This window comes from Actinomadura livida, assembly GCF_014648675.1.
Lineage (GTDB): Bacteria > Actinomycetota > Actinomycetes > Streptosporangiales > Streptosporangiaceae > Spirillospora > Spirillospora livida.
The window spans coordinates 209,090-266,454 of sequence record NZ_BMRO01000012.1 but is presented as its reverse complement, the minus strand read 5'-3'; the positions used below and the strand labels follow the sequence as shown (position 1 = coordinate 266,454).

The following is a 57,365-nucleotide window of genomic DNA, read 5'->3' as shown; positions in this document are numbered from 1 at the left end:
GCCGATGGGCCTGCGCAGCGCCGCCTCGTCGATGATCGTCCAGAGCCGCGCCGGGGCGACGGGCCGGTGCAGGATCTGCTGCCTGGACATCCGCAGGCAGACACGCCGGTCGAACCCCTCATATGCCGCGTCGTGGTGCTCCAGCGCGATGACCGCCCGCGCGTACTCGGCGGTCTGCAGCAGCCCCGGGACGTACTGCACCTCGTAGTTGCGGATCGTCGTCGCGGACTGCTCCAGCCCGAGGTACTGCTCGAACCAGCTCGGCACGGCATCGCCGTAGCTCTGCCACCAGCCGGGCTTCCTCGCCTCCTTCGCCAGCTCGATGAGGCTCGCGCGCTCGGCGGCGTCGTCGACGCCGTACAGGTCGAGCAGGTCGGCGATGTCGCGCAGCTTGAAACCGTGCCGGCCGAGTTCGAGGCGGCTCATCTTGGACGCGGACCCGCGGATCGCCCGCCCGGCCTCGGCCCGGCCGATCCCCTTGGCCTCGCGCATGCGCCGCAGCCGTGCGCCGATCTGCATGCGCAGCGCGGTCGAACTCGGGCCGGCCTGCCGATTGTCAAGCACGGGGTCTCCAGCTCCTCGTATGTCCCGGCAACCATCGGAGGGTCTCACAGGCAATGGCCGCCGCGCAGGAAACCTCCGGTCAGAGATATGTAACTCCGCACTGATCGCACGATGCGCTAAATGGCTTTAGGGATCGTTCCAATCGCGGCGGTATTACCGTACCGGGATGAGCGCGTCCAAATCGGCCCTCGTCACGCGCGCCCGCTCGGCGACTCCGTCACGGTCCGTCCCCGTACGGTTCACGATTTCGAGCGCCCGCGTCAGCATTGTCGGCTGTTCAAGAGGTTTCGAGGCCCCGGGTTCCTGGCGCCGCCACCCGCGCGAACTCAGCGTGCTCATCGCGTTGCGGTACGCGGTTTCCGTCATGATTCCGAGCGTGCGCGACCGGTAGAGGAGCGCCGCCATGCTGACACCCCACGTCGATTTGAGGACGGCCAGCCGTTCCCAATCGGGTTGTGCGGGCAATTCCCCGGCGATGTCGTCCGCCGGCATCAGGAATTCGGCCGCGAACCTGTGCGCCTGGTCCTCGACGACCTTTTCGCCGGGTTCGGCGTCGGCGTGCATCACCAGATGCCCCAGCTCGTGCGCGGCGTCGAACCGGTTGCGCCAGTAATCGCCCTTCGCCGGATTGAAGAAGACCATCGGCCGCGGATGGACGCCCACGCTGAACGCGTCGACCCGCTCGGCGGCGCTCGGGAGCACGAGCACGAGGACGCCGTGCGCCTCCAGAAGGCGGACGACGTGCGGCACCGGGCCCGCCTCGTCCAGCAGGGCCTTCCTGGTCAGCCGGGCGGCCTCCACGGGCCCGCTCCCGGCGATCTCGTCCGGCGGGACGGGATGCTCGGGCAGGTCGACCGCGGGGAAGTCGACGAGCGTCTCAAGGACGGCGACGACGTCGGTGGCGATGCGCCCGTACGCCAGGGCCTGGTCCCGCTCGATCTGGGTGGTGGACCGCAGGGAGCGGAAGTGCGCCCCGTCCATGGAGACCGGGCTGCGGCCGGCGTGGAAGAACTCGACCGGCACACCGAGCGCGATGGCGAGGCGCCTCAGCGTCGGGTCCTCCGGCCGCTGCACGCCCGCCTCGTACTGCCCGATCGCTTTCGGCGTCGTCCCCACGGCCTGCGCGAGCTGGTTCTTGCGCATGCCCCGGAGCCGCCGGGCAAGCGTCAGCCGCTCGCAGTCGAACAGCACCCCGCGCCACCCTTTGCTTAGGCCGTCTTCGTCTCCCCGCGGAGCCGCATGGGGACGTCCTCGTGGTCGTCCCAGAGCGGCATCGTCCGCTCGACGAGCTTACGACGTGGATCGGGGCCGAGGGCGTCGTCCAGCTCCTTCACCCAGTGCCAGGCGGTGCCGCCGTCCGCGTTCCACCTGGGGCGGCCCAGGAAGAGCTCCATCTCCAGCGGTTCCTCGCTGGCGCTGTGCGCGAGGACCAGCGTGACGACCCCGGGCGTGTCGTGCACTTCGAGCCCGAGGGGGAGGGCCAGCTGGGGGTCTTCGACGTAACCCTGCCGGGCGACGGCCTGCTTGGTGGGGCTGTCGCGATCCCACCGGATGCCGCGCACGTTGCCGAACTCGTGCCGCTTGAGCAGGACGCGGTAGGGGCCGTAGCGCCATCCGGGGGAGCCGTTCAAGTCGTCCCGGACGACCTTCTGCGGCAGGTCGTCGCGGCTGAAGACGCGGTCGAGGTGGCTTTCGAGCAGCTCGAACGCGCCGACCCCGTACGTCCGCTCCTTGAACCCCGCCGCCCGGCTCAACCCGTTGAACAGGGCCAGCGTCGCCTCGCGGTGGGCCTCCCGCACCCCGTGCAGGAACCCCGCCGCCAAGAGCTCGTCCCAGACAACCCGCTCCTCAGCCACCCTCCGACGATAACCGCGACCACCGACATTACGACGGCTCGGGAGCTGGAGCCCTTGTTCGACCAGCTCAGCGCGCCGGGCCTGAAGCTTTGCGGAGCGGCCATCGAGTTGCCCGCACGTAACTCAGCCAGCGGCCCAGACCCGCGCCGATTCGTCAGCCAACCGGCTCTCTCAAGCTGGGATAGCGGACGTTTTTACGGCGGCCGGTTCGGACAGGATCGAAATGACCGCGTCCCGCCCTGCGCGGTTGGCGCCGATGGTCGACTGCGACGGCCCATAGCCGATCACGAACAATCGCGGCTCGTCGAGCGACCTGCCGTTGGCGACGCGGATGCCGCCCTTCGGGGTGCGCAGCCGCAGGGGAGCGAGGTGCCTGAGCTCGGCTCGGAATCCGGTCGCCCACAGGATGACGTCGGCGGGCTCGAACGAGCCGTCCGGCATGCGTACGCCGTGCTCCTCAATCCGGGTGAACATCGGGTGCCGCACCAGGACTCCACGAGCTTCGGCCCGCTCGGTCCACGGTGTGCGGTGCATGCCGGTCACCCGCACGATGCTCTGCGGAGGCAGCCCTGCCCGGACGCGCTCTTCCGCGCGGGCGAGCGCCGCAACGATGGTGGGGGTGTCGAAGCGGTCCTCCCACACGGGCTCGGTGCGCGTGACCCACAAGGTGTCGGTGACGCGTGAAATCTCTTCGAGCAGTTGGGTCGCGGAAATCCCCGCACCGACGATCACGACGCGTTTGCCGGCGAACTCCTCGGCCGACACGTAGTCGTGGACGTGGAGCTGCCGTCCGCGAAAGCTCTCCCTGCCGGGGTAGTACGGCCAGTGGGGGCGCGTCCAGGTTCCGGTGGCGTTGATGACGTGGCCGGCAGACCAAGTCTCGGAATCAGTCTCGACGGTCAACGGCCCGTCCGTCTCCGTACCGTCCGCCATCGTGGGACGGCGCACGGCCTGCACCTGGACGGGACGCTGCACATCGAGAGCGAAGCGCTGCTCATAGTCGGCGAAGTAGGCGGGCAGAACATCACGACTGCTGGCGTCAGGATCCGCAGGCGGCACGGGAAACCCCGGCAACTCGTAGATGCCGTTGACCGTCGCCATCTTCAGCGAAGCCCAACGATGCTGCCACGCGCCCCCGGGCCCGTCCTCCGCGTCGAGCACCACGAACGTGCGGTCGTCCACCGACGCCCGCGCAACGGGAACGAATCCGCGACGCTGCAGGTGATAGGCAGCCGACAGCCCGGCCTGACCAGCACCGATCACCAGAACATCGACGGACCGCATACTCGTTCCAACCGGCCCGGCGACACGCCCATTCCACTTCCGAGGTGGACGGCGGGTGATCTTCGTCGTCCCCGCGCGCTCGCGTTGACCTTCGAGAAGATTCGTCACCTGCTGATCTGCGCCACCGTGCGAGACCCGTCATGGACCATCGCGTCCGCTGTCCGGCCGGGCGGCGCAGTCGCCAGGCGGGGGTCAAGCGGCTCCACCACCGGCGGCATCGCCGCACGAGGCCCGAGCGCTACTGGGCGGCCGCGCCGGCGTCGCCGAGATCCTCGGGCCGCCGGTTCAGCGCCTCGCTGATCGCCGGGACGTTCTGGTACTCCCGCCAGTGCTCGATCAGGCCATCGCGAACCCGCAGCACGCCGATGCAGGTCACCGAGGACCGCACGCCGGTGGTGATGACCGCTCCAGTCAACTCGTACTCGACGACGATGACCTCGGGGTCGTCGGTCTGATGTGTGGCCAGTTCCCGGAACTGTTCGAAGCGCACATGCAGAGCCGCGCCATTGGTGCGGTAGTACGCCAGCCACGCCTCGCGGCCGTCGTAACGTTCCATGCCCGGTGGGGAGAACGGGGTCTCGACCACGATGTCTTCGGCCAGCAACTCGGCCGGAAGGAGCGTTGCTTCGTCGCCCAGGAGTGCCTCCTGCATGCGCCGGTAGATCGTGAGCGGGCCTGCGGTGTCGGTCGCCGACTGTGCCATGGTGGCACCTCCAGAGTAAGATGAGTGTGACTCAACATTGAACATAGTGAGTGCGACTCATCTTGGCAAGGGACGGCTGATGGATCGAGACGGTGTGACGCCCGCCGGCGGCGGTGCCGGCGGGCGACCGGTTCGTGCCGATGCTCGCCGCAACCGGGCGCGCATCCTGGAGGCGGCCGAGGCCGTGTTCGCCGAGCAAGGGGCGTCGGCCTCGACCGAGGCCGTCGCCGCACGCACCGGCGTCGCGATCGGCACGGTGTTCCGGCACTTCCCGACCAAACCCGAACTGCTCCAGGCCGTGGTGATGAACCTGTGGGACCGGCTCGTCACCGAAGTCGACGCGCTGGTAGACGACCCCGAAGACGTGACCGCCCTCTTCGAGTTCTGCACCCGGGTGATGGCGATCAGTGCCCGGAACAGGGCCGTGTTCGAGCGACTGGCCGAAACCGGTACCCGGGTCCACGTCGGCGACGCCCTGGCCCGCCTCCGACCATCCGTCGACCTGCTTCTCGAACGTGCCCAGAAGGCGGGAGCCGTCCGCGACGACCTGCAATCCGCCGAGCTGATCGCCCTGCTCGCGGCGATCTGCCAAGAGGCGATGACCGGTGAGTGGAGCGAGCCATTCCGCCATCGCGCACTGGCCATCCTCTTCGACGGCATGCGCCCGACCCCAAAGCCTTGACCACACCTCGCGCCGGCCACGGTCATCGTCCGCACCGCAGCATTCGGTCGAACGAAAACCGGAGTACCAGGGCCTGTCGCGAAAGTGGATCTCGGTTGTAAATGATCACTTGCCGTGGGACGTAGGTCCGCGCCGATAGGCGTACGACTCCCTTGGGAACCGCGCCTACCTGCGTAGACGCGGCATGGGCTCCACCCTCCCGGAGAAGGCCGGCCAGGCCCGCTTCCGCAAGAAGTTCGGCTCCCGGGGAGGCCGTAGGCCGAAGTCCGGCAAGGTCGATTACAAGGAGCGTCACGCGGTGGAACGCGGCATCAACCGCCCGCGCGGTCACCCTGAGATGACGATCTCGCCGTCCGTCGCGAGGTGACCGTGCTGATCGCAGCCCTCAGCGAATGGCTCTGACCGGCGGGCGGCCTTCCGGTCGTCGCTCACCAGTCCCGGGTGGCGATCAGCTTCTCTGCATCCGCGTCCGTGAACCCGTATGCCGACGCGACGAACCAGAAGTTCTCAGCGATGACCTCGCGCGCAACCGTTTCGATCTCGCTCCCGGCTGCCGCGAACTCCGCATCCAGACTGTTGAACTCCTCCGTTGCGGCATGGGTGAGCGCATACAGAGCGTCCAGGTCCGACGGCTGCTCAGCCTCGATCCGCTCGCACAGCCGCATCAGGATCGCACTGCCCTTGTCGACGACGTGATCGGGAAAGTACGAGTCCGAATACATCTGCTGCAGGAACACGTGCCCTGCTACCTGCTCGTTCGTGACCGGCATGGCGCGTCCCCATCCCCGTAGAAGAACTGACGCGCCGATCATGCACGACACCAGTGACAACGACGACGCCATGTACGCCAGACCGCTCGTGACCAGCACTTTTGCACCATGCCCACAGCCCGGACGACTGCTCTGACGGGTGTCGTCTTCTACTCAGCGGGACGCGCGTAGCGAAGAGTCCAGGTCGCTCATGAGTTGCGCGACGCGATTCTTGGCGGTCGGCGCGGAAGGATAGCGGGAAAGAACCGAGATCAGGACAGGCGTAGCGCGTCGCCGAGCCTGATCGATCATCATGTCTCCGACCGCGGGGTCGCCACCTGCGTCCAGCTCAGCGATCCGCGCAGCGCTCGCGGCGGCGCGCAGGATGTGCCCGACCTGGGTCGCCCGCGAGATCGGATGCAGGTACGCGGCGGACGCGGCATCGCCGGCGGACCGTGCTGCAAGACGTGCTACTTCGGTCCCCGCCTCCTTCGCGGCCCGGTGCGCGTCCAGCGAAGTGACGCGCTGCAACTTGGTTCGCCCCGCACCGTTAACGAACTCCCACGCAGCCTCAATGGCCGCACGCGGACGAGGATCCCCGGGCACGGCCTGCTCGAAAACGGGGAGAACGTCCTGAGCACTCTCCGCCACGAACCGCGCGACGACTCGCAATTCCTCCATGCTCAACTCAAAGTCCCCGGACACGCCCGCAACCCTCCCACCAGCAGACCAGCCCAAGACTCACCCGTCGAGAAGCCGTCACCTCAGCACCCCATCCTGCGCCGCCTACAGCCCAGCAGCCAAACCCATGCACTCACCCAGCGCGCAACAGCCCACGTAGACGAACCGTCAATCCAAGCCCTTGATGTGCTGGACGAGCCGCACGAACGTCTCAGGAGCGAGGACGAGGTGTCCACCGCCGGGATCATTGCTGTCTCGTATGCCGATGGCGTTGGTGAGCTGGGCAAGCTCAACGCATTGGGAAGTGGTCCCATCAGAGGAGTGACTGCTCTTACGCCACACGACGGTCATCGCATGGTGGTCTTAATGCGTTGGACGAGGGCAGCGAACTGCTCAGCCGTGAGGGAAAGATGCACGTCACCCAGCTGCTTGCTGTCACGGATACCAATGCTTCGGGTGAGCCGCGCGACCTCTACGCACTCGCCTGAAGTCCCCTGAGTCGACCGACTGCTCTTGCGCCAGGTGGGGGGATTCATGTGAAGCTCTCCATCAGTTGCTCGATCAGGCGTCGCGAAGATTCTACGGGCAGTGCAACCGAGCCGATGCGATCGAACCTCAGCTTCAGACCTCGAACCTCCGCTGTCTCGAGGACCAGCCTGCCCCCATTAGGCGCTTCGACAAAGCCCACCTCTCCCTGCTTGACCGTGATGATCTTGAAGGGGCCGTCGAGTCCCTCGTGCGCGCCCGCACTCTTCGGGACGATGCGGAGAAACACACTGGGGCGCCTTGACAGCGCGAGTAGGTGGGCGAGTTGCTCTTTTATCACGCCCGCACCGCCGACCGGTATGTCGATCACGCTCTCAGAGAGCAGCACCCAGAGTTCGGGTGGAGTATTGCGATCGAGAATTTTCTGGCGAGCCATTCGCTTCTTGAGGTCGTCCTCAAGACTTGCATTTCGCCCCGCCTCTAGAAGGGCACGGGCGTAGCCGGGAGTCTGGAAGAGGGCCGGTATGAGCTGCCCATCGTAGTTGTGGATGCGCTCTGCGCGTGCTTCGAACTCCGTAAAGTTCTTAAACCAGGTCGGGTCGTGACCTTGGCGGGCATACCACACCATGATCGAGAAGTGGTTGCCGGTGCTCCAAGCCTCGTCCAGGACCGCGGCTTGCTTCTCCTCCAGCTTGGCCTCGCCATGCTCCAATCTGGAAATTGAGGAACGAGCGCAGTTCAGCAGCTTCGCCACGGCATCTCCTGTGAGCCCGCGCTGCATGCGATGGAACCGCAACGAGTAGGCGATCCACGCCCACATCGAAGATCGCGGGTCTGGGGACTCGTTGATGTTCACAGCCCACCCTCTCTGGCGCCGAACTTCCAGAACTTCTTGGGAACAGGAAAAGCGTAGGTCAAGAGGCGCAGTCTGTGACCCGGAGAAAGAAAGTTGTGCCCCACGGGAAGGGTTCCAAAATGGCGCAGATAGTGCAGTCCGGACATATATCCGTCGGTCATGTCGCTGATATAGCGCTAGGAGGCATGTGTGCCTGGCGCCTCCCCACCGACGCAAGTTGCGCTTCGGTCGCCCGCTCCCTTCTCGGCATCGCCATGACGAAGCTCGGCCTGGACCGTGGCGCAACCGACGATGCGGTCCTGGCCGCCAGCGAGCTCGCCACCAACGCGCTAACCCACTCGGGCGCCGCCGCCCCACCCGAACTCTGGGTCTGGGCCAGGACGACCCCAAGACCGCAACTCTTGATAACCGTCTACGACGCCTGCCGCGCGTCCTGGCCGACCAACACCCCGGGCGACCTACTGGACGACCACGGCCGCGGCATCGGAATCGTCGACATGCTCGCCGACGCATGGGGAGCCCACCCATCCCGCTCAATCTGCACGGGCGGCACCCAAGGCAAAGCCGTCTGGGCGGCCTTCCCTCTCCCCGGCCCATGGCCCGACCCACGCACAACGGCCCCACCCATGCTCGCGGCCCGCCACCTGACCGCAACGCTCACCGCACGCGGCATCACGAACACCGCGCACCGCCACGGCCGAGGCGTCTCCCTGGTCACCATCCCCCTCGGCAGCAACGAGGAGACGAACATCTGGATAGAGCCAGGCCACCTGAGCTACACCCTGCCCAACGGCACCCGCCACCGCCGACCCATAGTCGACCTACACGACACCACCGAAACCCTCGTCCAACACATCGAGACCCAGCGAGGCACTCGGTAGCGTCCTGCCATAGAGGTCATCCCCGTAGGACGGCGGTTCCCTGTGCCCGAGGACCCGGCAGCGAGCTTCGCCCACGCCCGAGCAGCGGCCGGCGTCCTCTTCTTCGACGACCAAGACCGCATCATGCTCGTGGAGCCCACCTACAAGAACTACCTGGACGTCCCCGGCGGCTACGTCGAACGCGGCGAGACACCCCACCAGGCAGCCACTCGCGAGGTAGCCGAGGAACTCAACATCCGCCCCAACATCGGCCGGCTCCTGGTCACAGACTGGGCCCCCACCGAAACCGAAGGCGACAAAATCCTCTTCCTGTTCGACGGCGGCACCCTCACCCCCGCCCAACTCAAAGCCATCCGCCTAGCCCCCACCGAACTACGCGCCTACGCCTTCTACGACCTTGCCCAAATCCACACCCACACCATCCCGCGCCTGGCCCGCCGCCTAACCCACGCCCACACCGCCCACCACAACGGCACCTGCCACTACTTAGAACACGGCAACCCGATCATTTGATGTGAGACGTGCGCGTGCTGAGTCTGCATCCTGTCCCTCCTGGACCGCCAGGTCGCTTGGACAGTTGCAGCATCATTCGCCTGCGGTGAAGACGATCCGATGCACTCTCAGCGGCCAGGCCAGGACGACCGAGTGCGCGTCCCCCCTGAAAGTGCATGCCTGATCAACCGTAGGCTCCGCGCAGGCCGCGGGCGCCGCTAGGAGAGAATCACATGCGGCTGCGATTCGACCCGGACATCAGCACCCTCGACGCATCTTTAGAGCTCACCTGTCTTGGTCTCGTTGCCCTAACAGGCACGCAGGTGCGAGAATCGCCAGGCTGTTCGACGGAGCTCTCTACACCACCACGTCTGACGCGGTTGCACGAGGAGGTCCTGTCCTTCTAAAGGAGGCGTCTCACTTGTTTCCAACCCGAGCCCGAACCTGCTCGGCGATCTGTAGCGCCGCCTCATTGGGCTCCTCGTGCTCCCAGAACCTCAAGACGAGCCAACCGGCGTCGAGGAAAAGGCGATCCGTTTCGGCGTCACGCTCACGGTTCCGTCGGACCTTTTCAGCCCAGTAGTCCGCATTCGTTGCGGACTTTGTGTGATGCTGGGGACAGCCATGCCAGAAACAGCCGTCCATAAAAACCGCCACCTTTGCTCGAGTGAACACAAGGTCCGCCGTACGCCGTACTGCAGGTACTGGACGATGGGAAACTCGATAACGTAGGCCGAGTGCGTGAACTGCGCGACGTAGAGCCAGCTCCGGCTTCGTGTCGCGTCCTTTGTTGGCCTGCATGCTCTTGCGCACGCCCGGACTCGAAGCCCTTGCGGGTCGCTCAACGCTCACACGGTTACCATAGTCCCTTCGGACTCGGCGGATGGCCCCGCCCGGGAACCGGTGGGATGACGCCCAAGCCCTGGGCGACGTGGAGCGCCAAAGCGCGCCCTAAGGCGATGGGAACGGCGTTGCCGATCTGGCGGGCGATCTCCAGTTTCGGGCCACACCACTCGAAGGTGTCGGGGAAGCCCTGCAGGCGAGCTGCCTCCAGGTGACTTAGGGCGCGGTCTTGTTCGGGGTGCAGGTAGCGACCCTTCTCCGGCTTGAAAAACTCTGTGCGGATCGTTACTGAGGGACGATCCCACAGGAGACGTCCCATCACATCCCCGGACCCTGAGGTGTGTTTGATCCAGCAGGGTGCCTTAAGTTCGTCCGGAAGATTGAAGCGATTCCCTCCGTAAGGGATGCGCTGAAATCGCTTTCGTGACAGTGTCGTGTACTTCCTGGTTATATGAAGTTCATGCGCCATGTACTTCCCGGTGACTTCTCTATCAAAAACCTCGAATGTTCGGCCTGAGGGAAGTTCCGTGTGATGTTGAGGGATCTCTTCTGTAAGGCCGTCGAAAGCTGACTTGACTGTCAACCACTCCGCCTCCGGAACTTTGGACTCCGGAAGAGGGATGGGGGCCAGATCTTTATGTGTGCCTATCACTATAGCCCGACGCCGGAGTTGGGCGGCGCCGAAGTCGGTGGCCCGCAAAATTCCAGGAGCGATTTCGTAGTCCTGGAGCCTGCCGCCGTCCAGTTCGGCCTTCAGGGCATCGAACTGGCGTGTCTTGAGGAAGCGATCCACATTCTCCAGCACAAAGGCCTTGGGGCGAACCCTCGTCAATGTGTCTACGTAGCGATCCCAAAGTTCATTGCGCTCGTCGTCCTCTCGCTTCGCTCCCAGATTAGAGAATCCTTGACACGGAGGGCCACCGATGACGACGTCGGCTGCGGGGAGTTCACCTTCGAGCCATTCGGCTATGTCACCCCAGTAGACGTGATCCTCGCCAAAGTTGGCTGCATACGTGGCGGCTGCGAAGAGGTCTTGTTCGACCGCTGCGACGGGAGTGAATAGTCCTGTCTCGCGGAATCCCTGGGACAATCCTCCGCAACCCGCGAAAAGATCGATCACACGGAGGGGATCGGGCCCGCCGCTCGACTCACGAAAAGCGGTCATCGCGTCCTGATACCACCCTCCGTGAGTGATGAGAACCGAGAGTGATCGATCCTGTGCTCGGCCGAACTTTAGTTCGAATCCTACCTGTCCCCAGCGGCCAAGATCGAGAGGCTCGCACGAACAGGCTTCGATATGTTACCTGCGATCGCCCTCGTGGTTGAGCTTCAGGACTTGTCGGGCCGAATTCCTCCGGATCCACTTGTCGGGGCCCTGCATGGCCCTTGACCGGACGTCCTCGCATCCCCCCGCCAGGGCGGTCGTGTCGCCGCCCTAGGTCTCTAGCTCACTAAGTGTCCAACTGCTCCGGGTCTGGGGAGTGTTGTCGGACGCGGGGCGTAATGTTCAGGACCTGTCACGCATGCGAGGTTCGGCTCGGATGTTGCATCCAGGCCGAACTTGTCCCGATGCTGGGGTCTTCTCCCACCATGATTCGGGGAAGCCCGAACTAGAGGTGCAGTCACCCGTTGAGGTTGTTCGGTGCCACGTGTGGAGTCGGTTGGGCGGACCTGAGGGAGGAGATCGTATGAACGACGCATTCGAGGACAATTACGACACATTCAAGGCTCTTCTCGACTCTTTCCCACCAACCGAGGTAGTGAAGAGGCTTGAGCAGTTCGGCATCTCCGACGATGTCATCCAGCGCATCCAGGAGAGACATGAAGCCGAGACGATCAAGATTAGAGAGATGGAAGAGCCGCAAACGGTGGTCCTGGGGAACCGCGACACGTGGTACACCGGGCCGCGCCCTGGTGACCGATGCTGGCCGGCGGTGGCCGCTCTACTTCGTAGGGACGGCTGGCCCCAGGACCCTGCGATCGACAGCCTCGACACTTCCTCGACCCGGATCATGTCCCTGCTGAACCATCCTCGGGAAAGGAGTTTCTCTACGCGTGGTCTCGTGGTCGGTTACGTCCAGTCGGGCAAGACGACCAACTTCACCGCCGTGATGGCCAAGGCCGCGGACCGCGGGTACAAGTTGTTCATCGTGCTAGCGGGGATCCACAACGGACTGCGGCGACAAACACAGACCAGGCTCGTGCAGCAACTCGTAGAACCTAACCCGTCGCGGTGGTCGCAACTGACCGACCTGGACAAGGATTTCACGCCTACGGCCAATGCCGCCGCTTTCTTCGGTAAAGCCAACAAGACCCACGTCCTTTGCGTGGTGAAGAAGAACGCGACCGTGCTCCGGAAGCTCGCAAAGTGGCTCGACAGCGCTGCGGCCTATCTCCAAGACTGTCCGGCACTGATCATCGACGACGAGGCCGACCAGGCCACCGTCGCCACCAAATCGATCAACCCGCTGATCCGTAGGCTGTTGGCAAGCCTTCCTAAGTCGGCTTATGTAGGCTATACGGCTTCCCCCTTCGCCAATCTCCTCATCGACCCTTCGGCCGAGGACCTTTATCCCGAACACTTCGTCGTGAACCTTCCGAAGCCACACGGTCACTTCGGCACCGAAGTCCTGTTCGGTCGGTACGCACTCGACGGTGAGGACCCCGAGGACGTTGACGACGGGTACGACATGATCCGCGAGGTCCCGAAGGAGGACATCGAGTGCCTTCGGCCGCTTAAGCGAGCCGATGTGGAGGACTTCGTCCCGGAGATCACCGAGACGCTGCAGGACGCGATCGACTACTTCTGGTTGAGTACCGCTGCGCGGCGTGTTCGTGGTATGGGCAACCGCCACGCCACGATGCTCATTCACACCAGCGTCAACACGGCCGTTCACAACAGCTTCAAAGCCCCGCTGGAACGTCTCCGCGCGCGCTTGAAAGCGTCGCTAAACGAGCTTTCCACCCTTGAGAGACTTCGCGCCCTCTGGGACAAGGAGACGGGAAGGGTGCCCGCCGAGGAGTTCAGGGAGACGAAAGTTGAGTTCGACGACCTGGTTGGGGAGTTGCCCGAAGTCCTGAACGATTGCCGCATCATCATGGACAACTCCAGCAGCGACGATCGACTGGACTATGAAAACGGACCGATCGTGGCGATCGCGGTTGGAGGGAATACGCTTTCCCGTGGCCTCACCCTCGAGGGCCTCTCGGTCAGCTTCTTCGTGCGCGCCGTGTCCGCCTACGACACTCTCCTCCAAATGGGGCGATGGTTCGGATACCGCAATGGCTACGCCGACCTGCCGCGGATTTGGATGACGGCCGAACTCAGGGAGTGGTTCAGGCACCTCGCGACGGTCGAGACCGAGATGCGGCGCGACATCGATGTCTACATGACCGAGGACAAGGATCCGCTTACCTTCGCCGTCCGGCTCCGAACCCATCCCGCGTTGCGGGTCACCGCCGCCGCGAAGATGAGGGATGCCGTCAAGGCAGCCTCGTCCTACGGCGGCCAACGCGTACAGACGCGCTACTTCAGAACAGACAAGGACTGGTTGCTGCAGAACCAACGAGCAGCGATGAAGCTCGTTTCGGGCGCAAGCCAGCATGCGGTAAGGCGAGAGGACCGCCCGGAGGACGGTCGCTACGTCTTCCGCGACGTCTCGTACGATGATGTTATCGACTTCCTCCAGAACTACCAGTTCCACCCCAAGTCTCAGGAGTGCAACTCTCGCCTGCTGATCGGCTACATAGAGAAGCGTGCCAACAACGCCGGTTCGCTACGTAGGTGGAACATCGCCATCGTCGGCAACCCTGTCACTTCGGACGAAGAGAATTTCGAGTTCGCACCGGGAATCTCGGTCGGACGGATTACTCGCGCGCGCCTTATCACGCCGGAGTCGGATTACGCCGACATCAAGACCTTGATGAGCCGCAGGGATGCCGCGATCGACCTGGCTGGCGAGACGTCCAAGCTTCAGGAGAAGGAGATCACCGACGAGCGGCGTGGGCAGTTGCCCGATACAGGTCTCCTGGTGCTTTATCCGATCGATAAGGTCTCTCAGCCCAGTCCCGCCAAGAAGACGCGTACGGCACTGGGGGCCGCCGATCACGTCATCGGCGTCGGCCTGGTGTTCCCGCTCCCAGAGGGCGAGGACAGTGCCGTGGTGGACTACGTCTCCGCCGACCTCTCCGGCATCGAGATCGAAGAGGAGGACTTCAGCGCCGTGGAGGCAGAGGACTTCGTATGAACGATGCTCTGAGGAAAGTCATCGCTGATCACTGGGCCGAACTTGAAGCCGAACCCGTCTCTGGAGAACGCAAGCTACGTGTAGCGAGTCTCCCAGGGGACTCCCTCGTGGCCGTTGCCGTGGACCATGGAGGGTATCGACACATACTGGTCCCGGTCGGAAGCCACCAAAAGGTCCGCCATGGCCTTGACGGTCCCGTCCTCCGGCTTCGCAAACGCCCCCTCGAAGACGCGGAGAGTTATCAGTCGTACGCGGATCTGGCCTGCCTGCGACCAGACCTCGACGATCTTTTTAGCGCCCTATGCGCAGACGTTCTAAAGACGACCGAATCCTTCCCTGGCAGCCCGATCAAGGCCTTGTACCGAGTCTTGGATCGCTGGAAGGCGCTCTTCAGCGCCCAAGGCGCACCTCTCGGCCAGGAGCAACTTGCGGGTCTCTTCGCCGAATTGAAGGTGCTGGAGAAGCTGCTCGAGGTCGACCCCAGTGCACACCGCCTTTGGCGCGGACCGTCGGGTCACCGTCATGACTTCACGTCGCTCACGCTGGCCGTTGAGGTGAAGGCGTCCCTGACTGATGGGGCCCGGCATACTCGTGTCCATGGCCTCGATCAGATGGATCCGCCGTCAGACGGAACACTGTACCTTGCCTGGTACCGCCTGATACGGGACTCCACACAGAGCGAGACGTTGCTCGGCCTGGTCGATCGCATCCTTCAGCTCTGCGATGACGAGAGTGCAGTACTGGGCCTGCTGGCCAAGGCCGGATATCGGAGCGGCGACGTCGACCATTACCATGACGTCCGTTTCGTGATCGCGGAAGCGCGCTGGTACATCGTGGACTCCAGCTTCCCCGCGTTGCGAGAAACCGATCTGGTGACGGCTGGCGTTCCGGTCAACGTCACAGACGTCACCTACACGATTGATCTATCTTCGGACCCGCCGCACCCACAGGATGACGCACACGTGAACGAGCACCTGAACGCCATGATCCAGGAGTCGCCATGACCGACGCCGCCTGGTTTTCCGAGCCCTTCCGTCCCGAAGGCGGAAGCGTGGCCGAGGGTATCCGTAAGCAACTCGGTCGCCCGGACCTGGATCTGTTGGCGATCCTCGTGAGGGAGTCGGCGCAGAACAGTTGGGACGCCCGGCTCGCGGATCGCGGCGGGACTGTGGACTATCGGATCGACCTTCAGGTGGTCGGTCCTGCCCAGCGCACCAACTGGAAGGAAATCCTTTCGAAGGGTGCTCCGCTAGCGACCCACCTTCCGATCCGAGAGACCCTGAATCGCTCGATCATCCGTCTTATGTCGATCTCCGACCGGGGCACCAGCGGGCTGGGTGGACCGACGAGGGCCGACAAGGCGGTCACCACGAATCTGGACTTCGTCTCCTTCGTCCGCAACATTGGCGCACCACGCGACCGGGCACTCGGCGGAGGAACCTATGGGTTCGGCAAGGGCATCTTCTATCGGGTCTCCAAGCCGGGCACGATCCTGCTCCACACCCGCTGCCGTGTGGGCGACCGACTGGAGACGCGCCTGATGGGTTGTGCTCTTTGGCAGAACTACATCGCCGAGGACGCCACTGGGGAACGGCCGTACACCGGCCGTCACTGGTGGGGCGATGTTTCAGGCGATGTCGTCGAGCCGCTGACCGGGGATGCGGCGGACATGATGGCAAAGCGGCTTGGGCTTGAGCCGTTCGCGCCAGATGAGACGGGCACCACGGTCATCATGCTCGACCCGTCGTTAGATGATCGAGAACCGACGGTGGCCGCCGACTATCTGGCCGAGACGATCGCCTGGCACCTGTGGCCGAAGATGCTCGACGGCGCCGGCGGCGCTCCGGCCATGCGCTTCTCGGTGACCTGTGACGGCATCGAGCACCCTGTGCCCGACCCTCGGGAAACCCGTCCGCTTAACCTGTTCGTCGCCGCGTACGAGGGGATGAAAGGGCCGCAGCGTAAGAGGCTCAAATGCCATAGGCCGAAGAAGGACCTCGGTGACCTCGGCCTTGTGAAGAGGGTCGTCCCGCCCTTCGAGGCCACCGCTGCGTCACGCATGGTGGGGATCGAGAACCTGGTCCATCACGTCTGCCTCATGCGGCCGGCCGAACTTGTGGTCACCTATAGGCCGGGTCCGAAGCCGCCCAGCGAGTTCCAGTCCTACGCCGGAGTTTTCCGCGGCGTCGAGGAGATGGACGAGGTGTACGCCGCAGCCGAACCGCCCACCCATGACGCATGGAACCCGCAGTCCCTGGAGTATCCCGCGAGCACCTTCGTGAACACCACGTTCCGACGCATCAACGAAGAACTCAACGGCCTGTTGGAACTGGGCGGCAACGTCCGTCCGGGCGCGGCGAAGATCGCACTCGGCGCGGCCAGTGTACGGTTCGCGTCCTTGCTCGGAGGCGCGTGGGGGACCGGTGGCGCGTCGGACTACGGCAAGCCTGGAGACACGAGGACGCCACCGACGGATTTCAGGACGGGCTCTGGAGACATCAAGCCGACCGGACCGTCTGTGGGCGGCGATGCGGAGGATGGCCTTGGCGTTCTGGTTCCTCCTGAGCGAATGCCCGGTACGGGTGGCGGCGACGCCGTTGCTGGCGGCGACCGTGGTCCTGGTGCCGGCGATTCGGGGACCGGGACGAGCGACTTCGGGAGGATGGGAAGGGATGCCCCGGATGCCCGGGCAGGCGCAGGCCCGGTTCGGCGACCGCGGGTGGAATATGTGAGCGAACCGTACTTCGACGAGCGATCGGGGACTCCAGTCCTGATCCAAGAATTTCGGCTGCCCGTTCCCGGCGCACAACGGGTGAGAATCGACCTCGCGGTCGCGATCACAGGCGCCGGCCGTGAGACCGAACCGCCGATCGGAGCCGCGATGCCGGGTCTGGTCGGTTGGGAAGACACGACCGGAAACCTGTTCGGTACTCCGAAGTACGTCATCGAAGGCGGAGACGGAACGATCTGGCGCGCGGTCGTGCGACCAGCCCCGGACACGATGACCGAGATCGAAGTGTTGGTCGAGGCGGTCAACCGATGAAACGACTAGCACTCCCGTACCGCGTACCCACCGACGACGTGGTGAAGGCCGAGGCATGGCGACTCGTCACCGAGGACGGCGAATGGGACTTGCCGGAGGCGCTGCATCATTGGGACTACCAGATGGACCTTCGGCTTCGTCGTTCCGTCCGTGTCGATCTCGACAGGGCTCACGCAGACTCCGCCCTCGCCCCGAACGTTCCACTCACCCTCGCTGCGGTCTGGACCTCCACCGGCTCCAACCTGCGCGGGCCTGCGCAGCGGGTGCCCATCGAGGGATCCGGCATGCTCCCGGTCGAACTCGATGTCCGCCTACGTGGGACAGAACTCGGCGGCGTTTTGATCCTGGACACGGCCTTGGTGCTGGCCGAGGGATCACCGGATGGTGCGTTCGCCGCGCCACGTCGTGCAGGGTCGGTCCTATGGAGCGATCGCCGATCACTGCGTTTGCAGGGAGATGCGGCGCAGTTCCCCATGGCAGTGATCGATTTCGCGAAGACCTCGTTCCCTGACCGGGCGGCCTGGCACCTGCAGATCGGTGAGAGGTTGGAGGCGGCAACCATGGGTTCGCTGCTTCTCTTAATCAACGAGCGGAATGAAACCGCCGCGACCGCGTTCAAAAACGCGGCCAATCCACGGCCCGTCGACAAGGTCATCCTGTCGACCATCTATGGCGACGCAGCTCGCATCATGATCGAGCATGCGCTCCGCCACGGCGATTTCGGAGACGATGCCGCCTTTGGAGAGGACAGTCTCGGGTCGACGCTCATAGGCTTGTGCACCACCCTCTTCCCAGGAGCATCCATTAACGAGCTTCGGCTGCGTCAGGAGCAGTCCCCGAGCCTCTTCGCCTCGGAACTTCAGGCGGCCGTGGGGATCTGGGAGGTGGTGTGATGAGCTTTCTCTACCCTCGGCTCCTTTCGGGACAGGCACGCCCTCTGCACGAGCGATACCGGAACCTGAGAATCCATCAGCTGACCGAACTCGTCGCGACTAGGCACGACTCCGCCGTCTACGTTGCCACCGGCGGCGACCGTATCTCCGAGCAGATGCTGCAAGAGCTGCGAGAACAGGTTGTCGATCTGGCGCAGCAGGCGGGGTTTCCGGACGAATCTAACCGCGAGTCTCGGGGTCATTTCGACCTTCGCCTCGCCGCTGTCCTGCATTCGGGGATGGGTGTCGTCCCAGCCGAGGCCTCGTCTGGTGACGTATGGGCGTTCCTGGCGCTCGTGCTCCTGCCTGATGTGGCCTACTGGAGGTATCCGCGTCCACCGGGGGATCGTGTCCTCGGAACCGACCTCACCCGACACGTTTTCGGACGCATGTGGTGGCGGGCTCAACTCGTCCATGCCACGGACGATCCCGCACCGTACTCAGCTCTCAGCGTTCTGGGGGAGGCCGCCTTCGACCAGATCTACGCGCGTCGGAAGGCGCTAGGCGGGAGCCCGCACCTGGTAAGGGCCATATTGCGTGTCTGGGCTGGACTTGATCTACGCCCGCTCAATGAGCGTGATGCCCTACGTAACTTCCTGATGCGTCTGCTACGGCTAGGGCCCTTCGTGTTGTTCGAGGCGCTTGATGAGCAGTCACTCGACGCCGAACTGCGCGTTGTCCTGAGAGAGACCCTGCAAGCTCTGCTGACTGCGGGTGGGGCTACGGAAGAGGAGCGCGAACAGAGGATCGAGGAGGTCTTCGCTGCTGCGCAGGCAGTCGCCTCTACCCCAGAGACCGGCCTGGTAAGCAAGAAGCAGCCTGAGGCCACTGAGTCCACCACCCTGGTGCCTCAACAGGATGGGATCGGCTCGAACAACACCTCTTTGCTGGCGGGAGGCCCCGAATCCATGACCAGATTTCAGGCGTACACCCGCTACGACGGACCGGGTTTCGGGGACCCCCGTGAGATCGGTCTACACGCTTGTGCGGAGGCGCTCCTGGCCGTCGTCGAGACCGAGGGCCCCGTGAAGGCCACGCGTGCTTACCGGATCATCACGCAACTTGCGGGCACCCGGCTGCGTAGCGCCGCGACCTCCGCGTTGGTGCAGGCCACCAGGTATGCCGTGCGGAAGGGGATGCTCCAGGCGGAAGGACAACGCGGGCGAGGTGGCTTCCCCGGATCCACGCTCCGGGTCCCCGGTCAGCCGGACTGCATCTTGCGGGAGCGTGGGCCACGAATGGTCGAAGAGATACCGGATCGTGAGATTGTGGCAGCGGCCAGCCTGATTCAGTCATCCGAACGGACGATGGATCTCGATGTCTTAGCCAAGAAAACGTCCCTGCTGTTCGGGTATGAAAAAGTCAGCGGCAACTTCAAAGAGATTCTGGTCGAAGCTCTGGAGAGGCACTCCAGATAGCCCTTGAATACGAACGACGTTCGAATTTCGACATGAAGTCTTAGTCCGCCTCAGTGGAGGAGGTGATTTGCAGGTTGCGGGAATGTCGGTGGTGACAACTACCCTGAGATCCGATCGGCAGAGGTCACGATCTGCCACCTTCGAGAGCGGGAGGGTGACCGAGTATGGCCATGGACGGTGAAGCGCGTGCGCAGTTGTTGGATGGCTTAAGCACTGAGGCGCAGGCGATCGTCACCTCCGATGCTCGGCGGCTCCTGGTGATCGCTGGTGCCCCGTAAGACCGACAAGAACGGCGAGCACCGATGCGGTACCTGCGACTGGTTCCGCATCTGTGGTCTCAGTACGTCGTCCCCAGCCCGTTGAGGCTCGGCCAGTCGATTTCGATCCGCCATAGTTGGCGAACGCATGCCCGTGAGGTCCGTCTACTTCGGGTGGAAGACTGGCGAGGTTCCGGCTCTAGGTACATCTACTTGGTGCTGGTGGTCGTGCTTTTGCTGCGCGCCGGGAGCCGGACTCGGTGTGGCCGTTGGCGATGGGAACGGTCGCAGCGAGAAGTGCGAGGTGACATCGTTCCATCGCCACTCGCCCGTTGCGGCATGGCGGTGGATGTGGCCTTGGGTGTGGAGGTTGAGCAGGTGGTTGTGGATTGTGGGGGGTGGGGTGGTTAGCCAGCGGTGGCCGGGGCAGGTTAGGGCGCCTTGGCGGTAGAGGTCGTCCATTAGTGCGTCTACCTGGTCGATTACTTGGGCGTCTGGGGCGGTTAGCAGGGTGGGTGGGAGTCTGTTCAGGACGGCGCAGATCTCGGCGGGGCCGCTGGTGTGGTGTTGTTCCGCGATCGTGGCTGCTATGAACTCGGCCTTCATGGTCAGAAGCCTTGGAAGGTGGGGTCGCCGGTTGCGGTGAATAGGTTGACGGCCTTGTCGTAGCCGCAGATTAGTAGGTGCGGGCCTGTTTCGGACGGGTAGGTGGCCAAGGCTCGTACCCAGCCGCATTCAGGGGTGTCGTCCAGGGCGCCGCCCCAGCCGACCCAGCCTGCGCCGCGGCCGGTGGTCGCGTCCCATAGCCATACGCCTGGGAAATCGCCGCCTGCTGCAAGCCACGTGCCGTTGTCGGAGTGGACCTCGCGTAAGGCGAAGATGGTGCCTCCGCCGGACATCTCGATGCCCGCTGTGTGGAGGCTGGGGCGGGGCTTCATGGTCCGGACCAGGGTGCCTTGTTTGGGGTTCCAGAGTCGGATGATGCCGTCGTCTCCGCCGGAGGCGATGAGTACCTCGCCGTTGACGGTCACCGGGCATACGGCGTGTATCCAGCCTTCGTGGCCGGTCAAGGTGTGTAGGAGTGCGCCGCTTTCTACGTCGAAGATGCGTACGGCCGCGTCTAGGCTGGCCGTCGCTAGCCGGTGCGTTCCGTCCAGCTCGAATAGGCACATGCCCTGGACTGCGCCGGCGGATTCGGTCATGGCGTGTACTGCTTCGCCGTTGGTTATGTCCAGGACGATGATGAGGCCGTCATGGCCGGCTGTCACAAGGCGGTCGTCCTCTGTGGCGGAGGGCGCGGGGAGTCGGCAGAGCTGCGTGATCCGTTCGGTGGGATGTCCCGTGTACCGGGTGACCTGGCGGCGGGTGACGGGGTCCCATAACCAGATCGTCTGGTCGACCCCTGCCGACACGACTACGGGCTGCCCGCGTAGTTGTACGGGGCATACCGCGAGGGCCGCCCCTTTGCCCCTGCCGACCTTGCGGGCTCCGCCGGCGGCCGGATTCCACACCTCGATGTGACCGCTGTTCCGGCCGGCGACTACTAGCGCGCCGTCAGCGGTGTCGACGCGGCACACCGACCAGTACTTCGGATGTATCGAAGCCACCGGTCAATTGTGGACGAATGCCGCTCGCTGCGGAAGCTGGAGAATCGGGCGACGACCGTCCATCATTTGCTGGGTCTGCGCCATCTATCGCTGCCACCAGCGCCGTCGCGGCGGTGGCTGGGTTGAAAGTCTCTTAGGGATGATGTCAGGGAGCTTCGGGATTTGGCTCGGTGCCACGGTGGCGTGCAGTTCCGCGCGCAGAGCTGCTGCTGACGGCCCCAAATGGTCCATCAGGTTCTCGGCCAGCGGGACCAGCATGTCGAGCCGCGGGCGATCGTCCATCGCGACGAGGCACCTTGCGAACACCACGTATGTGGAGGCCAGTTCCCACGCGGAGGACGGGTTCGTCGCGTCAAGTTCACTCTGGCGGATCTCGACGGCCATCGACGCCATCAGCGATGCTTGGACGACATCGTCGCGGTCGTGATCGCCCTCCAGCAGGGCGGCGGCGAAATGGTGGTAGACGAATCCCATCGCCCTTTTGGTGTGCGGTTCGGCCGTCAGCGGGTTCGCGACCTCGGCTATGCCCAGCTCGGCCGCTTGTCTCAGGATGTCCAGGCGAGCGGCGGGGCGGCCGGCGTTGAACTCGAAGCCTGCCAGGTCGGCCATGGCGGTCAGCAGCGTGCCGAGCGCCTCGTCGCGGCGTTGCGTCGTCCCGTCGGCGGTCACCGCGTCATGGATCTGTTTGAACCAGGTGACCGCCTGCCGTCCGCTGGCCACCGCCTCGTCGGCGCGGGCCAGCATGGTTAGGAGGGACGCATGGCGCCACAGAGCGCGGGCCAACTGCCGCTCGTCGTTGCGGTCGGCCTTGGGGGACGTCCTGATCGCCGCCTCGTACGCCGAGACCACCCGGGTCCACAGGCGATCCGCGTCGGACCAGGTCCGGCGGTCGGCGGAGAGCCTCACCGCCTGCTCGAACAATTCTTCTCGCTCGTCCGGGCTCATACGCGCGCCTCTCGTTCCGCCACCATCAACCCAGATCCCGGCGGTCAGCACAACGCCGGCAGCGGATTAGAACCTGTTCTTGTCTAATCGCGGCGCGGCGAGCAGGATGCGTCTCATGGACCTGGTCACTCTGGAAGAGATCCGGCGGCTCAAGTACCGCTACCTGCGCTGCGTCGATCTGAAGCTGTGGGACGAGTTCGCCGACGTGTTCACCGAGGACGCCGTCGCCGAGTACGACACGCCCGTGCTCGGCAAGACCCTCAGGCTGGAGGGACGGGACGCCATCGTCGACTACATGCGCGGCAATCTCGGGCCCGACAAGATCTCGACCCACACGGCGGGTGCCCCCGAGATCGACGTGGACGGGGATCGCGCTACCGGCACGTGGTCGCTGGACGACTCGATCATTCTCATCGAGCAGCGGCTGCTCATCCGGGGTGCCGCGTTCTACCACGACGTCTACCGGCGCGGGGCGGACGGGCGCTGGCTGGTCGAGAAGACCGGGCACAAGCGCACGTACGAGTACATGGTGTCGCTGGACGACATGCCGAGCCTCAAGTTCACCGCCGGGATGCCGAGCTCCCAATGACCGGGACTTCCCATTGCCGCTGCCTAGAACCAGTTCTACCGTCCGTTGGACGTTGAGGGGAGTCAGGTGGCCATCGAGTCAGCCGCAGGCAGTCCCGCCACGCGATCGTTCGCCGAGGCGATCGCGGAGGCCGAGCAGATCATCCGTAGCGCGCCGCACGTCAAGACCGACCAGGACGTGGCCGAAGGGCTCGACTATCTCGCGGGCAGCATCAAGGCGTCGCTGCACATGGTGCAGGCTTACCAGCACGAGTATCCGTACTTCGCCTCGTCCACCGGGCCTTACACGAAGCTTGGCCTCGACAACCCCGACACCCTGTATTTCCACGCCTACATCAGGGACGACGCCGAGTACGTCGTCACCGGGCGCCGGGGGACCACCGCCGATCTGAGTTTCCAGATCATGAACGGCGACTACTCGCCAAGCCAGTCGCCCGACAGCCTCACCGCGTTCGATGACCGGGAACTGGACATCGCCGCGGACAGGACCTTCCAGCTCCGGTTCGGGCCCCCGAAGCCCGACCCTGAGCCTGGCTATGTCGCCGTTGCCCCTGGGTCGGCGATGTTGATCGTCCGGGAAGTGTTCAGCGACTGGGCGAACGAGCGTCCCGGTGAGATCCGCATCCACCGGGCCGACACGCTCGGTACGTCGCCGGCGTCCATTCCGTCCGACAAGATGGCCCGCCGGTATGCGGTCGCCGGGAAGATGCTGGTCGCGCGGTTGCGCACCTTCCTCGCCTTTCCCGAATGGCACTACCTGAACCTGCCGGTCAACACGCTCACCGAGCCGCGCCCAACGCCCGGCGGGCTCGCGACGCAGTTCTCGTCCGTCGGGCACTACGACCTCGACGACGATGAGGTCATGGTCATCACCGCCCCCGCCGCCGACCGCGATGTCGCGCCCTACCAGGGCTTCCAGCTCGGCAGCATGTGGTACGTCTCGCTCGACTACATCAACCACCAGACCAGCCTCACCGCCGACCAGGCCCGCGTGGACGACGACGGCATGATCCGGTACGTGGTCAGCGAGCGCGATCCCGGCCTCGCCAACTGGATCGAGCGGACCGGGCATCGCCGCGGCTACCTGCAGTTCCGCTGGCAGCGGCTCACCCGCGACCTCACCACGGCGGACGGGCCGAGCGTCGAGGTCATGCCGTTCGACGAGTTGCCGCGCCGGCTTCCCCATTACGAGCGGCAGCGGGTCACCGAGCAGGAATGGAAGGAACGGATCGCCGCCCGCCAAGTGGCCGTCGCCCGAAGGATGCTCGGCTGATGGGCGCGGAACTGCTGGCCGGGAAGGTCGTCGTCATCTCCGGTGTCGGTCCCGGTCTGGGACGCGGTCTCGCCCTCCAGTGCGCCAAGGCGGGGGCCGATGTGGTGCTCGCCGCGCGCAACGAAGGCCGGCTCGCCGAGGTCGCCAAGGAAGTCGCGGAAATCGGCCGCCGCGCAGTCAGCGTCCCGACCGATATCAACGACATGGCGGCCTGTGAACGGCTCGCCGAAACGGCGCACGACACGTTCGGACGCGTGGACGGCCTGGTCAACAACGCCTTCGCGACCCCGCCGCTGAAAGACCTCACCAAGGTCGACCTCGACGCCGTACGCCGCGGCTTCGAGACCAATGTGCTGGCCGCTCTCCACCTCACCCGCCTGTTCGTCCCGGCGCTCGAAGAGCACAACGGCTCCGTTGTGATGGTCAACTCGGCGGTGCTCAGGCATTCCCGCCGGACGTTCGGCGCCTACAAAATGGCCAAGGCGGCCCTTCTCGCCATGGCGCAGAACCTCGCTACAGAACTCGGCCCGCGCGGCGTGAGGGTCAACACGATCGCCCCCGGATACATCTGGGCCGACAACCTCAAGTGGTACTTCGACCACCTCGCCAAGAAGCGCGGCGTCACGGCGCAGGAGATCTACGACGAGAATGCCGCCACCACCGACCTGCGCAAGCTGCCCGACCCGGATGAGGTCGCCGATGCCGTGGTGTTCATGCTGTCGCCGTTGGCCCGCGCGATAACCGGGCAGTGCCTGGACGTCAACGCCGGCGAATGGCACCACTAGAAAGGCGCCCGAATGACCCAAGGCCGCGACACCGTCGGCACCGTCGAGGACCTCCACGCCTCCGCAAGCAGGATCACCGGCCTGGACGACTTCGGTGCGGACGACTACCTGGACGGGCTGAAGGTGCTCCTGGAGTCCTACGCCAAGGACGCCGGGCTCACCCCCCTCGGCAACAAGGCGCAGCGCGCGATGCTGCGCGGCGCGCTCGCCGCCCGGCAGTTCTCCGAGGCGGCGTGGCGGCGGCATCCCGAGCACGCCGGCGTCCCGGTCGAGCGGCCGATCTTCGTCACCGGCCTGCCCCGCACCGGCACCACCGCGCTGCACCGGCTGCTCACCGCCGACCCCGCCCACCAGGGCCTCGACCTGTGGCTCGCCGAGGTGCCGCAGCCGCGCCCGCCCCGCGAGACGTGGGCGGACGACCCGGTCTTCCAGGCGATCGACGCCGGATACCGGCGGCACCACGTCGAGAACCCCGAGTTCATGGGCGTCCACTACATCTCGGCGGACTCCGTCGAGGAATGCTGGCAGCTCCTCCGCCAGAGCATGCTGTCGATCTCGTTCGAATGCCTCGCGCACCTGCCGGCGTACTCGGAGTGGCTCGCGGGCCGGGACTGGACGCCCGCGTACCGCAGGCACCGCCGCAACCTGCAGCTCATCGGCCTGAACGACCCGGGGCGGCGCTGGGTGCTGAAGAACCCCAGCCACCTGTTCGCCCTGGACGCGCTGCTGGACGCCTACCCCGACGCGCTGATCGTCCAGACGCACCGGGACCCGCGGACCGCGATGGCGTCCATGTGCAGCCTCGCCGCGCACGCTACCGCCGGCTGGTCGGACGTCTTCACCGGCGCCACGCTAGGCCGCGACCAGCTCGAACTGTGGAGCCGCGGCCTGGAGTCGTTCCGCGCCGAGCGGGCCCGCCACGACCCCGCGCAGTTCGTGGACGTCCACTATGACGACTTCGTCCGCGACCCCGTCGCGACGGCGGAGGGGATCTACCGGCACTTCGGGCTCCCGTTCGGCGACGACGCCCGGACGGCGATGACGAGCCTGCACAAGGAGAGCGCGACCGGCGCCGCCAGGCCGTCCCACCGCTACGCGCTCGAAGACTTCGGCCTGACGCCAGAGCAGGTCGACGAGCGGTTCGGCGGCTGACCGGCCGGGGCCGCCTTCGCGGTGCCGGTGCGGACGGCGGGAATGCTTTCTAGTGTTTGATCACTCCGCACCCTTATGAAGGATCAGGGAAGGCTGACGAGGCCCCTTAGGCAATGCCCCGCCAGGCGTCGGCTCCGAAGGTGCCTTTGATCTCGGAGGCGATGGTCGTGGGGTCGATGGTGGCCTGGAGGGCGTAGACGGTGGTTTTGTGTGGACCGCGGACGCTGAGGTGCACAGGGCTGTCGCCTGGGTGGGCTGCGAGGATGTGCTTGAGTTCCCTGACGGTCTCCTCGGTGACGCGGTGCAGGGGGAGCATGAGTTCCACGGGGGGCATGGTGCCGTTTGCGGCCGAGGAGATGTCGAGGAGGGAGGCTTCGCGGCCGAACATGCTTATCGTTCCGTCTCGGTCTTCGATCTTGCCTTTAACGGAGATCACGTTGTCCTCGGCCAGTGCGTGCTGGATGAGTAGGTAGGCGGCGGGGAAGAAGAGGACTTCGATGGTGGCGTCGCGGTCCGCGAGGTTGACGATGGCCCAGTGTTTTCCTTGCTTGGTCATCTTGTGCTGGACGCCGGTGATCAGTCCGGAGAGTCGCATGTCGCCGGAGGTGCGGCCGGAGGTGAGCAGTTCGGCGATGGAGCAGTCTCGGGCTCGGGACAGGATGTGATCGGCGCCGTCCACTGGGTGTGCCGAGACGTAGAGTCCGAGCATTTCGCGCTCGGTCGCGAGGAGTTGCCGGCGCGGCCATTCTGCTTCGTCGATGGGGAAGTCGAGGCCGTAGACCGGTTCGTGGCCTGCTGTGCCGGTGAGACCTGCGAAGAGGTCGTCCTGCCCGAAGCTTGCCGCCTTCTTCACGGGGATGGTCGCGTCGATGGCGTCCTCGTGAACGGCGGAGAGGCCCTTGCGTGAATGGTGCAGGGAGTCGAAGGCGCCGGCCTTGATCAGTGAATCTACGGCTCGTTTGTTCAGGCCGGGCAGGGCTACCTTGTCGAGGAAGTCGGCGAAGGAGGTGAACTTTCCCTTCTGGCGGCGTGAGTCGATGATGGCGTCGATGACGTTGTCGCCGACGTTGCGGACGGACCGCAGCCCGAACCTGACGTCGTCGCCGACTGCGGTGAACTCGGCGACGGACTCGTTCACGTCGGGCTGGAGGACGCGGACGCCGTTCTTGCGGGCGTCGGCGAGGTAGACCGCGGCTTTGTCCTTGTCGTCGCCGACGGACGTGAGCAGGGCGGCCATGTATTCGGCGGGGTAGTTGGCCTTGAGGTAGGCGGTCCAGTACGAGACCAGGCCGTAGCCTGCGGTGTGGGACTTGTTGAATGCGTACCCGGAGAAGGGGAGCATGACGTCCCACAGGGCTTTGATGGCTTCCTCACTGTGGCCGTTGCCACGCATGCCGTCGTGGAACTTCTCCCACTCCGCGGCCAGGACCTCCGGCTTTTTCTTCCCCATCGCGCGGCGCAGCAGGTCAGCGCCTCCGAGGGTGTATCCGGCGAGTTCCCGGGCGATGGCCATGATCTGCTCCTGGTAGACGAGCAGATGGAAGGTGTTGCCGAGGATCGGTTCCAGCGCGTCCCGCAGTTGGGGGTGGATCGGGGTGATCTCTTGCCGGCCGGTCTTGCGGAATGCGTAATGGGTGTGGGCGTTCGCCGCCATGGGTCCGGGCCGGTAGAGGGCGTTGACTGCGGCGATGTCCTCGAAGCGGGTCGGTTCCATCTGCTTGAGCAGCACCCGCATGCCGCCGCCGTCGAGTTGGAAGACGCCGAAGGTGTTGCCGTCGGCAAGCAGCCGGTAGGTCTTGGCATCGTCCAGCGGGATGACGTGCGTAGACGCGTCGCCGTCCAGCGGATCGACCGTGGCCAGGCTGATGCCCCGGTTGTGGCGGATGTTCTCGATCGCCTGGTCGATCACACCGAGGTTGCGCAACCCCAGGAAGTCCATCTTGACCAGGCCCATGGCCTCGCAGGACGGATAGTCGAAGCCGGTGATCTTCACGCCGTCCGAGGCCCGCATGTGCAGGGGGATCCGGTCGGTGAGCCTGGTCTTGGAAAGGATCACGGCCGCTGCGTGCACCCCGGTGCCCCTGGTGAGCCCCTCGACCCCGCGGGCGGTGTCGATGACCCTCTTCACGTCGGGGTCGTTCTCGTACATCTGCCGGATCTCGCCGGCCTCGCCGTACCGCTCGTGGGACGGGTCGAAGAGAGCGGCCAGCGGCGCGGACTTGCCGTTCTGGTCGGGCGGGAGCGCCTTGGTGATCCGCTCGCCATGACTGTAGGGGTATCCGAGGATGCGCGACGAGTCCTTGATCGCGTTCTTGGCCTTGATCATGCCGAACGTGTTCACCAAGGCGGTGTACTCGCCGCCGTACTTTTCGGTGACGTACTGGACCATCCGGTCACGTTGACGGTCGTCGAAGTCGAGGTCGACGTCCGGCGGGTTGATGCGTTCGGGGTTCAAGAACCGCTCGAACAGCAGGCCGTGTTCCAGGGGGCACAACTCGGTGATGCGGGTGGCGTAGGCGACGATCGAGCCGGTGCACGAGCCTCGGCCGGGACCGAGCGGGATCTTGTTGGTGCGGGCGTGGCGGCAGATGTCGGCGACGACGAGGAAGTAGGAGCTGAATCCCATGGGGCCGATGACCGACATCTCGGTCTCGAAGCGTTCCAGGACGTGCCGGGGAATCGGGTCCCCGTAGCGCATCGCCAAGCCTTTGCTCGCCTCCTTGCGCAGCCACGACTCCTGGCTGTCGCCTTCGGGCACGTCGGGGAACTGCGGCATCTCATCGACCGAGTCGAAGACCTCGTCGTAGGGCTCGACGCGCTCGGCGATCAGCAGGGTGTTGTCGCAGGCTTCCGGGAGCTCGGAGAACAGCCCGCGCATTTCCATGGCGCTCTTGAGGTAGTAGCCGGAGCCGTTGAAACGGAAGCGGCCCGGATCGTCCTTGTTCTTGCCGACGCCGATGCAGAGCAGGCTGTCGTGGGCGTCGGCCTGATCCTCGGTGACGTAGTGGGCGTCGTTGGTGGCCAGGAGCGGGATGCGCAGGTCGCGGGCGAGTCGCAGCAGGCCGTCGCGGACGTCGCGTTCGATGTCCAGGCCATGGTCCATCAGCTCGAGGAAGTAGTTCTCGCGGCCGAAGATCTCCTGATATGCGGCGGCCGCCTTTCTGGCCTCCTCGTACTGGTCGAGGCGCAGACGGGTCTGGATCTCGCCGGAGGGGCAGCCGGTGGTGGCGATGATGCCGCCGGGCCGCTCGGCGATCAGCTCGCGGTCCATACGGGGCTTGCCGGCCGGGAACTGGCCCTCATAACTAGCCTGCGTACTGAGCCAGAAGAGGTTGCGCAGACCTTCGACGTCCCGTGCCCACATCGTCATATGCGTGAAGCGCCCGCCGCCCGAGACGTCCTTGGACCCCTCGCCGTCCTCGCCCTTGGCACGGCGCCCGCCCGGCCCCCAGAACTCCTGCTTACGCGAGAACCGCGACGAAGGCGCCATGTAGGACTCGATGCCGATAATCGGGGTGATGCCGTCGTACCCCTTAGCGACCTGCGCGAACTCGTACGCCCCGAACATGTTGCCGTGGTCGCTCATGGCGATGGCGGGCATCTCCTGGCGGGCGACTTCGGCGAACATGGGCTTGAGCTTCTGGGCGCCGTCGAGCATCGAGTACTCGGTGTGGTTGTGCAGATGGACGAAGGACTCCGGCATGGCGCTATGAAGCCAGGTCAAAGGAAACGGAGCAAACAACCGACCGCCTCGACTGAACAACCAGTGGTTGTACGCCTAGGCTGGTGGTCGTGAATCTCAGCGCCGTAGCCGCCTTCGTCGCCGTCGCCGACACGGGACAGTTCCAGGAGGCCGCTGCCGACCTCTCGGTCACGCAGCAGGCCGTGTCCAAACGCGTCGCGGCCTTGGAGAACTCACTGGGCGTGAAGCTTTTCGTGCGCATCCCCAGTGGGGCGCACCTCACCATCGACGGGCAGGCGTTCCTGTCGCACGCTCGGGCGCTCCTGGACGCCGCCGAGCGCGCGGCGGCCTCCGTACGCCCCGGCGGCAGGGCGCTGCGAGTGGACGTCGTACACCGGCAGGTCGCCACGGCCGGGCTGCTGCGCGCCTTCTACCGGGCACGCCCCGACATCGCGCTCGACATCGTCGCGCTGCACGGCGGCACCGAAGCGGTCGAGGCCGTGCGCTCCGGCGCCATCGACGCGACCGTCCGCGCGGTCACTCTCCTCGACCAGCCGCTCCCCGAGGGCGTCGAGTCCACCCCCGTGCTGGACGAACCCCTGCACCTGTTCACCGGACCCGGCCACCCCTTCGCCAAGGCCCGCTCGGTCACCCCCGCGCAGCTCGCCGGCCACCGCATATGGATGCCCGGCAACGCACCCGGCACCGAGTGGACGGCCTACTACGACCGGCTCGCCGCCGAATTCGGGTTCACCATCGACACGATCGGCCCCGACTTCGGCATCGAGGCGCTCTTCGACACCATCGCGGGGTCCACGACGGTGGCAACCTTCATCGGCGAGGAGACGCCGCTGGTGTGGCCCGCCGGGCACGCCCTGCGCCGCATCCCGCTAGTGGATCCGACCCCCGTCTACCCCGGCGAGCTGGTGTGGCGCACCGACAACGCCCACCCCGCCCTCACCGCGCTCCATGGCCATCTCACTGCCGGGTATCCCGGACGTCCCGACAGCGGTATCTGGACCCCTGAACGGGCCCACCCCGCCCAGCCGGAACGCACATGACCTCTGCGCTTGAGTCCGTTCCGAAGGCGACGAGCGCGTCCACGAGCCCTGACGACGGACGGCCAGGACGGTAACGCTGACTCGGGCACGCCGCCGGGCCGTCGGGTGTCCTGGCTCGCCCCCAGATCAGCTCGCCCTGGTCCAGCACATCCTCGATGACCAGCGGAGACAGGCCGGAGAGAAGTAGGGGAAGGTCATCTTCGTTGGAATCGAGGTCCTGCATGTCCGAGATGGGCAATATGGTCTCGATGTCAGGCGGCGCGGCCGTCGGTGAAGAGGTAGGCGAGGACGGAGTCGGCCAGGACCGCGGAGCAGTCCGGTGACAGGCACAGCGCCCACGTCCCGCGGCGGAGGCGGGCGAAGCGCCCGACCTCCGTCCCGCCCGCGTCGAGGACGGAGTGCACGTCGCCGGTGTGGCCGCGCGTCCGGGGCATCTCGCCGAGGAGCCGCCCGTCCGGCGCCTCGACGCGGGGACGGTCCGACTGGAGCCCAAGGTGCGGGACGATCGCCTCGGGCCGCCCGTCCGCGTCGAGCATGAGGAGCTGGTCGGAGCGCCGCTCGACGGCGAACGCGATCTCCCCGCCGGGCCGCCGGGCGGACGCGAAGCGCCTCCGGTCGGCCCCTTCCGGAACCGGCACGTCCGGATCGCCGAACCGCACGCGGAGATGCTGCTCCCCGCCGGTCCGCACCGCCCCCTTGCGGTTCACCTCCAGCACCAGGAAGTGCTCGGGGGCGTCCAGCAGCCGCCGCGCGGTGTCCTTCACCTCCCTGTCGAAGCGCCACCTGAGCAGAAGGTAGAAGGGGACGGCCGCCGCCAGCACGGGCACCGGGAGGTACAGCGGGGCATCCGCCCAGAGGCTCCCGGCGTGGGCGTCCATCGGCCATGGTCCGAGCCGGGCGCCGACGGTCTCGCCGACGTCCTCGGGGCCGACGTGCGACACGGTCGTGGTGTGCCGTTCGCCGCCGGCGTCCGTCCAGGAGCCGTGGCATTCGTGGCCGTAGCGCGGCTGGCGCTCGCACCGGTCGATCCGCAGCGACACCCGCTCGCCGAACAGGTGCGTGCAGGTCGTCGCGGCGGGCGGCAGGAGCAGCGCGAGGCAGGCCGAGGCGAACAGCCGCCTCACGTGGCGGCGTTTACGGCCTCCTGTCATCGACATTTCTGTGCAGGTTCTTGCCGCGCTGTGTCATCTGTTCCGGCGTGGCTTTGCGATCCGCGCCGTCTCCGGGACTCATCTCGGTACCTCCTCCGCCGTCATGGGCTCGCCGATACCGCTCCGAGGCAGTGTAATGACGGTGCGCCCGGCTCCAAGGCGGGTCTTCGGGCCGGCCTCGGCTTATCGGGCGGTGGCACGGGTAGTGCTCCTGTGCCATCGTCAGGAACTGGCCGCCGCTTTCCCGGAGTGCTACTTCAGAGGACGAGCCGATGACCGAACCGGTCCCGCCGACGCGCAGGAATCGCGCGAGCCTCACCTACAAACTGCGATACGCCGCCAAGAACCCCGACAAGATCAGGCCGTACCTGGCGAGAACGGCGCGCGACCTGAAACTGCGCGTCACCAGCCGTGACCACGTCGCCTACTACCGGGCCGTCATGCGGGCGGACGCGGCCAAGAGCCCCGAGGCCGCCGTCGGGAGCCCGACCCGGGAGCGCTGGCTGAGGCTCGGCAAGATGCAGTTCGACTACCTGGTCAAACACGGGCTCAAGCCCGATGACCGGATGCTGGAGATCGGCTGCGGGAACCTGCGGGCCGGGTGGCGCTTCATCGACTACCTCGACAGCGGCAACTACTACGGCATCGACATCTCGCCCGACATCCTGCTCGCCGCGCAGGACACCCTCGTCCGCCAGGAGTTGGCCGGCAAACTGCCGCACCTGACGCTCGTCAACGACCTGACCTTGCGGTTCCTGCCGTCGGACCACTTCTCGGTCGTGCACGCGCACAGCGTTTTCAGCCACTCGCCGCTGAGCGTCATCGACGAATGCCTCGCCAATGTCGGCCGGGTCCTGGTCCCCGGCGGATTCTTCGACTTCACCTTCGACCGCACCGAAGGCGCCGAACACCACGTCCTGCGGGAGGATTTCTACTACCGCACCGAAACGCTGACGTCGCTCGCCGAGAGGCACGGATTCACCGCCCGCTTCATGGACGACTGGGAAGCACTCCCGCACGGGCAATCCAAGATCCGCGTCACCAACCCCGCCTGACGCCCCGGCACCGTTCCGGTGAATAACCGGAACCGCCATCGCCTGGGCATGGGCACAGTGTCGCCGCCCGAACCTTGACGGCGATCTCCGGTGATCAGAAGCTTTGGGCCCGGATGGTCACCACGAGGGGTTCGCTCCCATGCTGCGACGGCTCATCGCCTTCTTCTGCGCCCTGCTGCTATCCCTGTCGGTCGTGTCGCCCGCGCACGCGCACGGCCGCCGCCTCTCCCCGCGCCCCGTCGTGTTCGTGCACGGGTTCAGCGGCTCCGCCGGCCAGTTCGAGACGCAGGCGCGGCGCCTGGCGTCCAACGGCTACCCGGAGCAGTTCATCGAGGGCCACGAGTACGACTCGACGTTCACGGTCACGACCGTGGAACAGGTCTACGCGTCGCTGGACGGCCGCATCGCGCGCCTCCTCGACCGCACCGGCGCCGACCGGGTGGACCTGCTCGCCCACTCGCTCGGCACCGCGCTGATGCAGAGCTACCTGCGCAGCTCGCCCGCGCGGGCGGCGACCGTCGCGCACTACGTCAACCTCGACGGCGCCGTCGCGGACGCCCAGCCGGGCGGCGTGCCCACCCTGGCGGTGTGGGGCGAGGGCTCGACGGAGCGGCAGGTCGGCGGCGCCGCCAACGTGTACTTCTCCGACCAGTCCCACACCCAGGTCGTGACCTCGCCCGAGACCTTCGCGCGGTTCTTCGAGTTCTTCAACGGGCGGGCGCCTGCCACGAGCTGGATCGTCCCGCAGCCGAACATCTCCCTGTCGGGACGCGCGGTGCTCTTCCCGACCAACGTCGGCGCGGCCGGTGCGCGGCTGGAGATCTACCGGGTGAACCCGTACACCGGTTCGCGCCTCACCAGCCGCCCCCTCGCCGCCTACGACCTCACCGGGGACGGCTCGTGGGGTCCGTTCGAGGGCCGCGGCGACGCCCACTACGAGTTCGCGGTCGTGTGGGACGAGTCGTCCGTCCACCACCTGTACTTCCAGCCGTTCCGCCGCACCGACCGGCTCGTCCGGCTGCTGACCAGCCGTCCCGGCGAGGGGCTGTCGGGCCTCGTGGAGACCGGTGACGACCATGCCGCCCTCACCATCAGCCGGCAGAAGGAGTGGTGGGGCGACCAGGGGAGCGCGGGCGACGCCCTCTACATCGACGGGCGGCAGGTGCTGAACGCCGCCAACGCGCCGCGCACCAAGCGCGCCATCGGGATCTTCGCCTTCGACGCCGGGCGCGACCGCGTCACCGACCTCGGCGCGCCGATCCCGGCGTTCTTCGCCACGCCGTTCATGACCGGCATGGACGTCTTCGTCCCGGCCGGGGCGCGCCCGATCTCCCTCGTGTCGCAGCCCCGCGGCGGCAGCGGCCGCACCGACGCCCTCGCCGTGCCGGCCTGGCCGTCCAGCGGCCACCGGATCTCCGTCCAGTTCAACGACCACCCGAACTGACCACGCCGAGGTCGCCGTCGCGGCGCCGTGTCTCAGGCGTCGCGGCGGCGGAGTGCGGCGTGCCCGGCGAGGAGCGCGGCGGCAGCCCAGGCGGCGAGGATCAGCAGGCCGAGCACCGGCGGGTACGTGTCGGACTCGCCGCGCATGAAGGCGGCCCCGGCGACGGCGGGCATGAAGTCCGCGACGCGTTGGAACGCGGTGATGCCGCTCGCCTGCAGGCTGGCGGGCACCACCAGGACGACCAGGAAGATCACGATCAGCGTGCCGACCGCGCTGCGCAGCAGGGCGCCGGCGCTCACGGTGAAGACGCTGATCAGGGCAAGGTAGGCGCCGACGGCGAGGACGTCGCCGAGCCACGGGCCGAACTCGAACCCGCCCCAGCGGCCGAGGAGCGGCAGCGCCGCCAGCGACCCGGCCGCGGCGAGCACGGTACCGGCGGCGCCGCCGATGACGCCCGCGACCGCGGTCTTGGCCGCCAGCATCTCGCCCCTGCGCGGGATCCACTGGAGGGTCGCGCGGATCGCCCCGGTGGAGTACTCGCCCGTGATCAGCAGCATGGCCAGCCCGATCAGGACGAACTGGACGAGGTCCACCGCGCCGATGGCGATCGTCCCGACGGCGACCACGCCCTTGTCGTCCGACGGGTCGTCGTTCCCGTTGGCGTTGAGGGTGTAGATGGCCAGCTGGAGGCAGGCGAGCCCCATCAGGACGGCCGCCCCGAACAGGTTCCAGTAGGTGCTGCGGACCGTCCACGCCTTCGTCCACTCGGCCGCCACCGCACCCGGCAGCCGTCCTCCGGTCGCGGTGCGGGTCTCCGTCATGGCGGTCATCGGGCCTCCCCAGTGGACGCGGTGAACTCGGTGCTTCCGGCGGTCAGCTCCATGTAGGCCTGTTCGAGCGTGGCCTCCAGCGGGCTCAGCTCGTGCAGGAGGACGCCGAGCCGGTGGGCCGCCTCGCCGGCGGACTCCACGGTGGTGCCCGAGAGCAGCAGTTCCCCGGGCGAGACCTCGTCGGCGGTGACGCCCCGCCCCGCGAGGTGGGCGGCCAGTTCCCGCAGCGACTCCGGGTGCGGGCCGCGGACCCTGATGCGGCGCCGCGAGCTCCCGGCGAGGATCTCGGTGACCGGCGCGTCGGCGATGAGCCGGCCCTTCCCGATGACCACGAGCCGGTCCGCGGTGCGCTCCATCTCGCTCATCAGGTGGCTCGACACGAAGACCGTGCGTCCTTCGGCGGCCAGCGAGCGCATCAGCTCGCGCACCCAGCGGACGCCGTCGGGGTCGAGCCCGTTCACCGGCTCGTCGAACATCAGGACCGGCGGATCGCCGAGGAGCGCGCCGGCGATGCCGAGCCGCTGGCCCATGCCCAGCGAGTACGTCCCGGCCCGCTTGCCAGCGACGTCCGACAGCCCCACCATGCCGAGCACCTCCTCGACCCGCCGGCGGGGGATGCCGTTGCTGCGCGCCATGGCCAGCAGATGGTTCCGGCCGCCGCGGCCGGGGTGCACCGCCCGCGCGTCCAGCAGCGCGCCCGCCTCGCGCAGCGGGTGCCGGAACCGCGCGTACCGGCGGCCGGACACCAGCGCCGTGCCCGCGGTCGGCTCGTCCAGGCCGAGGATCATCCGCATGGTCGTGGACTTCCCGGCGCCGTTCGGGCCCAGGAAGCCGGTCACCAGGCCCGGTTCGATCGTCAGGGACAGGTCCGCCACGGCGGTCGTCCCGCCGTAGCGCTTGGTCAGGCCGGTCAAAGTGATCATGCGCTCTCCGCTCGTGGTCTCCCCGGAAAGCTAGGGAGCGGCGGCCGGCGCCCGCGATGGCCGATCGGCACCCGGCACCCCTGACTTTCGGCAGGCCGGCCCGGCCGGACGCTCAGGACGCGGGGCCGTTCCCGGTCTCCGGGTCGCCGTGCTCGCCGAGCCAGTAGGCGAGGCGCCCGCGGCGGCCCACCGCGCGCAGCCGGCGCTCGGTGGTCTCGCGGACGGCCTCCGCCGTGACGATGAGGACCTCGTCCCCCTCCATAAGGATGGTCGTGGGGCCGGGGACCAGAGCGGTGCCGTCGCGGACGATCAGGCTGACCACCGCGGCGCGCGGAAGGCGCAGCTCGGAGATCTCGACGCCGTGCAGCCGGGAGCCTTCCGGGACGGTGAGGGTGAGCAGTTCGGCGCCGAGCATGTCCAGCGGGGCGGCCTCGACCTGGACCTCGCGGGCCTGGCCCGGCTGGATCACGCCGAGCAGCCGCGCCGCGCCGGGCAGGCTCGGCCCCTGGACGAGGGTGAACACCACGACCAGCACGAACACGACGTGCAGCAGGTCCCGCGCCCCCTCGACGCCGGAGACGATGGGGAACGTGGCCAGCACGATCGGCACGGCGCCGCGCAGCCCCGCCCACGACAGGAACGCCTGCTCCCGCCAGGGAAAGCGGAAGCCCGGCAGGCACACCAGCACCGAGACCGGCCGCGCCACCAGCAGCAGGACCAGGCCCGCCACCACCGCCGGCACGACCGCGCCCGGCAGCCGGCTCGGATCGACCAGCAGGCCGAGCATGACGAACAGCCCGATCTGCCCCAGCCAGCCGGCGCCCTCGGCGAACGACCGGCTCGCGGCGCGGTGCGGCAGCCGGGAGTTCCCCAGCACCACGCCGGACAGGTAGGCGGAGATGATGGCGCTGGCGCCCGCCACCCCGGCCGCGGCGAACGCGAGGATGCCGAACCCGAACGTCGCCAGCGGGTACAGCCCGGTGGCGGGCAGCGCGATCCGCCGCAGCGCGACGACGCCGAGCCGGCCGATGACCAGGCCGAGGGCCGCGCCGACGCACAGCTGGAAGAACAGGTTGCCGACGACGTAACCGGCGCTCGGGAACGCGCCGGCGCTGCTGAACACCAGCACCAGGATGATCGTGGGCGCGTCGTTGAGTCCCGACTCGGCCTCCAGCAGGCCCCGGAGCTTGGCCGGCAGCGGCAGCGCCCGCAGGACGGCGAACGTCGCCGCCGCGTCCGTGGACGACACGATCGCGCCGAGCAGCAGCGCCAGCCGCCACTCCATGCCCAGCAGCCAGTGCACGCCGGCGGCGGTGACGAGCATCGAGACGGCCACGCCCACGGTCGCCAGCACCCCGGCCGGCGCGAGCAGCCGCCGCAGGCTGTTCCACGACGTGGACAGGCCGCCCTCGATGAGGATGAGGCCCAGCGCGGCGGTGCCGAGCGCCTGGGCGAGCTGGGCGTCGTCGAAGTGCAGGCCGATCCCGTCCTCGCCCATGATCAGGCCGACGGCCAGGAAGAACAGCAGGCTGGGCAGCCCCACCCCGTGCGCGACGCGGACCGCGGTGATGCTCGCCAGCAGGGCCGCGCCACCGATCAGCAGCACCAGGTAGAGGTGCTGCAGCGTCATCGCGTCCCCTCCCGTCGCCCGTGGCCCGTACCCGCATCCTCTCGCGGGCGGGAGAGGGCCGCCCGCACCGGGACCTGCGTTGTTGACCTTGGTCGCGCGGATCAGGTGTGACTTCCGGTGGATGGGTAGCCAGATAGCGGCGACTTTTCGGGGGCTGCGACAACCGGCTTTAGGGGGTTGACCGTCATGGCGGAGGATGCGCGCCTCGGCACGCTGACCACGCAGATTCCCGCGCGCATGGACCGCCTTCCGTGGTCGCGGTTCCACTGGATGATCGTCGTCGGGCTCGGCACGGTCTGGATCCTCGACGGGCTCGAGGTGACGATCGTCGGGTCCGTCGCCGCGCGGCTCACCGAGGAGGGCGCCGGGGTCGGCATGACCGCGGCCGACATCGGATACGCGGCGGCGATCTACGTTGCGGGCGCGTGTCTCGGCGCCTTGTTCTTCGGGCAGCTCACCGACCGGTTCGGCCGGAAGAAACTGTTCATCCTCACGCTGGTCGTCTACGTCGTCGCGACGGTGGCGACCGCGTTCGCGTTCGCGCCCTGGTACTTCTTCATCTGCCGGTTCGTCACCGGGATGGGCATCGGCGGCGAGTACGCGGCGATCAACTCGGCGATCGACGAGCTGATCCCCGCCCGCGCCCGCGGCCGGGTGGACATCATCATCAACGGCAGCTACTGGCTGGGCGCCGCGGCCGGCGCCCTCTCCGCGGTGGTCCTGCTCAACACCGACCTTCTCCCGATCGACCTCGGATGGCGGCTCGCGTTCGGCGCGGGCGGCGTGCTCGGCCTCGTCATCATGTTCGTCCGGCGGCACGTCCCGGAGAGTCCGCGCTGGATGTTCATCCACGGCCACGAGGAGGAGGCCGAACGGCTCGTCGACGGCATCGAGCGCCGGGTCCGCGAGGAGACCGGGCAGGAGTTGGAGGAGCCCGGCGAGAGCATCACGGTGCGGCAGCGCAAGGCCATCCCCTTCCGGCAGATCGCCGAGGTCGCGTTCAAGCGGTACCCGAAGCGGGCGATCCTCGGGTTCGCGCTGTTCGTCGGCCAGGCGTTCCTCTACAACGCGGTGACGTTCGACCTCGGCACGATCCTGAGCGGCGTGTTCGACGTGGCGTCCGGGACGGTGCCGTACTTCTTCGCCATGTTCGCGCTCGGCAACTTCCTGGGCCCGCTGCTGCTCGGCCGGCTGTTCGACACGGTCGGCCGCGTGCCGATGATCACCGGGACGTACTTCGCCGCGTCGGCCCTGACCATCCTGCTCGGCGTCCTGCTGGTGACCGGGTCGCTGACGACGTGGACGTTCATGGCGCTGATCGGCGTGACGTTCTTCTTCGCCTCGGCGGGGGCCAGCTCCGCCTATCTGACGGTCAGCGAGATCTTCCCCATGGAGACGCGGGCGCTGGCCATCGCGTTCTTCTACGCGATCGGCACGGCCACGGGCGGCATCACCGGCCCGCTCCTGTTCGGCAGGCTGATCGAGACGGGCGAGGGCAGCATCGTCGCGTACGGCTTCTTCCTCGGCGCCGCGATCATGGCGCTGGGCGGCCTCGCCGAACTGTTCTTCGGCGTCAAGGCCGAGCAGGCGTCGCTGGAGAACATCGCCAAGCCGCTCACCGCGCACGAGGCCGAGGAGGAGGCGGCGCTGGAGCCGGCGGGGGCCGAGCCGGCGGGGGCCGAGCCGGACGTGCGGCCGGAGCGCCGCGCCGCGCTGGAGGCCCGCCGCCACGCCGAGGAGCACCGGGCGCACGCGGCCGAGCACCGCGCCGTCATCCACGAGTTCGCCACGCGCGCGGACGCGGGGGACGAGGACGCCGCCGAGCGGCGGCGGGTCGAGGAGGTCCTCGCGCAGACCGCCGAGTGGGAGGCCGAGCGGCTCACCGAGGAGGCGGCCGCGCACGAGGAGCGGATCGCCGCCGAGGACGCCGGCACCGAGGGCGAGCGCCGCAGCGCGCTGGAGCGCGCCACCGCCGCCGAGGAGCGCGCCGGTGCGCTGCGGCAGCAGGTGGAGTCCCTCACCGCCGCGAACCAGCGGGACGCCGAGACCCACGCGGCGCTCGCGGAGGCCGCGGCCGAGCGGGCCCGCGCCCGCGAGCAGCGCGCGATGGCGGCGGAGGCGACGGCGCGGGCCGCGGAGCTGGAGGGCGTCGAGGCCGAGATCGCCCGCGGCCAGGCCGAGACGTTCGGCGAGTGGGAGAAGATGCACGCCGAGCTCGCGCTCGCCCATGTCGCGCGGGCCGAGCGGGACGCCGGCCGGGTCGAGCGGCACGAGCGCCAGGCCGACGTGCACCGGATGCGGGCCGAGTCCGCCGCCGACCGGGTGGAGGCCGCGCAGCACCGCTCGGCCGCCGCGTCCCTGGCCGCGGAGTCCGGTACGGCCGAGCAGGTGCGGCGGGAGCGGGAGGCGGCGGCGGAGCGGCGCCGCGCCGCCCGCGAGCGCGACGAGCGCATCCGCGAGCGCGTCCTGCGCCGTCAGCGCGAGCGGCGCGCCGGCTGGCGGCGGCTGCTGCCGGGTCCCGGTGAGACGTTCTACGCTCCCTGGATGCTGGGAATGGGCCGCACGACCGACTCCGACATCGCCATGGATCGCGAGGTCAACGCCATCGCGCAGGCCCTCAACGAGCACGGCCCGACCAGCCGCCAGCACCTGGCCGAGCTGGTCGGCGCGCGATACTGGGGGCCGGGCCGGTTCCGGGCCGCGCTGCGCGAGGCCGTCCACGAGGGACTCGCCCAGCCGCAGGCGCGCAACCGGTTCGCGCCGCCGCCCAAGCACACCGCCCCCGAGTCCGACGGGTCCGACCGATGATGCGCTGCCGACTGCTCGGCCACGACTACCGTTTCACCGCCGACGCCGAGACGATGCGCTGGGACTGCGTCCGGGAATGCGGGGCCGGCGGCAGCAAGACCTACCCCACCGCCGCCGACGCCCGGCGCTACGCCACCGCCTTCGACCGCAAGGACCGCGACGACCTGGGAAACCGCGCCCCCTTGATCGGCCTGTTCCCGCTGCGGATACTCCGCGCCATCCGCGGCCACAGACGCGCCTGAAGGCCGCGCACGGCGCCGTGCCGGGCGCCGTGCCGGCGGGCGCCGACTACGCCGGGGTCGAGCCCTGCGGATCGTCCTGGAGGTCACGTTGCGAGTCACCGGGCGGTTCGCTGGACCGCACCGGGCCGGAGTCCGTGCGGAACATCCGGAACAGGCCGCCCCGGTGGAGCAGGAACAGGGCCAGCAGGCCGAGCAGCGCCGACATGATCCATTCGCGGCTGCCGGACATCATGTAGACGTGTCCCGACCTGCCGATGTCGCGCGCCGTGACCTGATCGCCGGGACTCACTCCGGGGCCGTCTCCGTAGAGGCCGACGTCAACGCGTTGGCTCGTCCCGTCGTCGGACCGGAACCGGCCCTGCCAGCTGCAGGACGTGTGGCCGGGGTGACTGATGCAGCTCCGGGACTCGGCCGTGAAGACGCCGGGCGTCCCCGCCTCCGCGTCGGCGGCCCGCAGCGCCTGGGGCAGCTGCGTCAGCACCAGCCCCAGGATGAGGCCGCCGACGAGCATGACCATCACGTCGAAGGCGGCGGGACGGAACGTGGACCTCATACCCCGGCCCGCCTCATACCCCGACCTTCTGCTTCGGCTTCACCTCGACGGCGCAGAGGCACTCCATGATCGCGCGTTCGGCGGAGTTCGCCCGCCGGTGCAGGATCATGGCCACGATCATCGGCAGGGTGACGACCGCGTTGTAGAACAGGTGCAGTTCGACCCGGGGCACGAGCAGCTGGATGAAGCTGGTGGGCACGGGCTTCCCGGCCAGGTTGGAGTCGGTGAGGGCCTGGATCAGCAGCGCCAGGTGCTCGATGTGGTGCCAGAACTGGATGCCCAGCGCCAGCGCCCACCAGTTCCGGGACCGGCCGACGAAGCCGGGGAGCAGCAGGAAGAACCCGGCCAGCATGACGATGGCGTAGCCGTAGTGCATCCACTCCGACTCGACCAGCCAGGGGAACGGTATGCCGAGGACGCCGCGCGCCTCGGGCTTGGACCAGCCCAGCACCCAGATCTGGATCGCCTGCAGGATGTGCTCGGCCCAGTGGGCGACCACGATGATCATGAAGACCGTGACCGCGGTCTTGTGGCCTCGCGTGTTGAGCCAGGCCAAGCCGCCTCTCGCGGCGCTCACCTTGCTGGTCATCTGCCGTCCCTCCACCGTGGTGGGCGTACCGGGGATGCCCGACGGGAATTGTGCCGCCCGGACAATTAACTGGCAGGTTATAGAGCCTCGACCTCGGGTTTTCTTTTAGATTGCGCTAATTCCGGCCGCGTGTGACACGTGTAAAGAAGCGGGAGCGGGGTGCGTGGTACAGCATGGGCGCACAGACTCGTCGGCTGGGGGTTGTGCACATGGAAACGGCCGTTTACTCCGCCAGATGGCTAGCGGTCCGCCGGGCCGTCGGCGCGGTCGGTGACCGGTTCGCCGACCTGCTGCTCGCGGTGCCGCCGCACGCGATGGCCACCGCCGACTGGACGGTCGCCGACACCGCGGCGCACGTGGTCGCGATCTCGGAGTCCTACGCCGCGATGCTGGACCCGGCCGGGCCGGCGCCGCCCATCTCCGCGCTGCACGACATGATGGGGGACGTCACCGTCGACACGGTGGCGGACCTGAACGAGGTGGGGCTGCGCGACCTCGCCGAACGCGATCCGCGTGCGCTGGCGGACCGGCTGCGCGCGGACATCGCCGCGATGCTGCGGGCGACCGACGGCACCGATCCGGGGCGTCCGATCGACTGGCTGGGCGGCTCCCGGGTCCCGGCGGCCGGAGTCCTCGCCCACCTGGTCAACGAGATGCAGATCCACGGGCGGGACATCGCCCGCGCCACCGGCGCGCGGTGGGAGGTCTCCGCCGCCGACGCCGCGCTGTTCTTCGAACTGTTCCTGCTGGGGGTGACCAGGTACGGGTACGGCCGTCTGCTGGATTGGGACCGGCTGGAACGCAGGGGCCGGATCGCGGTCGAGTTCCGGTCCCGGCATACCGAGCCTGCCGTAATGGTCCTTACGGACGGGCTGGTCACGGTTGAAAAGCCAGGACCAAACGTCGATGTGAAGCTTCATTTCGACCCGGTCGCGCTCAACCTCGTGCTCTTCGGGCGGCTGAGCAGGACGCGCGCCGCGCTCACCGGCCGGATCATGGTGTGGGGGCGTCGTCCCTGGTTGCTGCCCGCCTTTCTGCGGAAGGTGCGGCTTCCCAGCTGACACTGGCATCCTCGGTGCCCGCGGTGATCATTGCGTGAACCGCCGAATCCGCACCGTCGTCATTCGTGCGAACAATTGTGTGAGCGTCGCCGTCATAGGCGTCGGGGATTTACGTCAGCTTCATGGGCCACCTAGAATGGTCGGCAGTCAGGGAGGCACCTCCACCCTGCCAGCGCGCCGACCAGGTCGGGAGGCGGTGCAACTGAAGGGGTGGAGTGGTGGCGAGAACGGACGATGGCGTGGTGACCGCGCGGCATTCGATTGCCGAGCGGATCGAGGCGGAGCGTTCCACGATCCTTGCCGAATACCTGCGCGCCCTCCGCGCGGAGGGCAGTTCCATCGTCAACGACCCGCTGGCGACCAGGCAGGCGCTGGCCCACGCCGACCAGGCCATCACCGACGTCGTCCGGAGCGTCCGCGCGGGCCGCGTCCAGGTGAACGAGAACGCCCAGCTGCTGGCCCGGAACATCGGCGAGGCCCGGGCGGCCAAGGCCACGCCCGCGCGGGAGTCGTGGCAGGCCGCCATGATCCTCATGGAGACCGTCGTGCGCTCGGCCGCGCGGCATCTGGAGAGCGGCCCGCTGGACACCTACGCGGTCGTCCTGCTGGCGCTGACCAGGAGCATCACCGTGGGGATCCGGGAGGCCACCGGCGCGTACATGAGCTACCTGCTCTCCCGGATCCACGAGGCGCACATCGGCGAGCGGCGCCGCATCGCCCGGGAGCTGCACGACCGGGTCGGCAACGGGCTGGGCGTGGCGCACCGGCAGCTGGAGCTGTTCGGCGACGTGGCGGAACGCGTGCCCGTCGCGGCGACGAACCGGCTGGAGCGGGCGCAGGAGGCGGTGGTGGAGGCCATGGAGAACCTGCGCGGTCTCATGCTCGACCTCCGCCTGGACAACCCGCAGAGCCTGGAGAAGGCGCTGACCGCCTACATCGAGTCGATCCCCAAGGGCGACGGGACGCTCACCCTGCGCGTGACGGGCGACGAGACCTGGCTGCCCGACATCGTCCGCGACGAGTCCTTCCTGATCATCCGGGAGGCGATCCGGAACGCGCTCGCGCACGGCGAGCCGGACCTGGTCCTGATCAACGTCTACATCTCGCCGGACGAGCTGCGGGCCGTGGTCAAGGACGACGGCATCGGCTTCGAGCCCACCGAGCAGGGCCGGTCGGACGGCACCGGCCTGGCGTCGATGACCGAACGCGCCGCCCTCCTGGACGGGTCGCTCACCGTGCTCTCCGAGCGCGGGAAGGGCACCCAGGTCGAGCTGCTCGCGCGGTTCCCGCCCGAGCGCCGCGAGGACCCGGTGACCTGAGCGGTCCGCGCCTGCCCGGCAGAGTGGTTGAAGAACATACTATCGAGTCCACTGTGCGGCATCCCACGACATCGCGGGAGGTATTGCGCAACTTGCAAGTAATCACGAGGATAGGCACGTATCCGAGGGGATCATTTCGGCGGACCTGATCGTCTTGGCGAAAACGAGGGCGGGGCTGTGATGAGATCTTCGGCTCGGCGAGCGTGATGGTGCGGCAGCACAAGCCGATCACGATCGTAATTGTGGACGACCATGCCCTGCTGCGCGAAGGTCTGCGGGAGATCCTCGACGCCGAGGAGAACTTCCGGGTCGTGGGTGAGGCGGGGGACAGCGCCGGCGCGGTGGCCATGATCGCCGAGCGGCGCCCGGACGTGGTCCTGCTCGACGTCGAGATCCCGGGCGAGGACGTCACCGTCACCGTGCGGCGGATCCGCGAGAGGTCGCCGAACACCAAGGTCATCATCCTGAGCATGTACGACGGGCCGCGGCTGCTGCGCAGCCTGCTCGCCGCCGACATCAGCGGCTACCTGCTGAAGAGCGTGCGCCGCCAGGAGCTGCTGGCCGCGGTGCGCAGCGCGCACTCCGGGGACGGCCGGGTGGTGCTGGCGGTCTCCCAGGAGAGCCTGGCCCAGGCCCAGCAGCCGGCGGCCGACCTGCTGTCGCCGCGCGAGCTGGAGGTGCTGGAGCTGACCGCGCAGGCGCTGAGCAACACCCAGATCGCCTCCCGGCTGAACCTCACCGAGGCCACCGTCAAACGGCATCTGCGCAACATCTTCGGCAAGCTCGACGCGGTGTCGCGGATCGACGCGGTCAACAAGGCCGTCGCCGCGTCGCTGATCACCGTGCGGGACCTCCCGCCGATGCCGCGCAGGCTGCGCCTCGAACGGAACGAGGACCGTTAGCCGGCATTGAGCCGCGGCGCGTCCGGTGCAATCGAATGCGCGCGACGCGCCTCGAATTAGGCGCCGAGAAGTCCGCCATTTCTTCGGAATCGCCATGGCCGATGTCGCGGCGGGGCCGCGGCGGCAGCACGCAATCCTGGAGATGTGCTCCCTGGTGGGGGGCTGCGAGGCTGCTTCGAGGAAGCCGGGTGAGCGCCCGGGGCGGGCTGAGAATCAGGAGCAATTCCATGGGTGAGGAAGCCGTCACCTCCGCGCCTTCGGCAGTGCGGGAGCATATCGCCAAAATCTGGAACGAGCTGCTCGACGTGCAGCCCGGCCAGGAGACGGCCTCGTTCTTTCAGCTGAAGGGCCAGTCGATCACCGCCGTGCAGATCGTCACCCGGATCGAGGAGGAGCTCGACATCTGGGTCGACGTGGGCGAGCTGTTCGAGGACCCGGACCTCGACACCTTCGCGAGCGCGATCGTGGCGCGGCTGGACACCGCCGCGTGATGACCGGCGACGCGCGCAGGCGCGGCCTCGCACGTGTCGGGCCGGACGCCGGGCTCGACGACGTGCTCGGCGTTCTGGAGGCCGACGGCGCGGTCATCATCGAGGACTTCGTCAACGACACCGTCCTCGGCCCTCTCTGGGAGGACCTCGGGGACGCGCTGGCGGAGAGCGGCTACGGGGGCGACGCCACCAGCGGAACCCGCACCCGCCGGGTCTCCTCGCTGTTCGCCCGCACCACCGAGCTGACCCCGGTCGTCACCCACCCGCTCTTCCTCGGCGCGGCCCGCGCGATCATGCAGCGGCCGGTGCCGATCTGGATGGGGCGGGAACGGGTGACGGTCACCCCCAACATCCAGATCAGCGTCACGCAGGCGATCCAGATCCATCCCGGGCAGGGCAGGCAGCCGCTGCACCGCGACGACGCGCTCCACCTGCGCCGCCACCCCGGGCCGACGAGCAGGGTCCAGGTGATGCTCGCGCTGAGCGAGTTCACCGAGCTCAACGGCGGCACGCTCGTCATCCCGGGCAGCCATCACTGGGACGACGAGCGGCCGCCCTCCTACCGGGAGTGCGTGCCGACGGAGATGGCGGCGGGATCGGCCCTGGTCTTCCTCGGCGGCGTCTACCACGGCGGCGGCGCCAACCGGGACGCCGAGCCGCGCACCGGGCTGACGATCGGCCTGGACCTGGCCAACCTGCGCCAGGAGGAGAACCAGTACCTCGCGGTCCCGAAGATCGCGGCGATGGCCTACCCGGAGGAGGTGCGGCGGCTGCTCGGCTACGACTCCTGCCCGCCGGACCTGGGCTGGGTGGAGATGCGCAACCCCTACACCGTCCTCGAGCACGCGGACGTCGATCCGCCGCTTCTCGGGAGCATGTGACATGGGCGGCGTCCCGTCCGCTAGCGGGACGGTCCACGAGCGGGTGCGCGCGTGGGCGGTCCGCGCCCCCGACGCGGCAGCGGTCTCCTGGGCCGGCGAGTCGGTCTCCTATGGTGCGCTGGTCGAGCGGGCGGACCGCGTCAGGGACGAGCTGGGCGCGGTGGGCGGGCGCGCCGTGGCCGTGCGGCTGGCCCCCGGGCCGCGCCAGGCGGCGGCCGTGCTCGGCGCGCTGTCGGCCGGTGCCCACGTGGTCTGCTTCGGGCCTGGCGACCAGGGGGAGCGCGGCAGGACGGTGCTCGCCGAACTGCGCCCGCGCGTCCTGATCCGCGACGGCGACCGGGAGGCGGCGGACGAACTGGCCGGCTGGTACCGCGCCGAACTGGGCGGCCGCCTCCTCGACATGGCCGAGTCATCCGACGAGACGGGATCGGCTCCGGTCGCCGCCGGCCCCGCCAAGGGGGCGGTGTCCGGACTGGAGGCGCGCGCTTACGTCGCCTACACCTCCGGGTCCTCGGGCGTGCCGAAGGGGATTCCGCAATCGCATGCGGCGCTCGCGCAGTTCGTCGAATGGCTGGGCGGGCATCTGGGGCTGGGGCCCGGCGCTCGTGTGGCGCAGTGGGCCGCCCCCGGATACGACGCGAGCCTGTGCGAGCTGTTCGCCGCGCTCACCACGGGTGCGACGGTGTGCCCGGTGCCGGAGCGGATCCGGGCGCACCCCGAGAAGCTCGCCGGTTGGCTCGAGGCCGAGGGCGTCACGGTGTTCCAGACGGTGCCCAGCTTCGCGCGGGCACTGCTCAAGGTCCTCGCCGACGGGCGCGCCCGGAACCTGGGAAGGCTGACCGACATTCTCCTGGCCGGGGAACCCCTGCCCGGGGAACTCGCGGGCGGGCTGCGCGCCGCGCTGCCCGCCGCCCGGCTGACCAATCTGTACGGACCGACCGAAACGATCTTGGCGACCTGGCATCCGGTCACCGGCCCGGTGGACGGCACCGTGCCGATCGGCCGCGCCATCCCCGGCCGCCGCGTGCTCGTCCTGGACCAGGACGACCGGCCGTGCCCGCCGGGCGCGGAGGGGCAGATCGTCCTGCACAGCCCCTACGTGACGCCCGGTTACGTGGGGGCCGCCGCCGGCCACCGCGACCCGTTCCGCCCGCCCGTCCCCGCGCCGCCCGGCGACCCCGGGTGGGACGGCGGCCGGTGGTACCGGACGGGTGACCTCGGCCGCCTGCGCCCCGACGGCACCCTGGAGTTCGCCGGGCGCGCGGACGAGCAGATCAAGTTCCTCGGCATCCGGCTGGAACTGACCGACATCGAGATGGCGCTGGAGGCGCTGGACTCGGTGCGGCAGTGCGCCGTGGTGCCCCAGACGGATCCCGATGGGCTGGTCACCGGCCTGGTCGCGTACATCGTGCCGGTGCACGAACCCGCGCGTCCGGCCACCTGGCGGGCCCAGCTCCGGCGGCGCTTCGGCGCCGCCATGCCGCCGGTGTCCTTCGAGACCGTGCCCCGGCTTCCGCGGAACGCCGGCGGCAAGGTGGACCGGCACCGGCTCCGAACGCTCAACATGTCCTCGGTGGGGTGAGCAGGGTGACTGCACAGCAAACGACCACGATCACGGCGACGGTGCCGCTCGACGGCGAGACCCTGGAGATCGGCGGCCTGCGGCGCGTCGCCGAGGACCGGGCGCCGGTCGAGATCGCGCCGGGCGCGCTCGAGAAGATCACCGCGTGCCGGCGGCAGTTCGAGGAGGTGGCCCGGCAGAACATCCCCGTGTACGGCGTGACCACGGGTTACGGCGAGATGGTCTACATGCTCGTGGACACCTCCAAGGAGGTCGAGCTGCAGACCAACCTCGTGCGCAGCCACAGCGCCGGGGTGGGGCCGCTGTTCGCCGAGGACGAGGCGCGCGCCATCGTGACCGCCCGGCTGAACGCCTTCGCCCGCGGCTACTCGGCCGTGCGGCCGGAGGTCGCCGAGCGCCTGGCGCTCTACCTGAACCGCGGCATCGTCCCGGCCATCCCGGAGATCGGCTCCCTCGGCGCCAGCGGGGACCTCGCCCCGCTGTCGCACATCGCCTCCACCGTCATCGGCGAGGGCTACGTGCTGCGCGACGGGAAGGGCGTCCCGACCGGGGAGGTGCTGCGCGAGCACGGCATCGAGCCGCTGGAGCTGCGGTTCAAGGAGGGGCTGTCGCTCATCAACGGCACCTCGGCGATGACCGGGGTGGGCTCGCTGGTGGTGGGCCGGGCCTTCGAGCAGGTGCGGCAGGCGGAGATCATCACCGCGCTGATCATGGAGACGCTGGAGGCGTCCACCAGCCCGTTCCAGGCGGAGGGGCACGAGCTGGCGCGCCCGCACCGCGGGCAGATCGACTCGGCGGCCAACCTGCGCGCGCTGGTGGCGGGCAGCGGGCTCATGGTCGAGCACGAGGACCTGCGCCGGCAGGCCGCCGCGAACGGCGGCAACGGCAACGGCGTCCGGCGCACGGAGGTCTACCTGCAGAAGGCGTACAGCCTGCGGGCCATCCCGCAGGTGCTGGGCGGCGTGCGGGACACGCTGCTGCGGGCGGCCGAGACGCTGGAGATCGAGCTGAACTCGGCCAACGACAACCCGCTGTTCTTCGAGGGCAAGGAGATCTTCCACGGCGCCAACTTCCACGGCCAGCCGGTCGCGTTCGTGATGGACTACACCGCGATCGCGCTCACCCAGCTGGGCGTGCTGTCCGAGCGCCGCACCAACCGGCTGCTGAACCGGTATCTGAGCGGCGGGCTGCCGGAGTTCCTGGTCGCCGGGGACACCGGGCTGAACAGCGGGTTCGCCGGCGCGCAGTATCCGGCGACGGCGCTGGTGGCCGAGAACCGGACGATCGGCCCGGCGAGCATCCAGAGCGTCCCGTCCAACGGCGACAACCAGGACGTGGTCAGCATGGGCCTCATCGCGGCCCGCAACGCGCGCCGCGTCCTGGCCAACAACCAGGTCATCCTGGCCGTGGAGCTGCTGGCCGCGGTGCAGGCGGTGGACCTGTCCGGCCGCCGCGACCTGCTCGGCCCGGCCGCGCGGGCCGCCTACGACCACGTGCGGTCGCTGGTGCCCACGCTCGACGGCGACCGCTACATGGCCGACGAGATCGAGCTGGTGGCCGCGGAACTGGCCGCCGGACGCCTGCTCACGACGATCGAGCAGTGCGGTGTCGAGCTGCGCTGAGCGGACCGCGCCGTCCGGAGGGGAGTGCTCATGCGCGTGATGATCTGCGTGTTCCCGGTGCCCGCCCACCTCATGCCGCTGGTGCCGTTCGCGTGGGCGCTGCAGAGCGCGGGCCATGACGTGTGCGTCGCCTCCCCTCCGGGCTATCCCTCCGGGGTCGCCGTCCCGGACTTCGCCAGGGTGGTCAACGCGGCCGGGCTCACGGCGGTGCCGTGCGGCGAGCCCGCGCCGCTGTCGATCCACGACATGGCCTATCCGGGGTACGCCGACCTCCTCCCCACCAGGGAGGAGAGCGAGTCCTACGTGGACGCGCTGGGCATCCGCGACAAGAAGGACCGGGATGCCTGGGACGCCTTCTACCACTTCGCCCTGCTGACCATCCGGGACTACCATCCGCCGGAACCCCGCCCGGACATCGGCGCCCTGGTCGAGTTCGCCCGGAGCTGGGAGCCGGACCTGGTGCTCTGGGAACCGTGGTTCCCCGCCGGGGCGATCGCGGCGGGGGTCGCGGGCGCGGCGCACGCACGGATCCTGATCTCCCCCGACTCCACCGCCTGGGCGCACGAGCGGTGCGTCGCGGCCGGCCGGACGAGCCTGCTCGCCGAGGCCATGCGGCCGCTGGCCGAGCGGTACGGCCTGGCGGTCGACGACGAGCTGCTCTTCGGCGACTGGACGGTGGACCCGAACCTGCCGGGGCTGCGGCTGCCCACCGCGGTGCCGACCGTTCCGGCCAGGTTCGTCCCGTACACGGGCGCCGCCGTCCGGCAGGAGTGGCTGGACACGCCGCCGGAACGGCCGCGTGTGGCGGTCTCCCTCGGCTCCTCGGGACGCGAGTTCCTCAAGGGCGACTGGGGCCGCACCGCCAAGCTGATGGAGGCGGTCGCCGATCTCGACATCGAGGTCGTCGCGACGCTGAACGCCAACCAGCTCGAGGACGTGCCCGACGGGGTCCCGGCCAACGTCCGCGTCGTCGAGTACGTGCCGCTCGACCAGCTGCTGCCGTCCTGCGCGGCGACCATCAACCACGGCAGCTACGGCACCTTCATGGCCTCGGTGGCCAAGCGGGTGCCGCAGCTCATCTGCGACACCGACGAGCCAGCCCGGTTGTACGGCACCGCGACCGACGCGGGCATCGACTGGGAGTTCCAATGCGAGAAGGCCCAGTACGCGTCGACCACCTCGGCCTACGTGACCGAGTGCGGCGCCGGGGTGCGGCTGAACCACCAGGTGCAGTCGCCCTCGGAGATCCGCGAGCTGCTCGGCGCCGTGCTGGAGGAGACCTCGTACCGCGAGGGCGCGAGGTCCCTGCACGAAGAGTGGCTGACGCTGCCCAGCCCCGCCGGGATCGTCCCGCGGCTGGAGGAGCTCACCGCGCTGCACCGCGCGGGGAAGGCGAGGAACTGATGCAGTACGGGCAGGCGCACGCCGAGGTGTACGACCTCGTCTTCACCGCGCGGGGCAAGGACTTCCGGGCCGAGTCGGAACGGCTGGCCCAGCTGATCCGGGCGAGGATGCCCGGGGCGTCCTCGCTGCTCGACGTCGCCTGCGGCACCGGGGCGCACCTCGAGGTCCTCGCCGAGCACTTCGAGCACGTGGAAGGGGTCGAGCTGGCCCCGGGCATGCGGGAGGTCGCCTGCCGCAGGCTGCCCGGACGCACGATCCACGGCGCCGACATGCGCACCTTCGACCTGCGGCTCGCCTTCGACGCCGTCATCTGCGTCGGCAACTCGGTCGCCTGCCTGGACTCGGCCGAGGAGCTGAACCGGGCGGTGGAGCGGATGGCGGCGCACCTGGTGCGGGGCGGTGTGCTGGTGGTCGAGCCGTGGTTCTTCTCCGGCGACTTCCTCGACGGATGGGTCGACGGCAGCGTCCACAAGGAGGACGGACGGGTCGTCACGCAGCTGACCCGGGCGGCCAAGGACGGCGACAAGGTCCGGATGCAGGCCCGGTTCGTGGTGGCCGACCGGGACGGCTTCCACGAGTTCGACGAGACCCTGACCGCCCGGCCCTTCGCCCGCGACGAGTACACCGCCGCGCTGGAGAACGCCGGGCTCAAGCCCGAGTTCGTCCGCGGCTTCACCCTCGCGGACGGCCGCCCGCTCGCCCCGGGCCTGTTCATCGGAACCCGCCGCTAGCAGCGGGCGGCCCGACGGCGAGGGGCCCACGGCGACTGCCGTGGGCCCCTCCCCGTGCCGCCCGCGGGCCGGCGGGCGGGTGGCGGTCAGGAGGCGTTGATCTCCTGCTCGTCGATGCCGAAGGCGGCCCTGGTCACCTCGCGGTTGCCGATGCCGGCCAGCATGATGGCGATCCCCGCGTGGGTGCGCATCGTGGACATGTCACGCCAGATCCGCTCGATCCGCGCGCCCTGCCGCGCCGCGCTGGAACCCGCGGTGGGGAACAGGTACGACTCCACCGCGCGCCAGCACAGCGTGATCACCTCCCGGCAGACCAGCGCGATGCGCCACTCGGTCTCCTTGGTGAAGTTCTCCGGGCCGCGCGCCCCCAGCTCCTGCCACTGCCGGACGACGCCCATGATGGCGGCCTCCGCGGTCTCCACGAGCGCGACGGCCTGCCCGTACCAGCCCTGGTAGTCGGTGTTCTCGGCGCGGCCGACGATCGGCGGGAACAGGGTGGTGCGCGTCCGCATCAGCTCGTCGTAGGCGTCCAGCGCCCCCCGGGCCATGCCCACCGCGACGACGGCGCTCTCGAACACCATGAAGCTGAGCTGCCCGCTGCCGTACATGGGATTGCGGTGCAGGTCGAGCCCCGGCGTCCCCTCGGTGACGGTCACCATGCCGTGGTGGGTGGGCAGGGTGTAGTGGTCGGGGATGAACGCGCCCTCCATCGTGATGCTGTGCGAGCCGCTGCCGCGCAGCCCCAGGGAGTCGCCCCAGTCGTCCAGCCGGTGCCACCGGTCGCGCGGGACCACGAACAGCATGGGCTCGGGCTCGTCCCGGCCCTCCCGCACCACCAGGGTGTGGCCGAGGAAGTGCGTCGCGTAGGGCGCCCCGGAGCAGTAGCCCCAGGTGCCGTCGACCACCCACCCGCCCGCGGTGCGCTCCGGGGTGCCGCTCGGCACGACCGTGCCGGGGCAGAAGAACTCGCCGGACGCGAAGAGCTCGCGCTGCGCCGGCTCGGGGAAGAGCGTCGCGACCGGAATCGCGTGGGCCGCCGCCAGGCAGAACATCCAGCCGGTCGAAGGGCAGCCGCGGGCCAGCGCCATCGACACCCGGAAAAACGTGTCGATTCCCATTTCCAGCCCGCCGTAGCGGCGCGGAACCAGAATTCGGTAGAAACCGGCCCGCTGGAATTCCTCGTGCATCTCCGGGGCGTAGAAAGTGCGCTTCTCGGTCTGCGCCTGCTGCTCGACCAGGGCCGGGATCAGCGCCTCGGCCCGCGCGACGAGCTGGTCCGGGGTGGGGTCGGCCGCGGGGGGCGACGGAAGATCCGACTCGGTGGCACTCGCCGCTATCGCCATCGTGGCGCCCTTCGTCTCGGTTGGGTGAGGTGCCCGGTGCGCGCCCGGCGGGGCGCGGACCGGGCCGATCGCCTTTTGTGAAACTATCGCCGAGCCGCCGGCGCGGGTTCTCCGAGAGTGCCGATATGGCGTCGGCCGCGCATTCTCGGAGATGTGCGGTAATTGCCGGTGCGAAAAGATCGGACCGACTCTTATAGGAGGTCCGGTATGACCAGTGTCGTCGATCCTGGCGCCGCGGGCACCGACACGGCGCCCACCGCCCCCCTGTCCTGCAACCAGAAGTTCATCTGCATGTTCGACCGCGGCGACGACCAGGGCCCCTTCGGTCCGATGTACGGCGTCAACTACGCCTACCGGATCAGCGGGGAGATCGACCTGGGCGTGCTGCGGGAGGCGCTGCGGGACGTGGTGGAGCGGCACGAGTCGCTGCGCTGCGAGATCGTGCGCGGCATCGAGCAGCCCTACCAGCGGTTCCTGCCGGCCGGTGCGCCGCGGCTGGTCATCCGCGATCTGCCCGGCGGCAGCCCGGCGGACCGCGACCGCCAGGTGGAGGACCTGCTCTGCGAGATCGAGGCGGAGCCCTTCAGCATCCGCGAGATGCCGCAGCTGCGCGCGGTCCTCGGACGCTTCGACGAGCTGGACGGCGTGCTGGTCCTGGTCGCCCACCACACGGCGGCGGACGGCTGGTCCATGCAGCTGATCATGCGCGACCTCGTCCACCTGTACGCCGCCCGCCGCGGCCACGACGTGCCGGCCCTCCCGGAGGCGCCGCAGTACCGCGAGTACGTGGCCTGGGAGGAGGCGAACGACGACAGCCCCGCCATGCGGCGCAACCGCGAGTTCTGGCGCGCGAAGTACCGCGACGCGGAGGCCGTCCCGATCCGCACCGACCACCCGCGTTCGGCCGGGCTGCCCAAGGCGACCGCCTGGCACCGCTTCCTCATCGAGAAGGAGCCGGCCGCCGTCTCGCTGGACCTCGCGCGGGAGATGCGGGCCACGCCGTTCATGGTCTTCCTGTCGGCGTACCACGTCCTGATGAGCCGCCTCACCGAGGTGACCGACCTGGCCGTCCTCACGCTCACGGCGGGACGGAGCCAGCAGAAGTTCCACGACACGGTCGGCAACTTCTACAACTTCCTGCCGGTCCGTACGGACATCACCGGATGCGAGACCTTCCGCGAGGTGGTGGAGCGCACCCGGAAGGGCTGCCTGGAGTCCTTCACGCACGAGATGTCCTTCCACGACATCATGGGGCAGGTGCCGCACCTGATGGCGCCGCTGGCCGCCGACGACCTGCTGGTGCCCGCCTTCCAGGTGCTCGGCTCCGAGCACGCGCCCGAGACCGAGCAGGTCGGCGACCTGCGGTTCGCCGAGGTGCGGCGGCGGCTGCGCTCCCAGGACGAGGGCATCGACGTGCCCGAGGGCGCGCTGTGGACGCTGGACGTGCTGCCCTCCAAGGAGATCGTCGGCAGCCTCGGGTTCAACAGCAACCGGTGGACGGCCGACACGATGCGCGCTCAGGTCGCGGTATTCATCGGCATTCTGGAGAAGGGCTCGGCGGCGCCGGACGCCCCGCTGGCGGAGATCGCCTGACCGATCGGAACGATCGTTAATGATCATGTGAAAAGGCGCGAGAAATCCGTCCGATGCGCTATCGCTTCGATAGGGTCGCATCGGACGGAATGGTCGGGAGGCGATCGCTCCCGTCCCGTGAATGGGGAGGACGGCGCATGGGCTCGGTGAAGTCGAAGGACGGCACCCTGATCGCCTACGAGCGGCTCGGCAGCGGGCCGCCGGTGATCCTGGTGGGCGGCGGGGGCGGCGTCGACCGCTCCGAGAACGCGCCGCTGGCGCGGGAGCTGGCGAAGAGCCTCACCGTCTTCAACTACGACCGGCGCGGCCGGGGCGAGAGCGGCGACACCCTGCCGTACGCCCTGGAACGCGAGTTCGACGACCTGGCCGCGCTGATCGAGGAGGCGGGCGGGTCCGCGCACCTGTACGGGGTGTCCTCCGGCGGCGCCCTGGCGCTGGAGGCGGTCCTGGCGGGCCTGCCCGTCGACCGGGTCGGCGTCTACGAGGTGCCCTACGACGTCCACGAGGGCGCCCCGGACCGGCATCGCCAGTACACCGAGGAGCTGCACCGGCTGCTCGGCGAGGACCGGCGCGGCGATGCCTTCGAGCTGTTCATGCGGCTCGCCGGGTCGTCCGACGACGACGTGGCGGCGGCCCGCGGCTCGGAGTTCTGGCCGCAGTGCGAGGCGGTGGCCCACACGCTGGCCTACGACAACGCCGCCATGGGCGACGGCGCCCTGCCGGCGGAGCGGCTCGCCGCGATCCGGCAGCCGGTGCTGGTGGCCACGGGAGGCTCGCTCGACCCGCACATGGCCGCCCTGGGGTCGTTCTTCGACGACGCCGCGGACGCGCTGGCCGAAGCCATCCCCGACACCGAGCGCGTGGTCATCCCGCACCAGGGCCACGTGGCCGACGCGGAGGCGGTCGCCCCGGTCCTCGTACCCTTCCTCACCGCGTCCTGACCGGGGCGCGGCCCGGTTCCCGAAATTCGGCAATTTTGCGGTAATCCCTCGGAATGGGGAATGCATAGCCTGGTCTCATGGACGAACGATCAGGCCGCAACGCCGCAGCCGATGACCCGGAGCGGACGGGGAGCACCCCGCCGCGGACGGCGACGATTCCGCGATTCCGCCCGGTGGTCGGCCGCTTCCTGGATTACCGCCCGGCCGCGGAGCCGGAAGCGCGCGGCGCCCTGGTCAAGCTGTCCCAGAACGAATCGCCCTACGGCCCGCTGCCGTCGGTCGAGAAGGCGCTGGCCGCCGGGCTGCGCGGGATCAACCGCTACCCCGACAACCACGCCGTGCCGCTCGTCGAGGCGCTCGCCGGGCGCCTGCGGGTACCGGACGAGAGCGTCGTCGTCGGCGCCGGCGCGGTGGGCGTCATCCAGATGCTGCTGCAGGCCGTGGCCGAGCCCGGCGCCGAGATCATGTACGCCTGGCGGTCGTTCGAGGCGTACCCGCTGCTGGTGTCCCTGGCGGGCATGGCGAACGTCCAGGTGCCGCTGCGCGAGGAGCGGCACGACCTGGCGGCGATGGCCGACGCGGTGACCGAGCGGACGCGGCTGGTCTTCGTGTGCAACCCGAACAACCCCACCGGCACGGTGGTGTCGCAGGCCGAGCTGACCGCGTTCCTCGACCGGGTGCCCTCCACCTGCCTGGTGGTGCTGGACGAGGCGTACCAGGAGTACGTGCGCGACCCCGAGGCCGCGGACGGCCTGGCCCTGTGGCGCGACCACCCCAACCTGGTGGCGGTGCGGACCTTCTCCAAGGCGTACGGGCTCGCGGGCCTGCGCGTCGGCTACCTGGTCGGCCACCCGGCGGTGGCCGAGGCGGTCCGCAAGCACACCGTCCCGTACAGCGTGAACGGCGTCGCGCAGGCGGCGGCCTTGGCGTCGCTGGCGGCCGAGGACGAGTTGCTGGAGCGGGTCGAGACCACGGTCAAGGAGCGCGCGCGGGTCGCCGGCGCGCTGCTGGAGCAGGGCTGGGACGTTCCGGGGAGCGAGGGCAACTTCGTCTGGCTGCGGCTGGGGGAGCGCACCGCCGACTTCGCGGACGCCTGCGCGTCCGAAGGGGTGTGCCTGCGGCCGTTCGCGGGCACCGGGGTCCGGGTCTCGATCGGGTGCCCCGAGGAGAACGACGCCTTCATCGCGGTCGCGGCGGACTACG

51 protein-coding genes (1 of these 51 cut by a window edge) are annotated in these 57,365 nt (G+C 68.4%); 29 read left to right on the top strand and 22 right to left on the bottom strand.

Annotated features, from left to right (window positions below):
• The 5 genes from IEZ03_RS27575 to IEZ03_RS27555 all read right to left on the bottom strand — a co-directional run.
• Positions 1–564, bottom strand: the 5' portion of a protein-coding gene (locus IEZ03_RS27575; RefSeq protein WP_229808621.1) for a Sco1979 family transcriptional regulator. It extends 309 nt beyond the left edge of the window; 564 of the gene's 873 nt are visible here — the first part of the coding sequence; it begins with the start codon at positions 562–564; its stop codon lies beyond the left edge, outside the window.
• Positions 565–717: 153 nt separating this feature from the next.
• Positions 718–1,755, bottom strand: coding sequence for an ImmA/IrrE family metallo-endopeptidase (locus IEZ03_RS27570; protein WP_229808620.1), 1,038 nt, complete (start codon positions 1,753–1,755; stop codon positions 718–720).
• Between the two features lie 17 nt (positions 1,756–1,772).
• Positions 1,773–2,420 carry a hypothetical protein gene (locus IEZ03_RS27565; RefSeq protein WP_229808619.1) on the bottom strand — a complete coding sequence of 216 codons (648 nt, stop codon included), beginning with the start codon at positions 2,418–2,420 and terminating at the stop codon, positions 1,773–1,775.
• 171 nt (positions 2,421–2,591) lie between these two features.
• Entirely contained in the window at positions 2,592–3,704 is a 1,113-nt protein-coding gene (locus tag IEZ03_RS27560) for an NAD(P)-binding domain-containing protein (RefSeq protein ID WP_184879720.1), read from the bottom strand.
• 238 nt (positions 3,705–3,942) lie between these two features.
• Entirely contained in the window at positions 3,943–4,407 is a 465-nt protein-coding gene (locus IEZ03_RS27555) for a nuclear transport factor 2 family protein (RefSeq protein ID WP_184879722.1), read from the bottom strand.
• 79 nt (positions 4,408–4,486) lie between these two features.
• Here IEZ03_RS27555 and IEZ03_RS27550 point away from each other — a divergent pair, with 79 nt between their 5' ends.
• Positions 4,487–5,089 (top strand): TetR/AcrR family transcriptional regulator, encoded by a 603-nt coding sequence (locus IEZ03_RS27550; protein ID WP_184879724.1) that lies wholly within the window; start codon positions 4,487–4,489, stop codon positions 5,087–5,089.
• Between the two features lie 428 nt (positions 5,090–5,517).
• Here IEZ03_RS27550 and IEZ03_RS27545 read toward each other — a convergent pair whose 3' ends face one another.
• From IEZ03_RS27545 to IEZ03_RS27525, 5 genes are all read right to left on the bottom strand, one after another.
• Positions 5,518–5,958, bottom strand: a complete 441-nt coding sequence (locus tag IEZ03_RS27545; RefSeq protein WP_229808618.1) for a DUF5713 family protein — start codon at positions 5,956–5,958, stop codon at positions 5,518–5,520.
• Between the two features lie 54 nt (positions 5,959–6,012).
• Positions 6,013–6,519: a putative immunity protein gene (locus IEZ03_RS27540; protein ID WP_184890299.1), complete on the bottom strand. Its 507-nt coding sequence runs from the start codon at positions 6,517–6,519 to the stop codon at positions 6,013–6,015.
• Between the two features lie 168 nt (positions 6,520–6,687).
• A complete protein-coding gene (locus IEZ03_RS27535) occupies positions 6,688–6,870 on the bottom strand; it encodes a DUF397 domain-containing protein (RefSeq protein ID WP_184879728.1) in 183 nt (60 codons plus the stop codon).
• Positions 6,867–7,055: a DUF397 domain-containing protein gene (locus tag IEZ03_RS27530; protein WP_184879730.1), complete on the bottom strand. Its 189-nt coding sequence runs from the start codon at positions 7,053–7,055 to the stop codon at positions 6,867–6,869. The genes IEZ03_RS27535 and IEZ03_RS27530 overlap by 4 nt, the downstream gene beginning before the upstream one ends.
• Entirely contained in the window at positions 7,052–7,759 is a 708-nt protein-coding gene (locus IEZ03_RS27525; protein WP_184879732.1) for a DUF5753 domain-containing protein, read from the bottom strand. Before IEZ03_RS27525 ends, IEZ03_RS27530 begins: the two co-directional genes overlap by 4 nt.
• Positions 7,760–7,980: 221 nt before the next feature.
• Between IEZ03_RS27525 and IEZ03_RS27520 the strand changes: the two genes are divergently transcribed.
• A complete protein-coding gene (locus IEZ03_RS27520) occupies positions 7,981–8,742 on the top strand; it encodes an ATP-binding protein (RefSeq protein ID WP_344205559.1) in 762 nt (253 codons plus the stop codon).
• Positions 8,743–8,784: 42 nt separating this feature from the next.
• Complete coding sequence (locus IEZ03_RS27515) at positions 8,785–9,255, top strand: NUDIX domain-containing protein (protein WP_184879735.1); 471 nt, start codon at positions 8,785–8,787, stop codon at positions 9,253–9,255.
• A gap of 396 nt (positions 9,256–9,651) precedes the next feature.
• On the opposite strand, the gene IEZ03_RS27510 is transcribed toward IEZ03_RS27515, so the two are convergent.
• Both IEZ03_RS27510 and IEZ03_RS27505 read right to left on the bottom strand, forming a co-directional pair.
• Positions 9,652–10,086, bottom strand: a complete 435-nt coding sequence (locus tag IEZ03_RS27510) for a very short patch repair endonuclease (RefSeq protein ID WP_373293685.1) — start codon at positions 10,084–10,086, stop codon at positions 9,652–9,654.
• Between the two features lie 4 nt (positions 10,087–10,090).
• Positions 10,091–11,242 (bottom strand): DNA cytosine methyltransferase, encoded by a 1,152-nt coding sequence (locus IEZ03_RS27505; RefSeq protein WP_184879737.1) that lies wholly within the window; start codon positions 11,240–11,242, stop codon positions 10,091–10,093.
• A 523-nt stretch (positions 11,243–11,765) separates the two neighbouring features.
• On the opposite strand from IEZ03_RS27505, the gene IEZ03_RS27500 reads away from it, so the two are divergent.
• From IEZ03_RS27500 to IEZ03_RS27480, 5 genes are read left to right on the top strand one after another with little or no spacing between them, the layout of a single operon-like run.
• Positions 11,766–14,324: a Z1 domain-containing protein gene (locus tag IEZ03_RS27500; RefSeq protein ID WP_184879739.1), complete on the top strand. Its 2,559-nt coding sequence runs from the start codon at positions 11,766–11,768 to the stop codon at positions 14,322–14,324.
• Positions 14,321–15,328 (top strand): PD-(D/E)XK motif protein, encoded by a 1,008-nt coding sequence (locus IEZ03_RS27495; protein ID WP_184879741.1) that lies wholly within the window; start codon positions 14,321–14,323, stop codon positions 15,326–15,328. The genes IEZ03_RS27500 and IEZ03_RS27495 overlap by 4 nt, the downstream gene beginning before the upstream one ends.
• Entirely contained in the window at positions 15,325–17,367 is a 2,043-nt protein-coding gene (locus IEZ03_RS27490; protein ID WP_184879743.1) for a hypothetical protein, read from the top strand. Before IEZ03_RS27495 ends, IEZ03_RS27490 begins: the two co-directional genes overlap by 4 nt.
• Positions 17,368–17,405: 38 nt before the next feature.
• Positions 17,406–18,260: a hypothetical protein gene (locus IEZ03_RS38210; RefSeq protein WP_229808617.1), complete on the top strand. Its 855-nt coding sequence runs from the start codon at positions 17,406–17,408 to the stop codon at positions 18,258–18,260.
• Positions 18,260–19,717, top strand: coding sequence for a DUF6339 family protein (locus IEZ03_RS27480; protein WP_184879745.1), 1,458 nt, complete (start codon positions 18,260–18,262; stop codon positions 19,715–19,717). Before IEZ03_RS38210 ends, IEZ03_RS27480 begins: the two co-directional genes overlap by 1 nt.
• A gap of 865 nt (positions 19,718–20,582) precedes the next feature.
• Here IEZ03_RS27480 and IEZ03_RS27475 read toward each other — a convergent pair.
• Positions 20,583–21,581: a WD40 repeat domain-containing protein gene (locus tag IEZ03_RS27475; protein ID WP_184879746.1), complete on the bottom strand. Its 999-nt coding sequence runs from the start codon at positions 21,579–21,581 to the stop codon at positions 20,583–20,585.
• 84 nt (positions 21,582–21,665) lie between these two features.
• Positions 21,666–22,526: a hypothetical protein gene (locus IEZ03_RS27470; protein ID WP_184879748.1), complete on the bottom strand. Its 861-nt coding sequence runs from the start codon at positions 22,524–22,526 to the stop codon at positions 21,666–21,668.
• 115 nt (positions 22,527–22,641) lie between these two features.
• On the opposite strand from IEZ03_RS27470, the gene IEZ03_RS27465 reads away from it, so the two are divergent.
• The 4 genes from IEZ03_RS27465 to IEZ03_RS27450 all read left to right on the top strand — a co-directional run bounded on the left by IEZ03_RS27465 (position 22,642) and on the right by IEZ03_RS27450 (position 26,324).
• The gene (locus IEZ03_RS27465; protein WP_184879750.1) at positions 22,642–23,115 is read left to right on the top strand and encodes a nuclear transport factor 2 family protein; all 474 of its coding nucleotides are present in this window, start codon (positions 22,642–22,644) and stop codon (positions 23,113–23,115) included.
• 66 nt (positions 23,116–23,181) lie between these two features.
• Positions 23,182–24,387 (top strand): hypothetical protein, encoded by a 1,206-nt coding sequence (locus IEZ03_RS27460; protein WP_229808616.1) that lies wholly within the window; start codon positions 23,182–23,184, stop codon positions 24,385–24,387.
• Positions 24,387–25,172: an SDR family oxidoreductase gene (locus IEZ03_RS27455; RefSeq protein WP_184879752.1), complete on the top strand. Its 786-nt coding sequence runs from the start codon at positions 24,387–24,389 to the stop codon at positions 25,170–25,172. The genes IEZ03_RS27460 and IEZ03_RS27455 overlap by 1 nt, the downstream gene beginning before the upstream one ends.
• Before the next feature lie 12 nt (positions 25,173–25,184).
• Positions 25,185–26,324 carry a sulfotransferase family protein gene (locus IEZ03_RS27450; RefSeq protein WP_184879754.1) on the top strand — a complete coding sequence of 380 codons (1,140 nt, stop codon included), beginning with the start codon at positions 25,185–25,187 and terminating at the stop codon, positions 26,322–26,324.
• Positions 26,325–26,430: 106 nt separating this feature from the next.
• Here IEZ03_RS27450 and dnaE read toward each other — a convergent pair whose 3' ends face one another.
• The gene (gene dnaE / locus IEZ03_RS27445) at positions 26,431–30,027 is read right to left on the bottom strand and encodes a DNA polymerase III subunit alpha (protein ID WP_184879756.1); all 3,597 of its coding nucleotides are present in this window, start codon (positions 30,025–30,027) and stop codon (positions 26,431–26,433) included.
• Between the two features lie 89 nt (positions 30,028–30,116).
• Here dnaE and IEZ03_RS27440 point away from each other — a divergent pair, with 89 nt between their 5' ends.
• A complete protein-coding gene (locus IEZ03_RS27440) occupies positions 30,117–31,067 on the top strand; it encodes a LysR family transcriptional regulator (protein WP_184879758.1) in 951 nt (316 codons plus the stop codon).
• Positions 31,068–31,318: 251 nt separating this feature from the next.
• Here the strand turns inward: IEZ03_RS27440 and IEZ03_RS27435 are convergent, their stop codons facing one another.
• Entirely contained in the window at positions 31,319–32,191 is an 873-nt protein-coding gene (locus IEZ03_RS27435; RefSeq protein WP_184879760.1) for a hypothetical protein, read from the bottom strand.
• Positions 32,192–32,490: 299 nt separating this feature from the next.
• On the opposite strand from IEZ03_RS27435, the gene IEZ03_RS27430 reads away from it, so the two are divergent.
• Entirely contained in the window at positions 32,491–33,273 is a 783-nt protein-coding gene (locus tag IEZ03_RS27430; RefSeq protein ID WP_184879762.1) for a class I SAM-dependent methyltransferase, read from the top strand.
• 139 nt (positions 33,274–33,412) lie between these two features.
• The gene (locus tag IEZ03_RS27425; protein ID WP_184879764.1) at positions 33,413–34,717 is read left to right on the top strand and encodes an alpha/beta hydrolase; all 1,305 of its coding nucleotides are present in this window, start codon (positions 33,413–33,415) and stop codon (positions 34,715–34,717) included.
• Between the two features lie 32 nt (positions 34,718–34,749).
• On the opposite strand, the gene IEZ03_RS27420 is transcribed toward IEZ03_RS27425, so the two are convergent.
• The 3 genes from IEZ03_RS27420 to IEZ03_RS27410 all read right to left on the bottom strand — a co-directional run bounded on the left by IEZ03_RS27420 (position 34,750) and on the right by IEZ03_RS27410 (position 38,100).
• Complete coding sequence (locus tag IEZ03_RS27420; RefSeq protein WP_184879765.1) at positions 34,750–35,547, bottom strand: ABC transporter permease; 798 nt, start codon at positions 35,545–35,547, stop codon at positions 34,750–34,752.
• Positions 35,544–36,470, bottom strand: coding sequence for an ABC transporter ATP-binding protein (locus IEZ03_RS27415; protein WP_184879767.1), 927 nt, complete (start codon positions 36,468–36,470; stop codon positions 35,544–35,546). The genes IEZ03_RS27420 and IEZ03_RS27415 overlap by 4 nt, the downstream gene beginning before the upstream one ends.
• A 112-nt stretch (positions 36,471–36,582) precedes the next feature.
• Entirely contained in the window at positions 36,583–38,100 is a 1,518-nt protein-coding gene (locus IEZ03_RS27410; RefSeq protein WP_184879770.1) for a potassium/proton antiporter, read from the bottom strand.
• A gap of 186 nt (positions 38,101–38,286) precedes the next feature.
• Between IEZ03_RS27410 and IEZ03_RS38205 the strand changes: the two genes are divergently transcribed.
• Together IEZ03_RS38205 and IEZ03_RS27400 are read left to right on the top strand one after the other, a co-directional pair.
• Entirely contained in the window at positions 38,287–40,908 is a 2,622-nt protein-coding gene (locus tag IEZ03_RS38205; RefSeq protein ID WP_229808615.1) for an MFS transporter, read from the top strand.
• Positions 40,905–41,150, top strand: a complete 246-nt coding sequence (locus IEZ03_RS27400) for a hypothetical protein (protein ID WP_184879772.1) — start codon at positions 40,905–40,907, stop codon at positions 41,148–41,150. The genes IEZ03_RS38205 and IEZ03_RS27400 overlap by 4 nt, the downstream gene beginning before the upstream one ends.
• A 46-nt stretch (positions 41,151–41,196) precedes the next feature.
• Here IEZ03_RS27400 and IEZ03_RS27395 read toward each other — a convergent pair whose 3' ends face one another.
• A complete protein-coding gene (locus tag IEZ03_RS27395; protein WP_184879774.1) occupies positions 41,197–41,703 on the bottom strand; it encodes a hypothetical protein in 507 nt (168 codons plus the stop codon).
• A 13-nt stretch (positions 41,704–41,716) separates the two neighbouring features.
• Entirely contained in the window at positions 41,717–42,292 is a 576-nt protein-coding gene (locus IEZ03_RS27390) for a hypothetical protein (protein WP_184879776.1), read from the bottom strand.
• Between the two features lie 209 nt (positions 42,293–42,501).
• On the opposite strand from IEZ03_RS27390, the gene IEZ03_RS27385 reads away from it, so the two are divergent.
• The 9 genes from IEZ03_RS27385 to IEZ03_RS27345 all read left to right on the top strand — a co-directional run bounded on the left by IEZ03_RS27385 (position 42,502) and on the right by IEZ03_RS27345 (position 52,285).
• Complete coding sequence (locus IEZ03_RS27385; RefSeq protein WP_184879778.1) at positions 42,502–43,353, top strand: maleylpyruvate isomerase family mycothiol-dependent enzyme; 852 nt, start codon at positions 42,502–42,504, stop codon at positions 43,351–43,353.
• A 242-nt stretch (positions 43,354–43,595) separates the two neighbouring features.
• The gene (locus tag IEZ03_RS27380) at positions 43,596–44,672 is read left to right on the top strand and encodes a sensor histidine kinase (protein WP_184879780.1); all 1,077 of its coding nucleotides are present in this window, start codon (positions 43,596–43,598) and stop codon (positions 44,670–44,672) included.
• Between the two features lie 242 nt (positions 44,673–44,914).
• Positions 44,915–45,574 carry a response regulator gene (locus tag IEZ03_RS27375; RefSeq protein WP_229808614.1) on the top strand — a complete coding sequence of 220 codons (660 nt, stop codon included), beginning with the start codon at positions 44,915–44,917 and terminating at the stop codon, positions 45,572–45,574.
• A 227-nt stretch (positions 45,575–45,801) separates the two neighbouring features.
• Entirely contained in the window at positions 45,802–46,065 is a 264-nt protein-coding gene (locus IEZ03_RS27370) for a phosphopantetheine-binding protein (protein WP_132042960.1), read from the top strand.
• The gene (locus tag IEZ03_RS27365; protein WP_184879782.1) at positions 46,065–46,946 is read left to right on the top strand and encodes a phytanoyl-CoA dioxygenase family protein; all 882 of its coding nucleotides are present in this window, start codon (positions 46,065–46,067) and stop codon (positions 46,944–46,946) included. Before IEZ03_RS27370 ends, IEZ03_RS27365 begins: the two co-directional genes overlap by 1 nt.
• A 1-nt stretch (position 46,947) precedes the next feature.
• Entirely contained in the window at positions 46,948–48,528 is a 1,581-nt protein-coding gene (locus IEZ03_RS27360; protein ID WP_184879784.1) for an amino acid adenylation domain-containing protein, read from the top strand.
• 5 nt (positions 48,529–48,533) lie between these two features.
• The gene (cmdF, locus tag IEZ03_RS27355; RefSeq protein ID WP_184879787.1) at positions 48,534–50,150 is read left to right on the top strand and encodes a tyrosine 2,3-aminomutase; all 1,617 of its coding nucleotides are present in this window, start codon (positions 48,534–48,536) and stop codon (positions 50,148–50,150) included.
• 30 nt (positions 50,151–50,180) lie between these two features.
• Entirely contained in the window at positions 50,181–51,554 is a 1,374-nt protein-coding gene (locus tag IEZ03_RS27350) for a nucleotide disphospho-sugar-binding domain-containing protein (protein ID WP_184879789.1), read from the top strand.
• Complete coding sequence (locus IEZ03_RS27345; protein ID WP_184879790.1) at positions 51,554–52,285, top strand: class I SAM-dependent DNA methyltransferase; 732 nt, start codon at positions 51,554–51,556, stop codon at positions 52,283–52,285. Before IEZ03_RS27350 ends, IEZ03_RS27345 begins: the two co-directional genes overlap by 1 nt.
• A gap of 86 nt (positions 52,286–52,371) precedes the next feature.
• Here IEZ03_RS27345 and IEZ03_RS27340 read toward each other — a convergent pair whose 3' ends face one another.
• Complete coding sequence (locus IEZ03_RS27340) at positions 52,372–53,628, bottom strand: acyl-CoA dehydrogenase family protein (protein ID WP_132042972.1); 1,257 nt, start codon at positions 53,626–53,628, stop codon at positions 52,372–52,374.
• 207 nt (positions 53,629–53,835) lie between these two features.
• Between IEZ03_RS27340 and IEZ03_RS27335 the strand changes: the two genes are divergently transcribed.
• The 3 genes from IEZ03_RS27335 to hisC form a co-directional block, all read left to right on the top strand.
• Positions 53,836–55,221, top strand: coding sequence for a condensation domain-containing protein (locus IEZ03_RS27335; RefSeq protein ID WP_184879792.1), 1,386 nt, complete (start codon positions 53,836–53,838; stop codon positions 55,219–55,221).
• Between the two features lie 137 nt (positions 55,222–55,358).
• A complete protein-coding gene (locus tag IEZ03_RS27330; RefSeq protein WP_184879794.1) occupies positions 55,359–56,162 on the top strand; it encodes an alpha/beta fold hydrolase in 804 nt (267 codons plus the stop codon).
• Between the two features lie 77 nt (positions 56,163–56,239).
• On the top strand, positions 56,240–57,365 hold a 1,126-nt coding region (hisC, locus tag IEZ03_RS27325; protein WP_189241242.1), incomplete at its 3' end, for a histidinol-phosphate transaminase.

What these genes read in the sequence shown, in the direction of transcription:
- IEZ03_RS27465 (WP_184879750.1), top strand. Translation starts at nt 22,642, where the DNA reads ATGGACCTGGTCACTCTGGAAGAGATCCGGCGGCTCAAGTACCGCTAC.
- IEZ03_RS27400 (WP_184879772.1), top strand. Translation starts at nt 40,905, where the DNA reads ATGATGCGCTGCCGACTGCTCGGCCACGACTACCGTTTCACCGCCGAC.
- dnaE (WP_184879756.1), bottom strand. Translation starts at nt 30,027, where the DNA reads ATGCCGGAGTCCTTCGTCCATCTGCACAACCACACCGAGTACTCGATG.
- IEZ03_RS27395 (WP_184879774.1), bottom strand. Translation starts at nt 41,703, where the DNA reads ATGAGGTCCACGTTCCGTCCCGCCGCCTTCGACGTGATGGTCATGCTC.
- IEZ03_RS27425 (WP_184879764.1), top strand. Translation starts at nt 33,413, where the DNA reads ATGCTGCGACGGCTCATCGCCTTCTTCTGCGCCCTGCTGCTATCCCTG.
- IEZ03_RS27490 (WP_184879743.1), top strand. Translation starts at nt 15,325, where the DNA reads ATGACCGACGCCGCCTGGTTTTCCGAGCCCTTCCGTCCCGAAGGCGGA.
- IEZ03_RS27415 (WP_184879767.1), bottom strand. Translation starts at nt 36,470, where the DNA reads ATGATCACTTTGACCGGCCTGACCAAGCGCTACGGCGGGACGACCGCC.
- IEZ03_RS27540 (WP_184890299.1), bottom strand. Translation starts at nt 6,519, where the DNA reads ATGGAGGAATTGCGAGTCGTCGCGCGGTTCGTGGCGGAGAGTGCTCAG.
- IEZ03_RS27530 (WP_184879730.1), bottom strand. Translation starts at nt 7,055, where the DNA reads ATGAATCCCCCCACCTGGCGCAAGAGCAGTCGGTCGACTCAGGGGACT.
- IEZ03_RS27550 (WP_184879724.1), top strand. Translation starts at nt 4,487, where the DNA reads ATGGATCGAGACGGTGTGACGCCCGCCGGCGGCGGTGCCGGCGGGCGA.
- IEZ03_RS27340 (WP_132042972.1), bottom strand. Translation starts at nt 53,628, where the DNA reads ATGGCGATAGCGGCGAGTGCCACCGAGTCGGATCTTCCGTCGCCCCCC.
- IEZ03_RS38205 (WP_229808615.1), top strand. Translation starts at nt 38,287, where the DNA reads ATGGCGGAGGATGCGCGCCTCGGCACGCTGACCACGCAGATTCCCGCG.
- IEZ03_RS27430 (WP_184879762.1), top strand. Translation starts at nt 32,491, where the DNA reads ATGACCGAACCGGTCCCGCCGACGCGCAGGAATCGCGCGAGCCTCACC.
- IEZ03_RS27360 (WP_184879784.1), top strand. Translation starts at nt 46,948, where the DNA reads ATGGGCGGCGTCCCGTCCGCTAGCGGGACGGTCCACGAGCGGGTGCGC.
- IEZ03_RS27470 (WP_184879748.1), bottom strand. Translation starts at nt 22,526, where the DNA reads ATGAGCCCGGACGAGCGAGAAGAATTGTTCGAGCAGGCGGTGAGGCTC.
- IEZ03_RS27330 (WP_184879794.1), top strand. Translation starts at nt 55,359, where the DNA reads ATGGGCTCGGTGAAGTCGAAGGACGGCACCCTGATCGCCTACGAGCGG.
- IEZ03_RS27500 (WP_184879739.1), top strand. Translation starts at nt 11,766, where the DNA reads ATGAACGACGCATTCGAGGACAATTACGACACATTCAAGGCTCTTCTC.
- IEZ03_RS27555 (WP_184879722.1), bottom strand. Translation starts at nt 4,407, where the DNA reads ATGGCACAGTCGGCGACCGACACCGCAGGCCCGCTCACGATCTACCGG.
- IEZ03_RS27365 (WP_184879782.1), top strand. Translation starts at nt 46,065, where the DNA reads ATGACCGGCGACGCGCGCAGGCGCGGCCTCGCACGTGTCGGGCCGGAC.
- IEZ03_RS27480 (WP_184879745.1), top strand. Translation starts at nt 18,260, where the DNA reads ATGAGCTTTCTCTACCCTCGGCTCCTTTCGGGACAGGCACGCCCTCTG.
- IEZ03_RS27370 (WP_132042960.1), top strand. Translation starts at nt 45,802, where the DNA reads ATGGGTGAGGAAGCCGTCACCTCCGCGCCTTCGGCAGTGCGGGAGCAT.
- IEZ03_RS27420 (WP_184879765.1), bottom strand. Translation starts at nt 35,547, where the DNA reads ATGACCGCCATGACGGAGACCCGCACCGCGACCGGAGGACGGCTGCCG.
- IEZ03_RS27385 (WP_184879778.1), top strand. Translation starts at nt 42,502, where the DNA reads ATGGAAACGGCCGTTTACTCCGCCAGATGGCTAGCGGTCCGCCGGGCC.
- IEZ03_RS27335 (WP_184879792.1), top strand. Translation starts at nt 53,836, where the DNA reads ATGACCAGTGTCGTCGATCCTGGCGCCGCGGGCACCGACACGGCGCCC.
- IEZ03_RS27520 (WP_344205559.1), top strand. Translation starts at nt 7,981, where the DNA reads ATGGCGCAGATAGTGCAGTCCGGACATATATCCGTCGGTCATGTCGCT.
- IEZ03_RS27560 (WP_184879720.1), bottom strand. Translation starts at nt 3,704, where the DNA reads ATGCGGTCCGTCGATGTTCTGGTGATCGGTGCTGGTCAGGCCGGGCTG.
- IEZ03_RS27535 (WP_184879728.1), bottom strand. Translation starts at nt 6,870, where the DNA reads ATGACCGTCGTGTGGCGTAAGAGCAGTCACTCCTCTGATGGGACCACT.
- IEZ03_RS27390 (WP_184879776.1), bottom strand. Translation starts at nt 42,292, where the DNA reads ATGACCAGCAAGGTGAGCGCCGCGAGAGGCGGCTTGGCCTGGCTCAAC.
- IEZ03_RS27350 (WP_184879789.1), top strand. Translation starts at nt 50,181, where the DNA reads ATGCGCGTGATGATCTGCGTGTTCCCGGTGCCCGCCCACCTCATGCCG.
- IEZ03_RS27450 (WP_184879754.1), top strand. Translation starts at nt 25,185, where the DNA reads ATGACCCAAGGCCGCGACACCGTCGGCACCGTCGAGGACCTCCACGCC.
- IEZ03_RS27345 (WP_184879790.1), top strand. Translation starts at nt 51,554, where the DNA reads ATGCAGTACGGGCAGGCGCACGCCGAGGTGTACGACCTCGTCTTCACC.
- IEZ03_RS27455 (WP_184879752.1), top strand. Translation starts at nt 24,387, where the DNA reads ATGGGCGCGGAACTGCTGGCCGGGAAGGTCGTCGTCATCTCCGGTGTC.
- IEZ03_RS27495 (WP_184879741.1), top strand. Translation starts at nt 14,321, where the DNA reads ATGAACGATGCTCTGAGGAAAGTCATCGCTGATCACTGGGCCGAACTT.
- IEZ03_RS27410 (WP_184879770.1), bottom strand. Translation starts at nt 38,100, where the DNA reads ATGACGCTGCAGCACCTCTACCTGGTGCTGCTGATCGGTGGCGCGGCC.
- IEZ03_RS27505 (WP_184879737.1), bottom strand. Translation starts at nt 11,242, where the DNA reads ATGACCGCTTTTCGTGAGTCGAGCGGCGGGCCCGATCCCCTCCGTGTG.